The organism is Pseudomonas sp. B35(2017), assembly GCF_002113645.1.
Lineage (GTDB): Bacteria > Pseudomonadota > Gammaproteobacteria > Pseudomonadales > Pseudomonadaceae > Aquipseudomonas > Aquipseudomonas ekonensis.
The window spans coordinates 283,230-340,900 of sequence record NZ_NEIZ01000005.1; the positions used below are offsets into that span (position 1 = coordinate 283,230).

At 64.9% G+C, this 57,671-nt stretch carries 50 protein-coding genes (2 of these 50 cut by a window edge); 25 read left to right on the forward strand and 25 right to left on the reverse strand.

What is annotated here, in order from left to right:
* From CAG41_RS12475 to yaaA, 12 genes are all read right to left on the reverse strand, one after another.
* On the reverse strand, positions 1-309 hold the 5' portion of the coding sequence (locus CAG41_RS12475; RefSeq protein WP_085578763.1) for an alginate O-acetyltransferase AlgF. Its footprint begins 348 nt before the window's first position; 309 of the gene's 657 nt are visible here — the first part of the coding sequence; its start codon is at positions 307-309; its stop codon lies beyond the left edge, outside the window.
* 14 nt (positions 310-323) lie between these two features.
* Positions 324-1,499, reverse strand: coding sequence for an alginate O-acetyltransferase (locus CAG41_RS12480; RefSeq protein ID WP_085578765.1), 1,176 nt, complete (start codon positions 1,497-1,499; stop codon positions 324-326).
* Positions 1,500-1,509: 10 nt separating this feature from the next.
* A complete protein-coding gene (locus CAG41_RS12485) occupies positions 1,510-3,075 on the reverse strand; it encodes an MBOAT family protein (RefSeq protein WP_085578767.1) in 1,566 nt (521 codons plus the stop codon).
* 225 nt (positions 3,076-3,300) lie between these two features.
* Positions 3,301-4,425 (reverse strand): mannuronate-specific alginate lyase, encoded by a 1,125-nt coding sequence (locus CAG41_RS12490; protein WP_085578769.1) that lies wholly within the window; start codon positions 4,423-4,425, stop codon positions 3,301-3,303.
* Between the two features lie 8 nt (positions 4,426-4,433).
* Positions 4,434-5,882, reverse strand: coding sequence for an alginate O-acetyltransferase (locus CAG41_RS12495; protein WP_085578771.1), 1,449 nt, complete (start codon positions 5,880-5,882; stop codon positions 4,434-4,436).
* A 10-nt stretch (positions 5,883-5,892) separates the two neighbouring features.
* Positions 5,893-7,464, reverse strand: coding sequence for a mannuronan 5-epimerase AlgG (gene algG / locus CAG41_RS12500; RefSeq protein ID WP_085631631.1), 1,572 nt, complete (start codon positions 7,462-7,464; stop codon positions 5,893-5,895).
* A gap of 26 nt (positions 7,465-7,490) precedes the next feature.
* Complete coding sequence (locus CAG41_RS12505) at positions 7,491-8,972, reverse strand: alginate export family protein (protein WP_085707060.1); 1,482 nt, start codon at positions 8,970-8,972, stop codon at positions 7,491-7,493.
* Entirely contained in the window at positions 8,969-10,474 is a 1,506-nt protein-coding gene (gene algK / locus CAG41_RS12510; protein WP_085707061.1) for an alginate biosynthesis TPR repeat lipoprotein AlgK, read from the reverse strand. The genes CAG41_RS12505 and algK overlap by 4 nt, the downstream gene beginning before the upstream one ends.
* Positions 10,475-10,489: 15 nt before the next feature.
* A complete protein-coding gene (locus CAG41_RS12515; protein WP_085578780.1) occupies positions 10,490-11,659 on the reverse strand; it encodes an alginate biosynthesis protein Alg44 in 1,170 nt (389 codons plus the stop codon).
* Between the two features lie 35 nt (positions 11,660-11,694).
* Entirely contained in the window at positions 11,695-13,176 is a 1,482-nt protein-coding gene (alg8, locus tag CAG41_RS12525; protein ID WP_170929985.1) for a mannuronan synthase, read from the reverse strand.
* Positions 13,177-13,241: 65 nt separating this feature from the next.
* A complete protein-coding gene (locus tag CAG41_RS12530; RefSeq protein ID WP_085578784.1) occupies positions 13,242-14,558 on the reverse strand; it encodes a nucleotide sugar dehydrogenase in 1,317 nt (438 codons plus the stop codon).
* Positions 14,559-15,366: 808 nt separating this feature from the next.
* The gene (yaaA, locus tag CAG41_RS12535) at positions 15,367-16,146 is read right to left on the reverse strand and encodes a peroxide stress protein YaaA (RefSeq protein ID WP_085578786.1); all 780 of its coding nucleotides are present in this window, start codon (positions 16,144-16,146) and stop codon (positions 15,367-15,369) included.
* A 165-nt stretch (positions 16,147-16,311) separates the two neighbouring features.
* Between yaaA and CAG41_RS12540 the strand changes: the two genes are divergently transcribed.
* The 6 genes from CAG41_RS12540 to CAG41_RS12565 all read left to right on the forward strand — a co-directional run bounded on the left by CAG41_RS12540 (position 16,312) and on the right by CAG41_RS12565 (position 21,854).
* Positions 16,312-17,436, forward strand: a complete 1,125-nt coding sequence (locus CAG41_RS12540) for a polysaccharide deacetylase family protein (protein ID WP_085578788.1) — start codon at positions 16,312-16,314, stop codon at positions 17,434-17,436.
* A gap of 351 nt (positions 17,437-17,787) precedes the next feature.
* Positions 17,788-19,182 carry a PhoH family protein gene (locus tag CAG41_RS12545; protein WP_085578790.1) on the forward strand — a complete coding sequence of 465 codons (1,395 nt, stop codon included), beginning with the start codon at positions 17,788-17,790 and terminating at the stop codon, positions 19,180-19,182.
* A gap of 320 nt (positions 19,183-19,502) precedes the next feature.
* Positions 19,503-19,976 (forward strand): cyclic pyranopterin monophosphate synthase MoaC, encoded by a 474-nt coding sequence (moaC, locus tag CAG41_RS12550; protein WP_085578792.1) that lies wholly within the window; start codon positions 19,503-19,505, stop codon positions 19,974-19,976.
* Positions 19,973-20,215: a MoaD/ThiS family protein gene (locus tag CAG41_RS12555; RefSeq protein ID WP_085707062.1), complete on the forward strand. Its 243-nt coding sequence runs from the start codon at positions 19,973-19,975 to the stop codon at positions 20,213-20,215. The genes moaC and CAG41_RS12555 overlap by 4 nt, the downstream gene beginning before the upstream one ends.
* Before the next feature lie 3 nt (positions 20,216-20,218).
* Positions 20,219-20,671: a molybdopterin synthase catalytic subunit MoaE gene (moaE, locus tag CAG41_RS12560; protein ID WP_085578796.1), complete on the forward strand. Its 453-nt coding sequence runs from the start codon at positions 20,219-20,221 to the stop codon at positions 20,669-20,671.
* A gap of 406 nt (positions 20,672-21,077) precedes the next feature.
* Complete coding sequence (locus tag CAG41_RS12565) at positions 21,078-21,854, forward strand: ABC transporter substrate-binding protein (protein WP_085707063.1); 777 nt, start codon at positions 21,078-21,080, stop codon at positions 21,852-21,854.
* A gap of 126 nt (positions 21,855-21,980) precedes the next feature.
* Here CAG41_RS12565 and CAG41_RS12570 read toward each other — a convergent pair whose 3' ends face one another.
* From CAG41_RS12570 to CAG41_RS12590, 5 genes are all read right to left on the reverse strand, one after another.
* Positions 21,981-22,622, reverse strand: a complete 642-nt coding sequence (locus CAG41_RS12570) for a transcriptional regulator (RefSeq protein ID WP_085578800.1) — start codon at positions 22,620-22,622, stop codon at positions 21,981-21,983.
* Positions 22,623-22,715: 93 nt separating this feature from the next.
* Complete coding sequence (locus CAG41_RS12575; protein WP_085638512.1) at positions 22,716-23,843, reverse strand: FAD-binding oxidoreductase; 1,128 nt, start codon at positions 23,841-23,843, stop codon at positions 22,716-22,718.
* A 110-nt stretch (positions 23,844-23,953) separates the two neighbouring features.
* Positions 23,954-24,898 (reverse strand): ornithine cyclodeaminase family protein, encoded by a 945-nt coding sequence (locus CAG41_RS12580; RefSeq protein ID WP_085707064.1) that lies wholly within the window; start codon positions 24,896-24,898, stop codon positions 23,954-23,956.
* Between the two features lie 124 nt (positions 24,899-25,022).
* Positions 25,023-26,474: an ATP-dependent RNA helicase RhlB gene (gene rhlB, locus CAG41_RS12585; protein WP_085578900.1), complete on the reverse strand. Its 1,452-nt coding sequence runs from the start codon at positions 26,472-26,474 to the stop codon at positions 25,023-25,025.
* A gap of 136 nt (positions 26,475-26,610) precedes the next feature.
* Entirely contained in the window at positions 26,611-27,267 is a 657-nt protein-coding gene (locus tag CAG41_RS12590; RefSeq protein WP_085656227.1) for an alpha/beta hydrolase, read from the reverse strand.
* A gap of 468 nt (positions 27,268-27,735) precedes the next feature.
* Between CAG41_RS12590 and CAG41_RS12595 the strand changes: the two genes are divergently transcribed.
* The 9 genes from CAG41_RS12595 (at position 27,736) to CAG41_RS12635 (ending at position 36,260) form a co-directional block, all read left to right on the forward strand.
* A complete protein-coding gene (locus CAG41_RS12595) occupies positions 27,736-28,767 on the forward strand; it encodes an amino acid ABC transporter substrate-binding protein (protein ID WP_085578808.1) in 1,032 nt (343 codons plus the stop codon).
* Positions 28,768-28,833: 66 nt separating this feature from the next.
* Positions 28,834-30,015, forward strand: coding sequence for an amino acid ABC transporter permease (locus CAG41_RS12600; RefSeq protein WP_085578810.1), 1,182 nt, complete (start codon positions 28,834-28,836; stop codon positions 30,013-30,015).
* Positions 30,016-30,025: 10 nt separating this feature from the next.
* A complete protein-coding gene (locus CAG41_RS12605; RefSeq protein WP_085707065.1) occupies positions 30,026-31,123 on the forward strand; it encodes an amino acid ABC transporter permease in 1,098 nt (365 codons plus the stop codon).
* A 13-nt stretch (positions 31,124-31,136) separates the two neighbouring features.
* The gene (locus tag CAG41_RS12610; protein ID WP_085578814.1) at positions 31,137-31,901 is read left to right on the forward strand and encodes an amino acid ABC transporter ATP-binding protein; all 765 of its coding nucleotides are present in this window, start codon (positions 31,137-31,139) and stop codon (positions 31,899-31,901) included.
* Positions 31,902-32,224: 323 nt separating this feature from the next.
* Positions 32,225-32,884 (forward strand): FadR/GntR family transcriptional regulator, encoded by a 660-nt coding sequence (locus CAG41_RS12615; protein ID WP_085631623.1) that lies wholly within the window; start codon positions 32,225-32,227, stop codon positions 32,882-32,884.
* Positions 32,874-34,178, forward strand: coding sequence for a CynX/NimT family MFS transporter (locus CAG41_RS12620; protein WP_085578818.1), 1,305 nt, complete (start codon positions 32,874-32,876; stop codon positions 34,176-34,178). The genes CAG41_RS12615 and CAG41_RS12620 overlap by 11 nt, the downstream gene beginning before the upstream one ends.
* 248 nt (positions 34,179-34,426) lie before the next feature.
* A complete protein-coding gene (locus CAG41_RS12625; RefSeq protein ID WP_085578820.1) occupies positions 34,427-34,897 on the forward strand; it encodes a nuclear transport factor 2 family protein in 471 nt (156 codons plus the stop codon).
* 40 nt (positions 34,898-34,937) lie between these two features.
* Positions 34,938-35,240 (forward strand): GIY-YIG nuclease family protein, encoded by a 303-nt coding sequence (locus tag CAG41_RS12630; protein ID WP_085631621.1) that lies wholly within the window; start codon positions 34,938-34,940, stop codon positions 35,238-35,240.
* 84 nt (positions 35,241-35,324) lie between these two features.
* Positions 35,325-36,260 carry a glutathione S-transferase family protein gene (locus tag CAG41_RS12635; RefSeq protein ID WP_085638518.1) on the forward strand — a complete coding sequence of 312 codons (936 nt, stop codon included), beginning with the start codon at positions 35,325-35,327 and terminating at the stop codon, positions 36,258-36,260.
* An 87-nt stretch (positions 36,261-36,347) separates the two neighbouring features.
* Here the strand turns inward: CAG41_RS12635 and CAG41_RS12640 are convergent, their stop codons facing one another.
* Both CAG41_RS12640 and yejK read right to left on the reverse strand, forming a co-directional pair.
* Positions 36,348-36,698 carry a glutaredoxin family protein gene (locus tag CAG41_RS12640; protein WP_085578826.1) on the reverse strand — a complete coding sequence of 117 codons (351 nt, stop codon included), beginning with the start codon at positions 36,696-36,698 and terminating at the stop codon, positions 36,348-36,350.
* Positions 36,698-37,702, reverse strand: coding sequence for a nucleoid-associated protein YejK (gene yejK / locus CAG41_RS12645; protein ID WP_085578829.1), 1,005 nt, complete (start codon positions 37,700-37,702; stop codon positions 36,698-36,700). Before yejK ends, CAG41_RS12640 begins: the two co-directional genes overlap by 1 nt.
* Before the next feature lie 396 nt (positions 37,703-38,098).
* On the opposite strand from yejK, the gene CAG41_RS12650 reads away from it, so the two are divergent.
* The gene (locus CAG41_RS12650; RefSeq protein ID WP_003221909.1) at positions 38,099-38,380 is read left to right on the forward strand and encodes an HU family DNA-binding protein; all 282 of its coding nucleotides are present in this window, start codon (positions 38,099-38,101) and stop codon (positions 38,378-38,380) included.
* A 71-nt stretch (positions 38,381-38,451) separates the two neighbouring features.
* Here the strand turns inward: CAG41_RS12650 and rlmF are convergent, their stop codons facing one another.
* The 5 genes from rlmF to CAG41_RS12675 form a co-directional block, all read right to left on the reverse strand.
* Complete coding sequence (gene rlmF, locus CAG41_RS12655) at positions 38,452-39,483, reverse strand: 23S rRNA (adenine(1618)-N(6))-methyltransferase RlmF (protein ID WP_085638524.1); 1,032 nt, start codon at positions 39,481-39,483, stop codon at positions 38,452-38,454.
* Between the two features lie 264 nt (positions 39,484-39,747).
* Positions 39,748-42,594, reverse strand: coding sequence for a valine--tRNA ligase (locus tag CAG41_RS12660; RefSeq protein WP_085707066.1), 2,847 nt, complete (start codon positions 42,592-42,594; stop codon positions 39,748-39,750).
* Positions 42,595-42,753: 159 nt separating this feature from the next.
* Positions 42,754-43,164, reverse strand: a complete 411-nt coding sequence (locus CAG41_RS12665; protein ID WP_085707067.1) for a DNA polymerase III subunit chi — start codon at positions 43,162-43,164, stop codon at positions 42,754-42,756.
* A gap of 8 nt (positions 43,165-43,172) precedes the next feature.
* Positions 43,173-43,601, reverse strand: coding sequence for a DNA polymerase III subunit chi (locus CAG41_RS12670; RefSeq protein WP_085578837.1), 429 nt, complete (start codon positions 43,599-43,601; stop codon positions 43,173-43,175).
* Between the two features lie 60 nt (positions 43,602-43,661).
* Positions 43,662-45,152, reverse strand: coding sequence for a leucyl aminopeptidase (locus CAG41_RS12675; protein ID WP_085707068.1), 1,491 nt, complete (start codon positions 45,150-45,152; stop codon positions 43,662-43,664).
* 310 nt (positions 45,153-45,462) lie between these two features.
* On the opposite strand from CAG41_RS12675, the gene lptF reads away from it, so the two are divergent.
* From lptF to pdxJ, 8 genes are all read left to right on the forward strand, one after another.
* The gene (gene lptF, locus CAG41_RS12680) at positions 45,463-46,584 is read left to right on the forward strand and encodes an LPS export ABC transporter permease LptF (protein WP_085631613.1); all 1,122 of its coding nucleotides are present in this window, start codon (positions 45,463-45,465) and stop codon (positions 46,582-46,584) included.
* The gene (gene lptG / locus CAG41_RS12685) at positions 46,577-47,638 is read left to right on the forward strand and encodes an LPS export ABC transporter permease LptG (protein ID WP_085578843.1); all 1,062 of its coding nucleotides are present in this window, start codon (positions 46,577-46,579) and stop codon (positions 47,636-47,638) included. The genes lptF and lptG overlap by 8 nt, the downstream gene beginning before the upstream one ends.
* Before the next feature lie 172 nt (positions 47,639-47,810).
* Positions 47,811-49,607 carry a translation elongation factor 4 gene (gene lepA, locus CAG41_RS12690; RefSeq protein ID WP_085578845.1) on the forward strand — a complete coding sequence of 599 codons (1,797 nt, stop codon included), beginning with the start codon at positions 47,811-47,813 and terminating at the stop codon, positions 49,605-49,607.
* Positions 49,608-49,616: 9 nt separating this feature from the next.
* Positions 49,617-50,471, forward strand: coding sequence for a signal peptidase I (gene lepB / locus CAG41_RS12695; RefSeq protein ID WP_085578847.1), 855 nt, complete (start codon positions 49,617-49,619; stop codon positions 50,469-50,471).
* A gap of 182 nt (positions 50,472-50,653) precedes the next feature.
* Positions 50,654-51,343, forward strand: coding sequence for a ribonuclease III (rnc, locus tag CAG41_RS12700; protein ID WP_085578849.1), 690 nt, complete (start codon positions 50,654-50,656; stop codon positions 51,341-51,343).
* The gene (era, locus tag CAG41_RS12705) at positions 51,336-52,238 is read left to right on the forward strand and encodes a GTPase Era (protein WP_085578852.1); all 903 of its coding nucleotides are present in this window, start codon (positions 51,336-51,338) and stop codon (positions 52,236-52,238) included. Before rnc ends, era begins: the two co-directional genes overlap by 8 nt.
* A 167-nt stretch (positions 52,239-52,405) precedes the next feature.
* The gene (gene recO, locus CAG41_RS12710; RefSeq protein ID WP_085707069.1) at positions 52,406-53,095 is read left to right on the forward strand and encodes a DNA repair protein RecO; all 690 of its coding nucleotides are present in this window, start codon (positions 52,406-52,408) and stop codon (positions 53,093-53,095) included.
* A gap of 47 nt (positions 53,096-53,142) precedes the next feature.
* Entirely contained in the window at positions 53,143-53,886 is a 744-nt protein-coding gene (pdxJ, locus tag CAG41_RS12715; RefSeq protein WP_085631611.1) for a pyridoxine 5'-phosphate synthase, read from the forward strand.
* 245 nt (positions 53,887-54,131) lie between these two features.
* Here pdxJ and mltF read toward each other — a convergent pair whose 3' ends face one another.
* Positions 54,132-55,592, reverse strand: a complete 1,461-nt coding sequence (gene mltF, locus CAG41_RS12720; RefSeq protein WP_085578858.1) for a membrane-bound lytic murein transglycosylase MltF — start codon at positions 55,590-55,592, stop codon at positions 54,132-54,134.
* Positions 55,593-55,878: 286 nt separating this feature from the next.
* Here mltF and purL point away from each other — a divergent pair, with 286 nt between their 5' ends.
* Positions 55,879-57,671, forward strand: partial view of a phosphoribosylformylglycinamidine synthase gene (gene purL / locus CAG41_RS12725; protein ID WP_085631609.1) — the start only. Its footprint extends 2,104 nt past the window's final position; only the first 1,793 of its 3,897 coding nucleotides appear in the window; its start codon is at positions 55,879-55,881; the stop codon falls past the right edge of the window.

The window sequence follows — 57,671 nt, forward strand, 5'->3', positions numbered from 1 at the left end:
GTAGTGGTCGCCGGCCAGTTTCACCGGCAGGGTCTGGCTGCCGACCTTGGCGCTGTAGTCGCCGCCGGGCATGAAGCTGAAGTCGCTGCTGGCCAGCGGGGCGACGTCGCTCAGGCTGGTGCTGCCGACGGTGGCGCTGACTTCGGCGTTGCTGGCGTTGTAGACGCGCACGAAGGTCGAGCCTTTGGGCGCGGTCGGGCCGTAGAGCGCGGCGTCGCCGCCGGCGAATGCCTGCACCGACAGCACGCTCAGGCCGGCGACCAGGGCAAGGCGTTGGGCGAGACGACGCGGAGTTGGAGTGAAAGTCATGGTGTACCTCTCTTTCAGTTTTGCGCCCGGTCGGGCGTCTCGGATGAAGTGTTCACAGCTACGTTCTGTTGGCGCGCGCCGGCTTGTTTGAGCTCTGCGACCCACTGCGGGTCGGCGTCGCCGATTTCGTTGTTCACAGGCAGATATCGTTCAGGGAACTCCCAGATCAGCACCTGGGGCGGGCTGTTCTTGAAGTCGTCGCTTTTCAGGTAACTGAGCATCGGCAGGATCGGGCCGTGGCCGTCTTCGGCGTAACTGACCACGTCGCTGTTGAGCGCCTGCTTGAGCGCGCCGACGAAGTTCCAGTTGGGGTTGGCGCTGTAGCTGGTGCCGATCAGCGCCACCGGCACTTCGCGGCTGGCGAACAGGGCGTCGTCGCCGGCCGGCTGCGCGTCGGCGGCCACGGTGTTGCGCTTCTGCAGCGGCTCCTTGGCCGGCATCAGGTTCTCGAACAGCGGATCCAGCGGCAGGAACAGGCGCAGGTCGCCCTTGTGCGTGACCTGCTCGGCCGGCGTGGTGACGAAGCGCTGCGGCTCACCGCTGAGCGGGAACTTGTCGGCGATGGTCTTGGCCAGGGTGTCGGCGGCGATCTCGGCGCCTTCCGGGGTCCAGTGGGTGTCGGTGCGCAAGAACACTTGCTGACCGTTCTGCTTGGCCTTCTGCAGCGGGCCGAGCAGGTCGGGGGCGAGGATCTTGTCCGCGGCGACGCGGGCGTGGAAGTCCTGATACAGGTTGGCGTGGATGCTCGCAGGCTTCACTTCGCCCAGGTGTTCCGGGTACAGGCGCACCTTGGCCGGCACGATGGCCATCACCAGTTTCACGCCTTTCGCTTTGAGGGTCTGGCGCACGCCTTCGACCAGCGCGTAGTTGCCTTGCAGGTTCAGCTCTTCGTTGACGATCGGGTTGAATTCCTCGTCGCTGTACAGCCACTGGTCACGGCCGAGCACCACGCCCGGACGGCCTTCGTTGAACAGCTTGAAGTCCAGAGCGGCCCACAGATTGGTGCCCAGGCGCTTGATCGGGAACTCGTCGTCGTAGTGGGTTTCCACGGCTTTGGTCCAGCGGCCGTTGAGCACCGTGGCGTCGGCGTTGGTGCTGAAGCCGAAGAAGCTGCGCAGCGACCACACACCGAGCACCAGCAGGGTCAGCAGAAACAGGGCGATGTAGAACATGCGTAATGAGCGGGTCATGGCAGATCCCTCAGAACTGGAAGTAAAGGAACGGCGAGAAGCTCTGCGCCGAGAGTTTGAGAATCGAGGCGATGAACAGCAGCAGCACCAGGGCGCGCATCGCGTAGCGTGGCCAGTCGGCGCTCCAGTAGGCCGGCTGCACTTGGGCGGGCGCGCCGACGGTGTAGCCGGGCTCGCGGATGGCCGCCGGGTTTTCGCCGGGGGCGGCCTTGATCAGGCCGGGCTGCGCGCCGGCCGGGCCGTCTTGCCCGGCGTCGGCGCAAGGTTTGGTCTTGACCGGTGGCGTGCTGGTGTACAGGTCGCGCAGGCCGAAGAACGCCAGGGTTGCGTACGCCACCACCAGGGTCGCCACTTGCAGGCCGGTGAGGCTGGCGCGGTTGAGTTCCGACAGCGACCAGTCGCCGAAGCTGAACATTGCGCCGTACATGCGCCCGGCCACGTGCAGGTTCTCGGCGCGGAAGATCACCCAGCCCATGACCACGAGCAGGAAGGTCAGGGCCCAGCGGACCGGATTGAGGCGGCGCGGCGAGGTGTTGATGCCGAGCATTTTCTCGATCGCCAGCCACATGCCGTGCCAGGCGCCCCAGACGATGTAGGTGATGTTCGCGCCGTGCCACAGGCCGCCCAGCAGCATGGTCAGGAACAGGTTGCGATAAGTCATCAGCGTGCCGCGGCGGTTGCCGCCCAGGGTGATGTACAGGTAGTCGCGCAGCCAGGTGGACAGGCTGATGTGCCAGCGCCGCCAGAACTCGGTGATCGACTGGCTGACGTAGGGCTGCTTGAAGTTCTCCATGAAGCGAAAGCCCATCATCAAGCCCAGGCCGATGGCCATGTCGCTGTAGCCGGAGAAGTCGAAGTACAGCTGCGCGGTGTAGGCCAGCGCACCGAGCCAGGCGTCGCCGGTGGTCGGGTGCTGCAGGGCGAAGCAATGGTCGGCGACCACCGCCAGGGTGTCGGCGATGAACACCTTCTTGATGAAGCCCTGCATGAACCGGGTGCAGCCCTCGGAGAACTTGTCGAGGGTGTGGGTGCGGTGGTTGAACTGGTCGGCCAGGTCACGGAAGCGCAGCACGGGGCCTGCGATCAGGTGCGGGAAGATCGCCACGAACGCCGCGAAGTCGATCAGGTTGCGGGTGGCCGGGGTGTCGCCGCGGTACACGTCGATGATGTAGCTGATGGACTCGAAGATGTAGAACGAGATGCCGATCGGCAACAGCACGTGGGTGAGGATGAACGGCTCCAGGCCGAACGACGTCATGATCGCGTTGAGGCTGTCTACGCCGAAGTTGGCGTACTTGAAGTAGCCCAGGATGCACAGGTCCACTGCCACGCCGAGCAGCAGCCAGCGCTGGGCCGGCTTGCTCCTCACACCGGCGGCGCCGACCTTCAGGCCGATCCAGTAGTTCCACAGGGTGACACCGGCGAACAGCGCCAGGAAGTCCACCCGCCACCAGGCGTAGAACACGTAGCTGGCGATCAGCAGCAGCAGGTTGCGGTAGCGTTGCCCGCTCAGGTAGTACAGGCCGAGGAAGATCGGCAAGAACAGGAACAGGAACACGTTGGATGAAAAGACCATCCCGGTTTCTCCATGTTTGAAGCCACAGTCAAGGGCCAAGGCCCCCCCAAACCCCCCACGAAAAGTCCGGGGGATGTATTGCATCCAGATTCACCGCAACCCTTGTGGGAGCTGGCTTGTCGGGTCGCCGCACCGCAGCGATAGCGTCGGGTCAGTCGACATCAGTGTTGAATGTCAGATTGCAATCGCTGGCAAGCCAGCTCCCACAGGGGTTCGTGTTCTGCCTTACGAACCCTTGTTGCCCTTCTCGTGCGACGGGTCGTAGACCTTGGTCAGGTCGCCACCGAGGCGGAAGGTCTTGAACGGCTGCATGCCGTGCTTTTTCTCCAGCACATCCGGCGCACAGGCGTAGAGGCTGCAGAACGGTTCGAGCCAGGCGAATTTCATGTCCTCCTTCAGGTCGGTCATGTCCTGCTTCTTGCCGTTCTTCGCCTCGAAGGCGTCGGGATCCTTTACGCCGGCCAGCACCCGGTCGCCCAGGCGCTTGAGGGCGCCGTTGTTCTCCTGGCGCAGATCCACGCCGTTGACCTGGGCGAAGCTGGCGATCATCGCCAGCGGCGGCAGGGCGTAGTTGTGGTACGCCAGGGCGCGCTGCTGGCGCTTGAGTTCGTTGGGCAGGTAGCCGTCGGCGTCGACTTGGCCGGCGCCGACCTTGTATTCCTTCACCGCCCAGTCGAACAGGTCGCGGCGGTCGGTGGCGATGGCCGTCGCCATCACCGACCACGCGGCCCAATAGGAGTGGTTGTTGGTCTGGGCCAGCGGCAGGTTGTCCCAGTCGCTCACCACCTGGTCGGCCAGTTTGCCGAACCAGGCCTCGATCTCCCGGGCCTCCTGCTGATGCTGGGCCAGCGGGTGCGAGTCGGAGAACTTCAGGCGGATGTACGAGGACGCCATGCTGCCCAGTGCCCATTTGCGCATCGACTTGCCGGTGTGGTTGAAGTCCTTGGACATCAACGCATCCGCCCGTGCCCAGGACGTCAGCCAGTTGAGCGTGCAGTCGAGCTGCTCCGGGCGACCGTCGCGCATGAACTGCATCACCCGCTTGGCGGTGCCGCGCTCAAGCTTGGTGATGTCGGCGGTGCTGTCGCGGAAGGCTTTCTCCGACTGCACGTTGAGGGTGGCGCGGGCCTTGTCCGAGCCTTCGTACTTGCTGCGAAACTGCAGCGGGCCGGTGTAGGGCGCCGGCATGGCGTCGCAGCCTTCGCTCTTGTCGCCGGTCTTGAACTTGTCCACAGGTGCGAAGTAGCCCTGGGGCGGACGCAGCGGCGCGGCGGCCTGGGTGGCCCCGGCGAACATCGCCAGGGTCAGCAGGGACGGCGCAAGCAGGTGTTTGATCGTTCGGTTTCGCATGGCAGACCTCATTGCCCGAGCTGGGCGGTTTGCGGCCCAGCGCCCGGGAATACGTTGCGTTTGCAGATTTTCGCTTCGACCTTCTGCGGCTCGGCGCCCGCGTCCGGGCCCTGGACTTCGACGGCCAGCAGGTTCTGCGTGGCCCAGTCCTCGTCCGTGCGCAATTCGAAGGCGAAACGCCCGTCGGTGTCGGAGGTTTCCGGCTTCTCGATCTTGATGTCCTCGTGGCGGCCGTTCATGTACCAGAGGGTGGCGTGCAGGGTCTTCACCGAGGTGTCGGCGAAGCGGATGTCGACCTGATGGCCGTTGTTCTGCAGGTTCAGGTTCTTGCTGTTGACCAGCAGTTCGTTCTTGCCCGGCTTGAGCGTCGCGCTGGCGCTCATCTGCGCGTCCTTGCCCTCGCAGCCGTTGTCCAGCAGCGCCATCATCTGGCGGTAGATGGTCTCCTGGTCGAGGCGGTACAGCGGCGAGAACTCCCAGATGAGGATCTTGGGCGGCGACTTCTGGAACTCGTCGCTGCCCAGGTACTGCAGCATCGAGCCTTCCAGGCCGCCGCCGGGGAACGCGACGTTGAGGATGTCGGCGCCGATGGCCTCTTCGAGGAAGCCGGCGAAGTTGTAGTTCTTGCCGCTGTGGGAGGTGCCCACCAGGGTGATCTGCGGGTTGCCGCTGTCGCCGAACAGGTCGCCGTCGCCGGCCTCGCCCTTGGGCTCGGTGGTGAACTGGTCCATGTACTGGATCGCGTAGCTGGTGCCGCACAGTTGCCCGGCCATGTTGTGCAGGGTGCCGGTCTTGCCCATGCGCCCGGAGCGCTTGGTCTCGAACTCGCGCTTGGGGATGTCGGCGAAGGCCGGGATCCGCTTGACCTGCTCGGCGACGATCTTCGCCGTGCGCTGGGCGCCGTAGGGCGTCCAGTGCTGGTCGCCGCGGAAGTAGAAGTCGTGGGCCGGCAGGGTCTCGGGCAGCGATTCGTTGGTGAGCGGCGACAGGTCCGGCACCACGTAGCCCATCTTGGCGAAGCGGCCGAGCATGGTCTTGTAGTTGCCCAGCGCCTTCTCGTAGTCGAAGGCGGCCTTGTCCTGCGGGTTGAGCTTGTTGCGGTTCACCAGGCCACGGGTCGGCTGGTAGACGATCACCAGTTCCACGCCCTTGCTCTTGAACGCATCGTGCAGTTGCTGCAGGCGGCGGTAGCCGGCGGGGGTGGTGTCGAACTCGGTGCGCAGGTCTTCCCGGGTGCGGAACAGCCAGTCGCCCTGGGCCTGCACCAGGGTGGTGAAGTTTTGCTGGTAGCGGGTGGTGTAGTTCTTCGGGTCGTGGGCGGCGGGGCACAGGCTGCAGCACGGCTCGGCGGTGAACGCGGGGGCTTGGGCCTGGTCCGCGCCGGCGCCGTCGCTGGCCGCCAGGATGCCCACGGTCAGGGCCGACAGGCTGAGCAGTTTGATCAGGTGTGGGTGCATAAAGAGGTCCTCAGTCCCGCAGTTCGGTCTGGCGTTCGACGGGGTCGATCAGCACGGCTTTCTGCTGGCGCACCAGCAGGTCGAGAATTTCGTCCTGGCGCTCGCCCAGGACGCCGTTGAAGCTGATGCCGCTGGATTTGGTCGGCGCCAGCATCGAGACGCGGTACAGCTCTACGCTCAGCGGCGAGTCGATGGCCATCGGGCCGCTGCCGTTGGCCGCCAGTTCGCCGCCGACCACGATCAGCGAGACCTGGGCGTCGAACGGGTCGAGCTTGATGTCGCGGTCGGTGTCGGTCAGATCCTTGATGTGGCCGTAGACGCCGGTCAGGCCGTTGGCCATGGCGACGTTCTCGTACAGGCGGATGTTCACGCTGTTGCGGATGCGGATGCCGTGGCGCTTGTTGCTGATGACCTTGTTGCCCCACAAAAGGTTGTCGGCGGACTCGTAGAGGGTGATGCCGTCGGTGTGGTTGCGGTAGATCTCGTTGTGGGCGATCACGTTGTTCACGCTGTTGCGGTCGATCACCAGCCCCGAGAGGTGGTTGTCGAAGCTCTTGTTGTTGAAGATGAAGCTGTCGTTCACTTCGCGGGAGATGATGATCCCGTGCTTCTTCTTCGTCCCGTGGACGGTGTTCTCGGCGATGACCAGGCCGTGGGAGCGGTCGTGGGGGTCGATGCCGTAGACGATGTTGTCCTTGTAGGTGTTGCCCTTGACCACGAAGTCGCGGGTCTCGTAGCAGTAGAAGCCGTACCACATGTCCGAGAACTCGGAGCCGACGATCCAGCCGGTCGGCTCGGGGCGCTTGAGCACCTTGGCCATGTTCGGCGTGTACTGGGAAATGCTCACGCCGTAGGACTTGCTGTTGGCGTAGCCGAAGCTGGCCATCTTGCTGTTGACGATGTAGGTCTCGGTGCCGCCCCAGGCGAGCAGGAACGGACGGAATTCCTTGGGCGAACGGAAGGTCGCCGGGCCGTTGTCCTTCTCGCGCCAGCCGGTGACCTTGGTGTCACGCACGAACAGCTGGCCGTCGTTGACCAGGAACGAGCCGGCCTCCTGGGACAGGCGCAGCTCCTGGGTCTGGCCGTCGATCTCGAGGATGCCTTTGCGGCCGACGACGATCGGCAGCTTGGCCAGGTACACGCCGGGCGCGGTTTCGCTGAAGTACTGCTTGGGCAGCTTCTGCGCCAGCTCCTTGAGGTTCAGGTAGCCGTCGTCGACGAAGATCGCCTGGGGGATGCCGTGCTGGCGCACCACCCATTCGGCCATCTTGTTGTCGCCGCCGATGAAGTCCTTCAGGGCGTCTTCCTGCATCATCCGGCGCACGCTGACCTTGCCCGGCTTGCTGCGCACGATCTTCGCGGCGGCGGCCTCGGCGGTGTAGCCGGAGAGGTCGGGCAGCTTCGGTTCGGCCAGCTCCAGCGCCTCGGTCGGGGCGCTGCTGACGGTGTAGGTCTTGGCCTGCTGCAGCCCTTTGGCCAGGGTCACCGGCTTCGCCGGCTCGACCGTGGCGAAGGCGCCGGCGCTGGCCAGCAGCAGGGCGCCGGCCAACAGGCCGAGCGGGCCTTTCCTTGAGTTGTTCATGTCGGGCACTCCCTTGGCGGTCCGCATCAGAAGCGCCAGATCACGTCGATGAACGCGCGGTGCATGTACGAATCGACCTGGCTGCCGTAGGCATCGCCGGGCTTGAACACGCCGCCGCGAAAGCGCACCAGCGCCGACGGCTCGTCGATGGACTGGCTCAGCGCCGCCGGCAGCAGGCCTTGCTTGAAGTACTTGGTGACCACCAGATCCATCTCCTGGCCCATGTCCTTCTTGCCGTCGTCCAGCGGCAGGGAGGTGCTGGACAGGATCGCGCCGGTCACGTCGTCGGTGTTGTTCTCGACGGCGTTGATGCCGTTGCTGCCCACCGGCTTGTTGCCGTCCACGCGCCAGAACTTGTGGTAGATCAGGCTGGCGTCGTACTGGTCGTTGAGCATCCAGGAGCCGAACAGGGTGGCGGTCTGCAAGTTGTTCATCTCGCCGCGGAACGCTTCGCCGAAACGGTGCACCCGCGAGCGGGTGCCGGTGAAGTTCGAGCGGTTGCTTTCCAGGCCGTTCTGTTCGTAGTCGGCGCTGGCGCGGGCATAGGCGGCGCCGACCTGCCATTGCGGGTCGAGGCGCAGGCGCACGCCAAGGTCGGTGGCCCAGCCGTTGACGCTGTCGCTGCGCTTGGCCTCGGCCGGGCGGCTGCCGTCGGCGTTGAGCGGGTTGACCTTGTCGCGGTCGCCGCTCATGCCGGTGATGCTGCCCCAGTAGTTGACCGTGTTGGTGTTGCGCCAGTTGTAGGCGTCGCTGTCGGCGGTCAGGCCGAGCCAGCTGATGTCGCCGTTCTCGGTCTTGTCCAGGGTGTCGCGGGGCACGCCCGGCTCGGCGTAGTCGAGCTTGCCGTTGTCGTGGGTGTGGTGGCCGCGGATGCCGACCCACTGGCCCGGCGTCCACTGGTAGGCGGCGTCGGCGTAGGCGTGCAGGCGGTCCTTGTCCTTGGGCGCCAGTTCCTTGAGGTCGGTGCGGTATTCGCTGAAGCGTTCGGCGACGCCGGCGTTGGCCCGCAGCAGGGTGGTGTCGAACGTCCAGTTCAGCGCCTCGATGTTGGTGTCGCGCCATTGGCCGTCGTCGTTGCGCAGGCGCTGGCGGCCGAACTTGAGGATCTCGCCGGGGTAGGGCGTGAAGCCGCTGTAGCCGACCCAGAACTCGCGCATGGCCAGGTAGTTCTTCTTGGTCTGGCGGTCGCCGCTGTCGGTGGCCTGGGCGCCGTCGGACTGCTGCAGGGTGTCGGTCTCGATGATGTCGGTGGAGGTCACGGCCTGGCCCATGGCGTAGGCGCTCCACGCGCCGCTCTCGCCGTAGACCCACGGGCGCAGGTCGAGGCCGACGCCGTTGACGTCGCCGCCGCGGGCGGTGCCCAGGTCGCGGTCGTCTTCGGATTGGCCGGTGATCTTCACTTCCAGGCCGAAACTCTTGGTTTCGGTGATCGCGGCCAGCGTCGGGCACGACCAGATCAGGGCGAAGGACAGGCCGATGCCGGCCTTCACGAATGGATTCAACTTCATAGGGATTCCTCGCCTTCTTCTTCTGGCAGGGCATGCAGCGGCAGCGCATTGCGGTTCAGGGCGCCGCGGCTGGCCTGTTCCTGTTGCAGCAGGCGCTGGGCCTGAGCCAGGCGTTCGGGGGGCAGCTGCGCGGCGAGGGTGGTCGCCAGCTCATCGGCCTGCGGGGTGTTCTGGGCCTTGGCCAACTGACTGAACACGTAGGCGTTGACCGGGTCGGGCCGGGTGCCCTTGCCTTGGGAGAACAGTTGGGCGATGGCGAAGTCGGCGCTGTTCTGGCCGTTGCGCGCAGCGGTCAGCAGGTGGTCGAGGGCCTTCTGCGGATAGACCTTGCCCAGGTAGCCACGGCGGTAGATCTGGCCGAGGTAGTAGTCGGCCGCCACTTCGCGGCCGACGGCCTTCTCGAAGTGCTGCTCGGCGACCTTCGCGTCGGCCGGCACCAGTTTGCCTTCGTAGTAGAGCTTGCCCAGCAGCAGTTCGGCGCGGGGTTGGTCGGCGGCACGGCCGTTGTCCAGGTACTTCATCATCTGGTCGGTGTCGCCCAGTTCCGGGAAGTCGTAGAGCAATTGCGCCAACGTGACCCACGATGCCGGATAGCCCGGCGCGATGGGTTCGAGCAGCGCTTGCGCGGTCTTCTCGTCGGTCTTGCCCAGGGTCGGGTCGGCCAGCACCCGGGCGACAGAATCGACCCGTTGCGCGCTGACGGTGCCGCGGCCGTGGCCGGCCTGCAACTGCTTGATCAGCTCGGCCTGTTGCTCTGGCTGTGCACGTTTCTGATAGACCGTGGCCAGTTCGACGTAGCAGATGTCGGTGGTGTGGAGCGCGGCCTTGCAGATCTTTTCCACGTCATCCAGGTGCTGGTCGTAGGTGCCCTGGGTGCGATAGAGCAGCACCTGGGCCAGGCCCGCTTCCGGGTAGCCGGACTGGCGCCATTGATCGATCTGCTGCTGGGCGTCGATGTTCGGGAAACTGTGTGGGTATTGCAGATACAGCATCGCCAGCGGGATCAAGGTATTGCCTTCGCCTTGGGCGGCGGCTTTCTTCAGCAGGCTTTCGGCCTCCTGGTGCTCGGCTTCGGTGGCGCCGGGCTTGGCCACCAGCAAGCGGCCGAGGCGCGCCTGGGCCCGCGGCGACACGCTGGCCGCGGCGCGGTAGGTGGCTTCGGCCTGTTTCATCTGCTCGGGGTCGCGGCTGTCGACCTGAATGTCGGCAAGGCCCACTTGCGCCTCGCTGTAGCCCAGGTCCGCCAGCGCCCGGTAGTTCTGCGCGGCGGTCGCGGTGTCGCCGCGCTTGAGGGCTTCGTTGGCCAGGCGCTGGTCGGGCAGGCCGGTGCAACCGGCCAGGGAGACCGCCAGCGCCAGCGAGCACACCATCAGGCCCTTGTGGGAGCCAGCCTGCTGGCGATGCGGGCGGCTCGGTGCATCAGGCAGACCGCGTTGATGCAATCGCTGGCAAGCCAGCTCCCACAGGGACTGCGGCGTGTTCGGGAGAGTTGGAGTGGTCACAGGCGTGTCCTCGACTTAAAGGCCGTGGGCCATGGCTTTGTCGATCAGCCAGTTCAGGTTCGGGCCGCGGTCGCTGTTCACTTCCACCGGGCGGCCGGCGAAGGTGCTGTCCAGCGGCTCGTCCGGCTGGATCTGCACGCGGATGTCCGAGGACAGGTCTTCGCTCTTGAGGCTGGCGCTGCGCACGATCTTGCCGCTGCGGACCTTGTCGTCGCCGGCGATCTGGAAGCTCACCGGGGTGCCCGGACGCACGTCGCCGAACTGGCGGTAGGAGAAGCGCGCATCGACGGTGGCCTGGGTGTTGCGCGGCACCAGTTCGAAGATCACGTCGCCTTTGCTGGCGTACTGACCGTCGGCCACCAGTTGCCGCGCCACGGTGCAGTCGCACGGCGAGGTGAGGGTGCCGGTCATCTGCTTGCCGAACAGTTCTTCCACCTTGGCCGGCTGCAGTTGGTCTTCGTCCAGGTGGCCTTTGAGCACGTCGAGCATGCTGGTGCTGAAGGTCGCCAGCGGCGCGCCCTTGGCGGCGACGCCGTCGGATTTCACCAGGCTCTGCACGGTGCCGTCGCGGGGCATGGTGATGTTCATGGCCGGCACGCTGACCAGGCCGGCCTGGGCGTGGCTGACGAAGTACATGCCGTACACCGATTTGGCGACGAAGCCGAACGCCGCCAGGCCGACGACGAACACGCCGAGGCTGAAGGTCACCGCCTTCAGGCGCCCGAACGGGGTCATGCCGTGGCCGCCGTCCTTGGTCTTGCGTGCCTTGGTGAAGTTGTCGCGCTGCAGGGTCGCCAGCACTTCGCCGATGCTGACGATGTCGCCGGCCAGGTGCGAGGTGATCAGGTGACGCAGGGTGGCGATGTCCCGCGGCTCCAGGTTCTGGAACTGGCAGCCGGTGCGGCCGGTCTGGCGGTCGTGGGAGCGCACCTGCATCTCGACGTCCATCGCCAGGCCGAGGTTGTCGATGACGAACTGCAGGCGCGCCTTGTGCACGTCGCCGACCTTGAGCGGCAACTGACCGGCGTTGAACGCCAGGCCGCCGGCCGACAGGTCGATGACCCGCGCCTCGACCGGTGTGCGGTCGGGGCCGAAGAAGCGCAGCTTGGCCGGGATCTTCACCCGCGCATGCTGGCGCTGGGCTTCGGATTCATGGACTACGTTGACGTTGACGGCGGTATTCATGGGAGCGGTTTCCTTGTTAATCCAAGAGAGGCGGGTCAGACCATCATCAGCAGCACGGCGACGAAAATGCTGCCGGCGGAGAAGGTCATGGTCCGAGACGACCAGGTGTTGAACCAACGTTGAAAGCTGGCGAGGTCACGGGACAGCGAAGTGGGTTGGCGGGTCCAGGACTGTTGGTCGAGGCGGAAGAACACGTAGATCTTCACCAGCGCGCCGACGATCTGGTTGTAATAGAGGATCGCGGGGTAGGCCGGGCCGATTCGGTGGCCGGAGCACGACAGCAGCAGGGTCAGGATCAGGCGGGTGATGCCGATCCACAGCAGGTACACGAGGATGAACGCGGTGCCGTACTTGACGCTGGCGATGACCGCCACGGTCAGGCCCAGCAGGGACGTCCACATCGACACGCGCTGGTCGAACAGCACCACCGAGGTGAAGAGCCCCAGGCGGCGGATGCCCAGTCCGAGGGCGCGGGAGTTCTGCCGCAGGTTGTTGCCGTACCAGCGGAACATCAGTTTGCGGCTGGCCTTGATGAAGCTCTTCTCCGGCGGATGCTCGACGGTGTTGATCGCCGCGTCCGGCACGTAGAAGGTGTCGTAGCCCAGGCGCATCAGGCTGAACCAGCTCGACTTGTCGTCGCCGGTGAGGAACTTGAAGCGGCCCAGGCGCCAGTGCTGCAGCGAGTCGCTCTCGACGTCGGCGATGAACTCCGGGTTGGTGACCACGCTGGCGCGGAACACCGACATGCGCCCGGTCATGGTCAGCACGCGCTTGGACAGGGCCATCGAGCACATGTTGATGTGGCGTTGGGCGAAGCGCAGCTTGTGCCATTCGCTCATGATGTAGCCGCCGCGCACTTCGCAGAATTCGTTGGTGGTCAGGCCGCCGACGTTGCCGAACAGCTGGAACCACGGCACGGTCTTGCGCACCACGCCTTCGCCCAGCACGGTGTCGCCGTCGATCACGGCCACCACGGCGCGGTCGTCCGGCAGGTGGCGGGAGATCGCACGGAAACCGTAGGCCAGGCCGTCGCGCTTGCCGGTGCCGGGGATACGCACGAAGTCGAGCTTGACCCGCTCCGGCGGGTTCATCCGCGCCCACAGGCTCTTGACCAGCAGTTCATCGGACATCTCGACGATGGAGCAGACCACGGTGGTCGGCAGGCCGCAGTCGATGGCCTCGCGGATCACCGAGCCGTAGACCTGGGCGGTGGTCAGCGCGTCGATGCGGAAGCTGGTGACCATCAGGAACACGTGGGACGGATCGGCCGCCTCGCCCAGCTTGCGCACCTTGCGCCGCAGGTGCGGGTAGACGATGTACAGGAAAATCATGCCGCGCACGAAGTGGGTGGCGCCCATCGAATAGCGCCAGATGCCCACGGCGCCGATCAGGAAAATGAAGTCCTTCGACTCGGCGTCGAACGTGGACACGGGCAGCATCAGGGCCAGGCCCATCAGCAGGCCCAGAAACAAAAGCCAACCGGCCGCTTGCAGAAAAAAATGATTGAGCTTGGACATGACCGTCATTCATCCGAAGGTGAAGGAGGCTCCGGGCCGCAGGCGGCCCGGAGCTTGGGGCTGCCTTACCAGCAGATGCCTTCGGTGCGGCTGCCGGCGCGGGTGGCCCGGGACATGAAGCCCACCAGGTCGATGACCTGCTTGCCGTCCGGCACCTGTTGGGCCAGGGAACGGAATTTCTCGTCGCGGTTGCCCAGGATGATCACGTCGGAGTTGTCGATCACCGAGTCGAAGTCCGCGTTGAGCAGGGACGACACATGGGGGATCTTCGACTCGATGTAGTCCTTGTTCGCGCCGTGGACGCGGGCGTACTCGACGTTGCTGTCGTAGATGCTCAGGTCGTAGCCCTTGCCGATCAGCATCTCGGCCAGCTCCACCAGCGGGCTTTCGCGCAGGTCGTCGGTGCCGGCCTTGAAGCTCAGGCCGAGCAGGGCGACCTTGCGCTTGTCGTGGCTTTCGACGATGTCGAAGGCGTTCTGCACCTGGGATTCGTTGCTGCGCATCAGCGAGTTGAGCAGCGGCGCCTCCACGTCCAGGGAGCCGGCGCGGTAGGTCAGGGCGCGCACGTCCTTGGGCAGGCACGAGCCGCCGAAGGCGAAGCCCGGACGCATGTAGTACTGGGACAGGTTGAGGGTCTTGTCCTGGCAGACCACGTCCATCACCTCACGGCCGTCGACGCCGACGGCCTTGGCGATGTTGCCGATCTCGTTGGCGAAGGTCACCTTGGTGGCGTGCCAGACGTTGCAGGTGTACTTGATCATCTCGGCGACGGCGATGTCCTTGCGGATGATCGGCGCGTCGAGCTCTTCGTACAGCGATTGCAGGACGTCGCCCGACGCGGCGTCGAACTCGCCGATGACGGTCATCGGCGGGAAGTCGTAGTCCTTGATCGCGGTGCTCTCGCGCAGGAACTCGGGGTTGACCGCCACGCCGAAATCGACGCCGGCCTTCTTGCCGGAGCAGTCTTCGAGGATCGGGATCACCACGTTGGCGACGGTGCCCGGCAGCACGGTGCTGCGCACCACGATGGTGTGGCGGGTGGACTTCTCGCGCAGCACGAAACCGATTTCGCGGCACACCGCCTCGATGTAGTTCAGTTCCAGGTCGCCGTTCTTCTTGCTCGGCGTGCCGACGCAGATCATCGACAGGTCGGTGGCGCGGATCGCCTCGGCGAAGTCGGTGGTGCCGCGCAGGCGGCCGGTCTGGATGCCCTGCGCCAGCAGTTCGCCCAGGCCCGGTTCGACGATGGGGGATTTGCCGGCGTTGATCATGTCGATCTTGTCTTTGGCGACATCGACGCCCACCACGTCGTGGCCCCGTGCAGACAGGCAACCGGCACATACGGCGCCGACGTAACCCAAACCAAAAATGCTGATGCGCATCGCAATTACCTCTGTGTTTTATCAAGCCATTAGATGGCCGGAGTTAATGGTTCCAGCGGTCATGGTGCACTCGAAAGTGCGTCTTGCAGGCACGACAATGCCGTGTTCCGGCAATGTAAGTTTCGAGTGGCTAAATAAGTGCACTCAAGTTGTGCGCAACTAGGCCTTATTGTTGTGACTTGCCCCGACAGGCGGCATGACCTTCGTCCGAAGGAGGGCCGCTCAGTCGACATGCCTGCACGATGTCAGGCCAACTGCCCGCAATCCGGGCGGTTCAGCGCTCTGGTGAGCGCGGTGGCAGGGGCGCAGCCTCGGCCTTGCAGGGAATGTTCAGGGTGCGTATTTCCCGTCTTTGATCTTTGCCTAAACAAGTGAAGTCGCTGTGAAAGTTACTGTGGCAACTTGGTTACAGCGATCGTTCATCTGCGTAAGTTATCTCGTACAGAATCGGCGAGAATCGTTACCGGTGGTATGAGCTACGCATCAGGACGAAGTTCCGGCCCGTTCATCCCGAAATCTGAAATTTCTTGAAATATTGAAAAAGATGGCACTGCTTTCATATTGATAGCACTTTCCATTTCGCCCTTTATATATAGGCGGATAATCGCGGGGGATGGTTTTGTGCCATTACTTTGAAAAAAAGTGCGTGCCACTACTGAAAAAAATGACACCTGTCGAGTGAAACAAACGTTAGGGAGAGGGGCGATGTTTTTATGGCGCCAATGAAATGGCGAAAAAAGGCGGGGGATTTTTGACGTCGTGCGCGGTGCACGACGTCTTCAATAAAGAGTCGTGCACCGCGCATGCTTCATTCGGGGGCGTGGTCGCGCAGGAACACCAGATTGTCCGGTTTCGACTGTTCGGCGCTGTAGCGGTAACCCTGGACATCGAACTGCTTCAGGGCACCGGGATCGTTGATGCGTTCCTGGATCACGAAGCGGCTCATCAGGCCTCGGGCCTTCTTGGCGTAGAAGCTGATGATCTTGTACTGGCCGTTCTTCAGGTCCTTGAACTCGGTGTTGATGATCCGCGCGTTCAGGGCAGAGCGCTTGACCGCCGAGAAGTACTCGTTGGACGCCAGGTTGAGCAGCACGTCGTCGCCCTGGTCGGCCAGCGCTTCGTTGAGCCACTCGCTGATGCGCGTGCCCCAGAAGGCGTAAAGGTCCTTGCCCCGGGCGTTGGCCAGCTTGGTGCCCATCTCCAGCCGGTACGGCTGCATCAGGTCCAGCGGGCGCAGCAGGCCGTAGAGGCCGGACAGCATGCGCAGATGCCGTTGCGCATAGTCGAAATCGGCTTCGCTGAAGGTCTGGGCGTCGAGCCCGGTGTAGACGTCACCCTTGAACGCCAGCAGCGCCTGCTTGGCGTTGTCCGGGGTGAAGGCCGGCGTCCAGCTGCCGAAGCGCGCGGCGTTGAGGCCGCCGATCTTGTCGGAGACGTGCATCAGCTCGCTGATCTGCGCCGGACTGAGTTCGCGCAGTTGCTGGATCAGCGCCTGGGAATGGTCGAGGTATTGCGGCTGGGTGAAGCGCGAGGTCGCCGGCGGCGTTTCGTAGTCGAGGGTCTTGGCGGGGGAAATCACCATCAGCATGCAGTCGTCTCCTTTGATCGTGGCGGCGATTCTAGGGGGTTGGCCGGGTTGACTCCAGCTATGAGTCCGATAGTTGATCGATGGTTGCCCGCCATCCCACGGGGAACCGCCGCTACCGCCTTATCGGCTATAGTGCCGCGCGGGTTTTGTTATGGAGACATCCCTTTGCGTATCGTTCTATTCCTTTGGGCGTGGCTGTTGAGCCTCGGGGCCCTGGCGGCGCCCGGCGATCCGGCGACGCTGGACCGCAGCACCTGGCCGGAGCAACTGAAGAATCCGACCCTGTTCGACGTGGCCTCGCGGGCGGAGATCCTGACCTTCGCCCGGGGCCTTTTGGCCAGCGAAGCGCTGGACGAGGCCGCGCTGGCCCAGCGCCTGGGGCTGCGCACGGTCAACATGGACGCCGTCAACCGCCTGCGCGAGCGGCTCTGGCAACGGTTGTTCAACGGCTACGACCACGCCCAGCAGAGCTGCGACCAGGACGCCTCGTTCTGCTTCCTGGTCGAAGACGTGCCGACCCTGCGCGAGCAGGCCGGCAAGTTCCAGCTCGGCGAGGAGAGCTACTACATCAAGTGGGCCGAGCCGAGCCGCGCTTTCCATGCCCAGTACCTGGACGAGCTGCTGCGCAAAGCTGCGCTGTTTCCGCAGACCGGCAGCGAGATCGACCGTTTCGGCGACTACGAACGCAACGGCGACGAGATGAACGACCGGCTGTTCCTGCTGAGCTTCGACAGCGCCGCCAACCTGCAGCCGGACAACACCGACTGGCTGGCCGAATACCTGCGCAAGTCGAACCTGAGCGGCACGTTCTTCGTGCTGGGCAAGGATGTCCAGGCGCGGCTGGCGGAGCGTTCGGTCGCCAGCCTGCAAGCGACGTTCTCGCAGCAGTGCGTCGGCGTGCAGGGCTGGGAGTTCCGCTCCCACAGCCACTGGCAGGACTGGCAGGACTCGGTGCGCCGCAGCGCCGACCTGGTCAAAGGCAAGCTGCCGGAAAACTACGTGCCGCTGTTCCGCCCGCCGGACGGTCAGCGGCGCAGCGATGCGCAGGCGTTCTTCAACGCCCAGGGCCTGCAAGTGGCGCTGTGGGACATCGACGCCCAGGACGGCGCCGGCAAGCTCAAGGGCAGCCAGAGCGCGCAGCGGGTGCTGACCCTGATGCTGCTGTGGCGTCACGGGGTGATCAATTTCAACATGAAGCAGGATGCGGTGAAGACGGCGTTGCCGTGGCTCATCACCCAGACCGCGCAAAGTGGCATCGGCTGGGAAGACTGTCAGGACGCGTTTCGCTGACAAGGCACGAAAGCCCCGTAAACATTGGGCGCGGGGAAGAAATTCGAAGGATTTTGCAGCAGGCGGACTTCCGACTCTAACGGGGGGCAGGGCGGTCCGCCAAGGGCTTTTCGTCACTTTGCAAAATAAACTTCAAAAAATCGTCAAAGTGCTTTTTTCTGTCACAGGTTTTGGAGTATTACGAACTCAGACCGCCGAAACCTGCGACACAGGTGGCGTCTCCCAAGACCCATTTGTGTGCAGTTCGTCCGGCCTTCCGATCAAGGGGCGCGCGGACGGGCTCGGCAGTCACTTCGAGGCGCAGCACCGCCCAGGTATTGCGTCGAATGGCTCCCACAAAGGTGACCGAGTATGGATGATCACGGACGTAGCCCTTCTTCCAACCAGCCAATCCTTTATGTACTCGATACCAACGTATTGATTCACGATCCAAACGCCCTCCTGAATTTCGAAGAACACCACGTCGCGATCCCGATGACCGTGCTTGAAGAGCTGGACAAGCTCAAGAGCGGGCATCACAGCGTGGCCGCCGAATGCCGTCAGGCCATCCGGCTGATCGACAAGACCCTGGGGGACGCTTCACCGGAGGACGTTGAACAGGGAGTGCCGATCCAGCGCGGCAAGAGCGGACCCAAGGGCTTGCTGTCGATTCTGATGAGCAAACATGCCGAGCCGAACCTGATTCTGCCGGAGCACCTGAACGACAACAAAATCATCAACCAGTTGATCGACCTGCACACCCGCGACCCGAAGAAACCGGTCGTGCTGGTCACCAAGGACATCAACATGCGCCTCAAGGCGCGGGCCTGCGGGATCGCGGCCGAAGACTACAGCACCGACCAGCTGGTCGACGACGTGTCGCTGCTGCCCAACGGCTACCACAACATGACCGGCTCCTTCTGGGACCGCGTGAGCAAGGTCGAGACCCGCCAGGACCACGGCCGCACCTGGCATCAGGTGCAACTGATCGACAACCTGCCGGCGGTGCACGTCAACGAGTTCATCATCGACGAGCAGGGGTTCGTCGGCTGGATCAAGGAGATCGACGAGGACAAGCTGCTGATCCTCGACCTGCACCAGGAACCGCTGCTGCATCAGGAAGCCTGGGGCCTCAAGCCACGGGACATCTACCAGAGCCTGGCGCTGTACGCGTTGCTCGATCCGGACATCCACCTGGTCAACCTGTCCGGCGCCGCCGGTTCCGGCAAGACCATCCTGGCGCTGGCGGCCGCCATCGAGCAGACCATGGTCAGCAAGCGCTACCGGCGCATCATCGCCACCCGCAGCGTGCAGGGGCTGGACCAGGAGATCGGCTTTCTGCCGGGCACCGAAGCGGAAAAGATGGAGCCTTGGCTGGGCGCCATCACCGACAACCTCGAAGCCTTGCACATGGATGACGAAAGCACCCACGGCAGCGTCGACTACATCCTCAGCAAGGTGCCGCTGCAGTTCAAGTCGCTCAACTACATCCGGGGGCGCAGCTTCCAGCAGAGCCTGATCCTGATCGACGAATGCCAGAACCTCACGCCGCACCAGATGAAGACCATCATCACCCGGGCCGGCGCCGGCTCCAAAGTGGTGTGCCTGGGCAACCTGGCGCAGATCGACACCCCTTACCTGTCCGCGACCAGCTCCGGGCTGACCTACCTGACCGAACGCTTCAAGGACTTCCCCAACGGTGTGCACATCACCCTGCAAGGGGTGCCTCGCTCGATTCTGGCCGAATACGCCGAATCGCATCTGTAACCTTCCCCCGCAGCGGGCGGCCTCCGGGCCGTCCGCTTCTTCATGGCTCGGCGGGGTCTTCGCGAAGGCCATCGCCAGCAGGCTGGCTCCGACAGTGTTTGCCCGCTGGAATGCCGTCTCGTCGACCGCTGCAGAACCCTGTGGGAGCGGGCTTGCCCGCGAAGGCGTCAGGTCAGGCGACATCGAGTTTGACTGAGCCGGCGTCTGCGCAGGCAAATCGCACCGCCGCTCCCACAGTGATTTGTGCGAGGGCTGTCATCGCGCTCGCGGAAAATTGACCCTCAGGTTTACAATCGACGCTCCTGATCAGGAGTATTCCCGTGCTGACCCATCTCGATTCCCAAGGCCGCGCCAACATGGTCGACGTCACCGACAAGGCCGTGACGTTCCGCGAGGCGACGGCCCAAGCGCTGGTGCGCATGCTGCCCGACACGCTGCGGATGATCGTCAGCGGCGGCCACCCCAAGGGCGACGTGTTCGCCGTGGCGCGCATCGCCGGCATCCAGGCGGCGAAGAAGACCAGCGATCTGATCCCGCTGTGCCATCCGCTGATGCTGACCGGCGTGAAGGTCGAACTCAGCGCCGAAGGCGACGATACCGTGCGCATCGAAGCCCGCTGCAAGCTGTCGGGCCAGACCGGCGTCGAGATGGAGGCGCTGACCGCCGCCAGCGTCGCCGCGCTGACGATCTACGACATGTGCAAGGCCGTGGACCGCGGCATGACCATCGAAAGCGTGCGCCTGCTGGAAAAGCTCGGCGGCAAGAGCGGCCACTACCGGGCGGAGCAGCCATGAACCTGACCGTGAAGTTTTTTGCCCGCTACCGCGAAGCGGTCGGCGAGGACTCGATCAGGGTCGAGGGCGACTTCGGCACCGTCGATGACGTGCGGGCACTGCTGGCCCGGCGCGACGGCTTCGAGGTGCTGGGCGAACAGAACCTGATGTGCGCGCGCAACGAAGACCTCTGCCTGCTCGACGAGCCGGTGGCCGAGGGCGACGAAGTGGCGTTCTTCCCTACCGTGACCGGAGGCTGAGCCATGGGCATCCGTGTGCAGTGCGAACCGTTCGACCCGGGCGCCGAAGTCAACGCGATGCATGCAGCCAACGTCGGCGTCGGTGCGGTGGTGAGCTTCGTCGGCTACGTGCGTGACTTCAACGACGGGCTCGACGTGGCCGGGATGTTCCTGGAGCACTATCCGGGCATGACCGAAAAGGCCCTGGCCAAGATCGCCGACGAGGCCGCGCAGCGCTGGCCGCTGCTGAAGCTTGAGGTGCTGCACCGCATCGGCGCGCTGGAGCCGGGCGAGCCGATCGTGTTCGTCGGCGCCGCCAGCGCCCATCGTCAGGCGGCGTTCGACGCCTGCGCCTTCGTCATGGACTACCTCAAGACCCGCGCCCCGTTCTGGAAAAAAGAAAACACCGCCGAAGGCCCGCGCTGGGTCGAGGGGCGCGCCAGCGACCATGCGGCGGTCGAGCGCTGGAAAAAATAGCTCCGGCGCCGCTCTTCCATCCGCCATCGCAAGCAGGCTCTGGAATGCGTTCCCCTGTGGGAGCTGGCTTGCCAGCGATGGCGGTAGGTCAGGCAACAGAGATGTCGGCAGTGCTGGCCTCATCGCTTGCAGGCAAGCTCCCACAAGGTTTTGTGGTGTGCAGGGATGCTGCGGACAACCGGAATCCTCTGTGGGAGCCAGCCTGCTGGCGATGGCGCCCTGTGCAGCACCCCCCATTACCTCTGATTCACCACCCGACCGCCGGGCGGATGCGACCCCTTCTGCCCGATTGACGCTCTGTACATAAAAGTCCAGTATGGATTCATAAGTACAAAAAAGGCGTTCCCCCCTGTTTCAGCTCTTTCTCCTGTCTTGCCAAACCAACAACAACCGCGAGAGAACGAACATGAAGAAACTCCCCCTCATCACCGGTCTGGCGCTGAGCCTGTTGGCGTGCACCAGCGCGTTCGCCGCCGAGAAGACCTTGCGCATCGGCATCGAGGCCGCCTACCCGCCGTTCGCCTCCAAGACCGACAAGGGCGAGATCGTCGGTTTCGACTACGACATCGGCAATGCGCTGTGCGCGCAGATGCAGGTCAAGTGCGTGTGGGTCGAGGGCGAATTCGACGGCCTGATCCCTTCGCTGAAAGTGAAGAAGATCGACATGGCGCTGTCGTCCATGACCATCAACGAAGACCGCAAGAAGTCGGTGGACTTCACCCACAAGTACTACTTCACCTCCTCGCGGCTGGTGATGAAGGAAGGCGCGGTCGTCGATGACCAGTACGCCAGCCTCAAGGGCAAGACCGTCGGCGTGCAGCGCGCGACCACCACCGACCGCTACGCCACCGAGGTGTTCGAGCCCAAGGGCATCACCGTCAAGCGCTACGGCAACAACGAAGAGATCTACATGGATCTGGCGGCCGGACGCCTCGACGCGATCTTCGCCGACACCATCCCGCTGACCGACTTCCTGTCGATGCCGCGCGGCAAGGGCTATGCGTTCGTCGGGTCGGAGCTCAAGGATCCGAAATACGTGGGCGAGGGCGCGGGGATCGCGGTGCGCAAGGGCAACGCCGAACTGGTCAGTCAGCTGAACAGCGCCATCGACGGCATCCGCGCCAGCGGCGAGTACCAGAAGATTTCCGAGAAGTACTTCAAGTCCGACATCTACGGCGACTGACCGTCCGCCATCGCCAGCAGGCTGGCGCCCACAGGGGATCTGCGGTGTTCGCAGAATCTGGGCTTACCGCAAACCCTGTGGGAGCTTGCCCGCAAGCGATGAGGCCGGCACAGCCACCGCAGGTCTTCAGCCCTTCAGTTCCTTCAGGTGCTTGTACACCGTCGCCCGCCCCATGTTCAGCACATTGGCCACGTAGTTCGAGGCGCTCTTGCCCTTGAACGCGCCTTCGGCGTGCAGGGCCAGCACCAGCTCGCGCTTGTGGTCGCGGGTCAGCACGTTCAGGCTCAGTTGCCGCTCGCGCAGCCAGCTGTGCAGGAAGGTGTTGATCCGCTCCTGCCAGTCGTCGCGAAACAGCGAGTCCGGCTGCGGGATCAGCTTGCTCGGCGACAGGAACAGGTCCAGCGCCGCCTTGGCGTTCTCGAACAGGGAAATGTTCAGGTTGATGCACAGCACCGCCAGCGGCTGGCCCTGGCCGTCCCGCAGCACCGTGCTCAGGCTGCGGATCTTCTGGCCGTCCCAGTTGAGCTTCTCGTACGGGCCGATGTTCCGCTCGCCGGCGTCGTCGCCGAGCATGTCCTCCAGCGCCGAATCGTCGCCGATGTCCCGCTTCGACAGGTTGTTGGCGATGTAGTCGACCTTCTGCGTGCGCAGGTCGTGCAGCACCACTTCGGCGTGGGGGAAGAACAGCGTGGCGATGGCGTCGGCGATGGCGCGGTAGTTGTCCATCGCGGCGTCGTTCGGCACAGGTGAAGGTTCGGGGGCGGTCATGTCAGTGGAGCTCCAGGCAACGTCAACGCCCCCGTGGGCAGGGGGCGCTGCGAGTGTGCCGCAATCCGTCGGGCGCGTCATCCGCACGGCCGGTCAGGCGAGGCGGGCGGGGGACAGCATGGCGGCGGTCAGGCCGAACCGGCCCAGTTGCTCAGGCAACGGCAGGCCGCGCACCAGCGCCGCGCTGGCCTGGCCCATGGCCGGCGAGGTCTGGATGCCGTAGCCGCCCTGGGCCGCGACCCAGAACAGCCCCGGCACCTGCGGGTCGAAACCGGCCAGCAGGTCGCCGTCGGCCACGAAGCTGCGCAGGCCGGCCCAGGTGCGGGTCGGGCGGCGGATGGTCAGGGTGGTGGCTTCCTCGATCTGGTAGATGCCCATGGCGATGTCCAGCTCTTCGGGCTGCACGTCGTGGGGTTCGACGGGGTCGGCGTTGGCCGGCGAGCCGAGGAACATGCCGGCGTCGGGCTTCATGTAGAACGACTCGTCGAGGCTGACCAGCATCGGCCAGTGGTGGATGTCCACGCCTTCGGGGCCGGCGAAGATGAACGCGGCCCGGCGTTTGGGCTGCAGGCCCAGCGGCGCGGCGCCGGCCAGAGCGCCGATCTTGTCGGCCCAGGCCCCGGCGGCGTTGATCACCACGGGGGCGCTGAAGGTTTCGCCTGGGGTCTGCACCTGCCACAGGCCGTCGGCGCCACGGGTGAGGCCCAGCACCTCGCAGTCTGTGTGCACCTGGCCGTTGTTGCGGCGGATGCCGCGCAGGTAGCCCTGGTGCAGGGCGTCGGTGTCGATGTCGCTGGCGGTGGGGTCGTAGAGCGCGCCGTGGACTTTCTCCCGGCGCAGGATCGGCAGCCGCGTGCAGGCCTCGTCGGCGCTGAGCAGTTGCATCTGCGGCACCGTGGCCTTGGCGCTGAGGTATTGGTTGTTCAGTTCGGCGGGGTCGCCGGTGAAGTCCACGGTCATTTCGCCGCGCGGGGTCAGCAGCGGATGCTCGCAGAAGCCGCTTGGCGGGGTGTCGAAGAAGTCACGGCTGGCCAGGGTCAGCGCCCGCACCTGCGGAGTGCCATAGGCGGCGGTGAACAGGGCGGCGGAGCGGCCGGTGGAGTGATAGGCCGGATGCGACTCACGCTCCAGCACGACCACCTTGGCGTGGGGCGACAGCCAGAAACCGGTGGACGCGCCGGCGATGCCGCCGCCGATGATGATGAAGTCTGCCTGGCTCATGAAAGTCTCCAGTATTGACGCAATTATTGAAGGATGCCGAGAGCCCTGTGGGAGCCAGCCTGCTGGCGATGGCGGCGCAACCGCCGCATCGAAGCACAGGGATTGCGGTGTCAGGGATGCAGGCGATAAATCGCATTGGCCACGGCGATGTCCTCCAGCCCCAGGCCGATGGAGCGGAAGAACACGTGGCGCCCATAGTCGGGACGCTGCGCCTGGCCGCTGAGCAGGTCGGCCAGGTCGCCGACGATCCGGGTGCGGTCCCAGCCGTGCCGTTCGGCGGCGATCAGCATTTCGCCCGCCGAACCCGGTGTGGTCTGGCGATAGTCGCAGAACACCTGCATGTCGTTGAGGCTGTGCGGCGGCACCTCGTGGGCGCGGGGCGCGTTGGTGCTGATCGAGGTGATCAGCGCCGGCTTGCTCAGGCTGGCCGGATCGATCACAGGTCCTGCAGACGAGGTGCAGAGCAGGATCACGTCGGCCCCGGCGACGGCGGCTTCGCGGCTGTCGGCCACGGTCAGGCGCGGTTCCAGGGCCTTGAAGCGGGCGACGGTGTCTGGCTCTTCGGCGAGGCTCGGCGCGTACAGGCTGATGTGCTGCCAGTCGCGCAGCGTCTTGACGTATTCCAGATGCGCCTGGGCCACCTTGCCGCTGCCGATGATCGCCAGGCGCCGGGCGTCCGCCGGGGCCAGGGCGTCGACCGCCACGGCGGTGGTGGCGGCGGTGCGGGCGGTGGTCAGCTCACCGGCGTCGCACAGCAGCAGGGGCTGGCCGGTCTGCATCGACATCAGCAGCGTCCAGGCCGTCACCAGCGGGCCTTGTTCGCGGACGATGTACGGCGAAGTCTTGACCCCGTACACGCCGTCCTCGGCCAATACGCCCAGGTAGTTGATGAAATCCCCCGCGCCCTGGGGAAACTCCACCAGTTGCTGGGCCGGCTGCACCGCCTGCCCGGCGGCGAGGTCGCGGAACAGCTTGCGCATGATCTGCGGCACGTCGAGCCGGGCCAGCAGCGCGCGGGCCTGGGTTTGGTCGATCACATGGGGCGTGCAGGTCATGTCGGGCTCCGGGGATTGTTATTAAACTAATTTGTCCATTATGGACTTTTATATCTTGTCGGCAATCTCCGGGCGAAAAAAAAGGCGCAGTCCGTCGCCGGCTGCGCCTTTCTCATGGGGTCGCTCAGTGCGGCCGCTTGCGCTCGACCGCCCGCAGCAGGTGGGTCGGCGGCATTTCGCAGCTGATCTTGCGGCCCAGCAGCGCCTCGATGGACGGCAACTGGTAGGAGTCGTCCTCGCCGGCGAAGCTGATCGACACGCCGTCGGCGCCGGCCCGGCCGGTGCGGCCGATGCGGTGCACGTAGTCGTCCGGCACTTCCGGCAGGGTGAAGTTGATCACGTGGCTGATGCCGTCGATGTGGATGCCGCGGCCGGCCACGTCGGTGGCCACCAGCACGCGGATCTTGCCTTCGCGAAAGCCTTCCAGGGTCTTGATGCGCTTGTGCTGCGGCACGTCGCCGGACAGCTGGGCGGCGTTGACGCCGTCGCGCACCAGGCGTTCCTCGATGCGCCGCACTTCGTCCTTGCGGTTGGCGAACACCATCACCCGCTCCCAGCCGTTGTCGTTGACCAGGTTGTACAGCAGTTTGTACTTGTCGGCGCTGGCGACGGCATAGATGTGCTGTTCGACGTTGGCGTTGGCCACGTTCTCGGCTTCGATCTCGACGATGGCCGGGTCGGTGGTCCACTGCTTGGCCAGGTTCATCACGTCGTCGGTGAAGGTGGCGGAGAACAGCAGGGTCTGGCGCTCGCTCTTGGGCGGGGTCTGGCGGATGATCTGGCGCACCTGCGGGATGAAGCCCATGTCGAGCATGCGGTCGGCCTCGTCCAGCACCAGCACTTCGACCATGTCCAGGTGCACGTCGCCGCGCTGGTTGAAGTCCAGCAGGCGGCCCGGCGTGGCGACCAGGATGTCGCAGTGGCGCGCCTCGAGCTGCTTGAGCTGCTTGTCGAAGTCCATGCCGCCGACGAAGCTCATCACGTTCAGGCCGGTGTACTTGGTCAGGTCCTGGGCGTCCTTGGCGATCTGCACCACCAGTTCGCGGGTCGGGGCGATGATCAGCGCCCGCGGCTCGCCCATGTAGCGCTCTTTCGGCGGCGGGGTCTGCAGCAGCTGGGTGATGGTCGAGATCAGGAACGCGGCGGTCTTGCCGGTGCCGGTCTGGGCGCGGCCGATGGCGTCCTTGCCGGCGAGGGTGAAACCCAGCACCTGGGCCTGGATCGGCGTGCAGTAAGGGAAGCCCAGGTCCTGGATGGCGTGCATCAGTTCCGGGGCGAGCCTGAAGTCGTGGAAGCGGGTCTTGCCTTCCTGGGGTTCGACGACGAAGTCCTCGAGTTTCCAGGGGATCACCGGCGCCTTGGGCTTGGGTTCGCGGCGGGGCCTGGCCGGTTTAGGCTCAGGGCTTGGGGCCGGTTCGCCGGCCTTGGCCGCAGGGGCCTCAGGTTTCGGTTCGGGTTTGGCGGCCGCGGCGGGAGCGGGGCGGTCGGCCGGGCGGAGGTCGCCGCGGGGGCCGGAGGCGGGCGACGGTGCGCCGGCGGCAGGCGCGAGCTGCTCAGCCTCGCTTTTGCCGAACATTTTCTTGAGTGCTTTGAGCACGGTCGTCTCATCAATTGGTTAAGGAATGTACGCCGGCCAGTGTAATGCAAGAATCGGGCGCGGCGTAGTGGGGCGATCAAAGGGCCGCGGCGTGCGGCCGAAGTCGCGGAATCGATCAGCGCAGGCGTTCGCCCAGCCAGGTGCCGATGTCGCGGATTTCCTCGGGTAACACTTCGTGCTCCATTGGGTATTCCTGCCATGTCACGGTGACACCATGGGCCTTCAGGTACTCGTAGGCCGTGCGTCCCATCGCGTTCTGCACCACGTTGTCGAACTGGCCGTGCAGCGCCAGCACGGGCACGCGCTGCTGGCTGGCGGACAGCTCCAGTTCGTCGCTGAAGGTCGGTGCGTACGTCGAAAGCGCCAGCACGCCGCCCAACGGTCCCTGCCATTTCAGGAACGCGGTGTGATAGACCACCGCGCCCCCTTGGGAAAACCCGGCGAGGAAGATCCGCGAGGCGTCTATTCCGGAGGCCTTCTGCGATTCGATCAGTTCGATGACATGGTCGGCGGACGCTTCCAGCTGGTCGCGGTCGATGGCCCGGGCCGGGGTCATTGCCTTGATGTCGTACCAGCTGGGCATGGCATATCCGCCATTGATCGTCACGGCGCGGGTGGGCGCCTGGGGCAGGACGAAACGGGTGGTCAGCAGGGTTTCCTGCAGGGCCTCGGCCACCGGCAGGAAGTCGTAGCGGTCGGCGCCCAGGCCGTGCAGCCAGATCACGCAGGCGTCCGCGGTCTTTTCGGGCTGAAGAATCAAGGGCTCGGTCATGGCTGCTCCAATTGGGTGCGGGCGCGCTCATCGGGTGCGTGATCCGTGTGCGCGCCAGGGTTATCCGTTAAGAAGATGTCGCAAGGTTACAAGTTTTGCTATTGACCTGTCGCTCCATCGCCTCAAAGGGCGGTGTGGTACGGGCTTTGCTATGAGCTAGACGTGCAATCGTTCTCGGGCCCGGCGGTAACACTATCAGTGAACGCAAGGGGGCGGGACAGTAAAGAATCCGGTGATGGATGTTCGCCAGAGGCCGCTACGGGCTTAGCGAACGTGAAAGGGCTACAGCCCGTTCGGCCGACTGGTGAGACGTGAGGTTGTCCATTATGTGGATTTTCTCCTACTAGACTCATAGCTAAGGTCCTACGTCGGTTGACCCCACAAAAAGCCAACACGGGTCAACAACGCCTCAAAAGGGTGCGACAAGACTCAAGCTCCGACACAACAAGAGCAAAACTGGAGGTTTGAATGAAGATGTTGAAAACCACTCTGGCGGTCGTGACTGCTGCGACAGTCCTCGGCGTCAGCGGGTTCGCTCAGGCGGGTGCAACCCTGGATGCGGTGCAGAAGAAAGGCTTCGTGCAGTGCGGCGTCAGCGACGGCCTGCCGGGCTTCTCCGTACCGGACTCCACCGGCAAGATCATCGGCATCGACGCCGACGTCTGCCGCGCGGTGGCCGCGGCCGTGTTCGGCGATGCGAACAAGGTCAAGTTCAGCCAGTTGAACGCCAAGGAACGCTTCACTGCGCTGCAGTCTGGCGAAATCGACATCCTGTCGCGCAACACCACCATGACCAGCTCCCGTGACGCGGGCATGGGCCTGAAATTCCCGGGCTTCATCACCTACTACGACGGCGTGGGCTTCCTGGCCAACAACAAGCTGGGCGTGAAGAGCGCCAAGGAACTGGACGGCGCCACCATCTGCATCCAGGCGGGCACCACCACCGAGCTGAACGTGTCCGACTACTTCCGCGCCAACGGCCTGAAGTACACCCCGATCACCTTCGACACCTCCGACGAAAGCGCCAAGTCGCTGGAATCCGGCCGTTGCGACGTACTGACCTCCGACAAGTCCCAGCTGTTCGCCCAGCGCAGCAAGCTGGCTTCGCCGAAGGACTACGTGGTGCTGCCGGAAACCATCTCCAAGGAGCCTCTGGGCCCGGTCGTGCGCAACGGCGACGACGAGTGGCTGGCGATCGTGCGTTGGGTCGGCTATGCGCTGCTCAACACCGAAGAGGCCGGCGTCACTTCGAAAAACGTGCTGGAAGAAGCCAAGTCCACCAAGAACCCGGACGTCGCCCGCCTGCTGGGTGCCGACGGCGAGTACGGCAAGGACCTGAAGCTGCCTAAGGATTGGGTCGTCAAGATCGTTTCCCAGGTCGGCAACTACGGTGAGATCTTCGAGAAAAACCTCGGCAAGAGCACCCCGCTGGAAATCGACCGTGGCCTGAATGCGCTGTGGAACGCCGGCGGCATTCAGTACGCACCACCGGTGCGCTAATGGTTCTGTCACCCGGCGGGCCAACCGCCGGGTGACGTTCTGTTTCAGTTTTTTCCGGGGCACTTCATGCAAAATTCAATCGGCGCACCAAAGCAGAGGCTCAGCCTCAGCGATCCACGAGTGCGTGCGTGGCTGTTTCAGATCATCACCGTAGTGGCGGTGGTCTCGATGGGCTGGTACCTGTTCGACAACACCCAGACCAACCTTCAACACCGGGGCATCACCTCCGGTTTCGACTTTCTCGAGCGCAGCGCCGGTTTCGGCATCGCTCAGCACCTGATCTCCTACACCGAAGCGGACAGTTACGCACGGGTGTTCGTGATCGGCCTGCTCAACACCCTGTTGGTGACCTTCATCGGCGTGATCCTGGCGACCCTGCTGGGCTTCATCATCGGTGTGGCGCGGCTGTCGCCGAACTGGATCATCAGCAAACTGGCGACCGTGTATGTGGAAACCTTCCGCAACATCCCGCCGCTGCTGCAGATCCTGTTCTGGTACTTCGCGGTGTTCCTGACCATGCCGGGGCCGCGCAACAGCCACAACTTCGGCGACACCTTCTTCGTCAGCAGCCGGGGCCTGAACATGCCGGCGGCGCAGATCGCCGACGGCTTCTGGCCGTTCGCGGTCAGCATCGTGGTGGCCATCGTCGCCATCGTGTTCATGAGCCGCTGGGCCACCAAGCGCTTCGAGGAAACCGGCGAGCCGTTCCACAAGTTCTGGGTCGGCCTGGCCCTGTTCCTGGTGATCCCTGCGCTGTGCACGCTGGTCTTCGGCGCTCCGCTGCACTGGGAGATGCCGCAGCTCAAGGGCTTCAACTTCGTCGGCGGCTGGGTGCTGATCCCTGAACTGCTGGCGCTGACCCTGGCCCTGACCGTGTACACCGCGGCGTTCATCGCCGAGATCGTGCGCTCGGGGATCAAGTCGGTCAGCCACGGCCAGACCGAAGCGGCCCGTTCGCTGGGCCTGCGCAACGGCCCGACCCTGCGCAAGGTGATCATTCCCCAGGCGCTGCGGGTGATCATCCCGCCGCTGACCAGCCAATACCTGAACCTGGCGAAGAACTCGTCCCTGGCGGCCGGCATCGGCTACCCGGAAATGGTTTCGCTGTTCGCCGGCACCGTCCTCAACCAGACCGGCCAGGCCATCGAGGTGATCGCCATCACCATGAGCGTGTACCTGGCGATCAGCATCAGCATTTCCCTGCTGATGAACTGGTACAACAAGCGCATTGCGCTGATCGAGCGGTAAGGAAAAGCGCATGAGCACTCATACCTTCAAACCTGACATGCCCCCGCCGAGCAGCAGCATCGGCGTGGTGGCGTGGATGCGCGCCAACATGTTCTCCAGCTGGCTCAACACCCTGCTGACCCTGTTCGCGTTCTACCTGATCTACCTCGTGGTGCCGCCGCTGATCAACTGGGCGATCCTGGACGCCAACTGGGTCGGCACCACCCGCGCCGACTGCACCAAGGAAGGCGCCTGCTGGGTGTTCATCCAGCAGCGCTTCGGCCAGTTCATGTACGGTTACTACCCGGCCGACCTGCGCTGGCGCGTGGACCTGACCGTGTGGCTGGCGGTCATCGGCGTCGCGCCGCTGTTCATCTCGCGCTTCCCGCGCAAGGCGATCTACGGCCTGAGCTTCCTGGTCGTCTACCCGATCATCGCCTGGTGCCTGCTGCACGGCGGCGTGTTCGGCCTGACCTCCGTCGCCACCAGCCAGTGGGGCGGCCTGATGCTGACCCTGGTGATCGCCACCGTCGGCATCGCCGGCGCGCTGCCGCTGGGGATCCTCCTGGCGCTGGGCCGGCGTTCCAACTTGCCGGCGATCCGTGTGGTCTGCGTGACCTTCATCGAGTTCTGGCGCGGCGTGCCGCTGATCACGGTGCTGTTCATGTCCTCGGTGATGCTGCCGCTGTTCCTGCCTGAAGGCATGAACTTCGACAAGCTGCTGCGGGCGCTGATCGGCGTGATCCTGTTCCAGTCGGCCTACGTGGCCGAGGTGGTGCGGGGCGGCCTGCAGGCGATCCCCAAGGGCCAGTACGAAGCCGCGGCCGCGATGGGCCTGGGCTACTGGCGCGCGATGGGCCTGGTGATCCTGCCGCAGGCCCTGAAGCTGGTGATCCCCGGCATCGTCAACACCTTCATCGCTTTGTTCAAGGACACCAGCCTTGTGATCATCATCGGCCTCTTCGACCTGCTCAACAGCGTCAAGCAGGCCGCCGCCGATCCGAAATGGCTGGGCATGGCCACCGAAGGCTACGTGTTCGCCGCCCTGGTGTTCTGGATTTTCTGTTTTGGCATGTCGCGCTATTCCATGCATTTGGAACGCAAGCTCGACACCGGCCACAAGCGTTAGGAGTTCTGTGTAAATGAGCGAAGCAATCAAGAAGCCTGCGGGCGCCGAAGGCATCATCCAGATGCAGGGCGTGAACAAGTGGTACGGCCAGTTCCACGTGCTCAAGGACATCAACCTCAACGTGCGGCAGGGCGAGCGCATCGTGCTGTGCGGCCCGTCCGGTTCGGGCAAGTCCACCACCATCCGCTGCCTCAACCGTCTGGAAGAGCACCAGCAGGGCCGCATCGTCGTCGACGGCACGGAACTGACCAACGACCTCAAGCAGATCGAAGCGATCCGCCGCGAAGTCGGCATGGTGTTCCAGCACTTCAACCTGTTCCCGCACCTGACCATCCTGCAGAACTGCACGCTGGCGCCGATGTGGGTGCGCAAGATGCCCAAGCGCAAGGCCGAGGAAATCGCCATGCACTACCTGGAGCGCGTGCGCATTCCGGAGCAGGCGAACAAGTACCCGGGGCAGCTGTCCGGCGGCCAGCAGCAGCGTGTGGCGATCGCCCGCGCCCTGTGCATGAAGCCGAAGATCATGCTGTTCGACGAACCGACCTCGGCCCTCGACCCGGAAATGGTCAAGGAAGTGCTCGACACCATGATCGGCCTGGCCGAAGACGGCATGACCATGCTCTGCGTGACCCACGAAATGGGCTTCGCCCGCACCGTGGCCAACCGGGTGATCTTCATGGACAAGGGCGAAATCGTCGAACAGGCCGCGCCGAACGACTTCTTCGACAACCCGCAGAACGACCGCACCAAGCTGTTCCTCAGCCAGATCCTGCACTGATCGACGGCTGGCGGTGAAATGAACCCGGACCTGTTCCGGGTTTATTTTTGCCCGATGTTTGTGGAAGCCAGCCTGCTGGCGATGGCAGTGGGGCAGGCGCCGGGGTGTCGGATGTACCGGCCTCATTGTGGGCAAGCCCGCTCCCACAGGGAATTGCGGTGCTGGCAGACTCTCTGTTCACCGTAAAAAACTGTGGGAGCCAGCCTGCTGGCGATGGCGTCGGTGAGGGCACCACCGGGCTGGATCAAGGGTTGTCCTCTCGGAGACGGTTCATTACCATGTCCGAAAAATTCATCCGATGATTGGATGACAGGGCGAATTCCATGTCAGACACCTCTCCATTGATCAAGCGTTCCCTGGTCGACCAGGCCGTGGATCAATTGCGCCAGCGCATCAACGACGGCGTGTGGACGGTGGGCCAGCGCCTGCCGACCGAACCTGAGCTGTGCGCCGAGCTGGGCATCAGCCGCAACACGGTGCGCGAGGCCATGCGCGTGCTGGCGTTCTCCGGGCTGATCGAGATCCGCCAAGGCGACGGCAGCTACCTGCGGGCGGCGGTCGATCCGCTGGACGCGCTCAAGGCGCTGTCGCGCTGCTCCCTGGATCAGGCCCGGGAAACCCGGCACATCCTGGAAGTCGAGGCCATCGGCCTGGCGGCCCTGCGCCGCACCGACGAAGACCTGGCGGCCCTGCGCGAGGCGCTCGGCGTCAGCGGCTGCCACTACCACGGCGACCTGGACACCTACATCGCCTGCGACCTGGTGTTCCACCGCCGTCTGGTGGACGCCGCGCACAACCCCACCCTCAGCGAGCTGTACCGCTATTTCTCCAGCATTGTCGGCGCGCAGCTGCGCCAGACCCTGAACATCGTCCCGCGCCGCCAGGAAGTGTTCGACCTGCACATCGCCTTGCTCGATGCCGTCGAACAGCGCGACCCGGAACGGGCCAAAGCCTTGTCGAGGCAGTTGATCAATGAACCTTGAAACCGAGAAGCCCATGTCCCGCAGCGAGTTGTCCACACCCTCCAAACGCACGGCCGAGCTCGAAGAGCTGCTGATCGACGCCGAAGCCGATGACGCGCAGGTGCAGCAGAGCCATCCGCTGGTGCGTCGTCCGTGGCTGTTGCTGCTGGGGCTGATCCTGGTGGCGCTGAACCTGCGCCCGGCGCTGTCGAGCATGGCGCCGCTGCTGGGCGAGGTGTCGAAAAGCCTCGGCCTGTCAGCGGCCCAGGCCGGGCTGCTGACCACCTTGCCGGTGCTGTGCCTGGGGCTGTTCGCCCCGCTGGCGCCGGTGCTGGCCCGGAGGTTCGGCGCCGAGCGGGTGGTGCTGGGGATCCTGCTGACCCTGGCCTGCGGCATCATCCTGCGGAGCAACTTCGGTGCCGTCGGCCTGTTCACCGGCAGCGTGCTGGGCGGCGCCAGCATCGGCATCATCGGCGTGCTGCTGCCGGGCATCGTCAAGCGCGACTTCGCCAAGCACGCCGGCACCATGACCGGCGTGTACACCATGGCGCTGTGCCTGGGGGCGGCGATGGCGGCGGGCTCGACCGTGCCGCTGAGCCAGCACTTCGGCGACAGCTGGGCGCTGGGGCTGGGCATCTGGGTGGTGCCGGCGCTGGCGGCGGCGCTGTTCTGGCTGCCGCAGGTGGGGCAGAAGCAGGGGGCGCACCACGTCGCCTACCGGGTGCGCGGCCTGCTGCGCGATCCGCTGGCCTGGCAGGTGACCCTCTACATGGGCCTGCAATCGTCGCTGGCCTACATCGTGTTCGGCTGGCTGCCGTCGATCCTGATCGGCCGCGGCCTGACGCCGACCCAGGCCGGCCTGGTGCTGTCCGGTTCGGTGATCATCCAGCTCGCCAGCTCCCTGGCCGCGCCGTGGCTGGCCACCCGCGGCAAGGATCAGCGCCTGGCGATCGTGGTGGTGATGGCGTTGACCCTCGGCGGCCTGTTCGGCTGCCTCTATGCGCCGATCGAAGGCCTCTGGGGCTGGGCGATCCTGCTGGGCCTGGGGCAGGGCGGCACGTTCAGCCTGGCGCTGACGCTGATCGTGCTGCGCTCGCGCGATTCTCACGTGGCGGCCAACCTGTCGAGCATGTCCCAGGGCTTCGGCTACACCCTGGCGTCGATGGGGCCGTTCGCGGTCGGCGTGGTGCATGACTGGACCGGTGGCTGGAACGCGGTGGGCTGGATCTTCGGCATCGTCGGCGCGGGCGCCATCCTCGCCGGTCTCGGTGCCGGGCGGGCGCTGTATGTGCAGGTGCAGAGCGAGAAGGTCTGAACCCTGGGGCCGGCGGCGTCTTCGCGGACGCCATCGCCGGCAGGCCGGCTCCCACCGTTCCCGCCGCGCCGCAAGCCCCTGTAGGAGCGAGCCTGCTCGCGATGACGGGGGGCAGGCTGCCGGCTTCATCGCCAGCAGGCTCGCTCCTGCAGGTGTTTTGCCAGTATTCGGCGTGCGAATGCCGATAGTGTTTCGACCGTTTGCGGATTATCGTGCTGGCATTGTGTCCTTAAGCATGGAGTTTGCCCGTGAGTGAAGCCAACAGCGCCGTGATCACCCGTTTCTACCAGGCCTTCCAGCGCCTCGACGCCGAGGCCATGGCCGCCTGCTACACCGACGACGTGGTGTTCAGCGATCCGGCCTTCGGCGAACTGCGCGGGCGCGACGCCGGCGACATGTGGCGCATGCTCACCACCCGCGCCAAGGATTTCTCCCTGACCTTCGACAACGTCCGCGCCGACGAGCGCAGCGGCGGCGCCCACTGGGTGGCGACCTACCTGTTCAGCCAGACCGGCAACACGGTGGTCAACGACATCCAGGCGCGTTTCGTGTTCCGCGACGGCAAGATCTGCGAGCACCACGACCGTTTCGACCTGTGGCGCTGGTCGCGCCAGGCCTTGGGCTTCAAGGGCCTGCTGCTGGGCTGGACGCCGCTGGTGGCCAACGCCGTGCGCGCGCAGGCGCTCAAAGGGCTGAAGGCATTCCAGGCCGGCCGCTGATAAGATCGCGGGCTGTTTCCCACACGCCTGCGACCGCCCCGTGACCACCTTGAGCGAAAACCCTGTCGACACCGATGCGCCTGCGGCCAAGGCCTGGTTCGTCTACCTCGTCCGCGCGGCCAACGGTTCGCTGTACTGCGGGATCAGCGACGATCCCGTGCGCCGCTTCGCCAAGCACCAGAGCGGCAAGGGCGCGCGGTTCTTCCTGTCCAGCCCGGCGATGGCGCTGGTCTACACCGAGCGCTGCCGGGACAAGGGCGATGCGCTGCGCCAGGAGCGGCTGATCAAGAAACTCAGGAAAAGCGCCAAGGAATGCCTGGTGGCGTCTTATCAATCTGACTGATCGGTTCCCGTCGCCCGCATCCGTAGGCTGCCATCCAAATGCAGGCTAAGCTGCGGATTCACCTACTGTGCGGCGGAGCCGAGCATGTCCGAGTTGATCCTTCACCATTACCCCGCGTCCCCATTCGCCGAAAAGGCCCGGCTGCTCTTGGGTTTCAAGGGATTGTCCTGGCGTTCGGTGCACATCTCGCCGGTGATGCCCAAGCCGGACCTGACCGCGCTCACCGGCGGCTACCGCAAGACGCCGGTGCTGCAGGTCGGTGCGGACATCTATTGCGACACCGCCCTGATCGCCCGGCGCCTGGAGCAGGAAAAGGCCTTGCCGGCGTTTTTCCCCGAGGGGCAGGAAATGGTCGTCGCCGGGTTCGCCGCGTGGGCCGATTCGGTGGTGTTTCCGCATGCGGTCAGCCTGGTGTTCCAGCCGGAGTCGGTGGCGGCGCGCTTCGGCAAGTTGCCGCCGGAGGCGATCAAGGCGTTCATGGCCGACCGGGCCGGGCTGTTCAGCGGCGGCAGCGCGGCGAGGCTGCCTGCCGAGCAGGCCAAGCATCAGTGGCCGACCCTCATGGCGCGCCTGGAGCAGCAATTGCAGCGCGAGCAGGGCGACTTCCTGTTCGGCGAACCGTCGGTAGCGGACTTCGCCCTGGCGCATCCGCTGTGGTTCCTCAAGGCTACGCATGTGACGGCGCCGCTGGTGGACGCCTATCCGGCTGTGGCCGCATGGTTGGGGCGGGTGCTGGGCTTCGGTCACGGCGCGGCGAGCGAGATGAGCGCCGACGAGGCGCTGGAGGTCGCGCGCAATGCGACGCCGGCTGCGTTGCCGGATGAGGCGTTCGCCGATCCGAACGGATTCGTGGCCGGACAGCGGGTGGCGATTGCCGCGACGGATTACGGGGTGGATCCGGTGGAAGGGGAGTTGGTGTCCGCCGGCCTCGAAGAACTGATCCTGCGCCGCGAAGACGCACGGGCCGGGGTGGTGCATGTGCACTTTCCGCGGTTGGGGTTCCGCATCGAGGCCCGCTGAGGTTCCCGGTGCGGGAGCGGCTGCCTTGACCGCCCTGAGGCGCCTCGGCTGACGTCATCGCCAGCAGGCTGGCTCCCACCTGTCTGTCTACTTCAGGGCGGCGAGGATTTCGTCCGGGTCGAAGCCGCGGATCAGCGTGCCGTTGACGTCGATCAGCGGAATCCCGCGCCCGCCCAAGGCTTCATAGGCCTTGCGCGCCTCGGCGTCCTTCTCGATGTCGAACTCCGTGAACGCAATGCCCTTGCCGTCGAGAAAACGTTTGGTCTGCTTGCAGTAGCCGCACCAGTCGGTGGAATAGAGCACGACCCGGGCGTTGGCGCGAACCTGCTCCGGGAGCATCTGCGACGGGTTGAACACCCGCTCGATCTTGCCCCAGTTCTGGTAGGCCACGACCACCAGCAGCACCAGCAGGACTTTCTTCAGCACATTGCCGAGCATCAGTTGCGCCGCTTCAACTGATCGGTGAGCGAGGTCGGCAGGCCCTTGATCACCAGGGTGCCCGCTTCTTCGTCGTACTCGATCTTGGAGCCCAGCAGGTGCGCCTCGAAGCTGATCGACAGGCCTTCGGCGCGGCCGGTGAAGCGGCGGAACTGGTTGAGGGTGCGCTTGTCCGCCGGGATCTCCGGCGACAGGCCGTAGTCCTTGTTGCGGATGTGGTCGTAGAACGCCTTCGGACGGTCTTCGTCGATCAGCTCCGAGAGTTCCTCAAGGCCCACCGGCTCGCCGAGCTTGGCCTGGCTGCTGGCGTAGTCCACCAGGGCCTTGGTCTTCTCGCGGGCGGAGTCTTCGGGCAGGTCTTCGCTTTCGACGAAGTCGCTGAAGGCCTTGAGCAGGGTGCGGGTCTCGCCCGGGCCGTCGACGCCTTCCTGGCAGCCGATGAAGTCGCGGAAGTATTCCGACACCTTCTTGCCGTTCTTGCCCTTGATGAACGAGATGTACTGCTTGGACTGCTTGTTGTTTTGCCACTCGGAGACGTTGATCCGCGCCGCCAGGTGCAATTGGCCCAGGTCGAGGTGGCGCGAGGGGGTCACGTCCAGCTCGTCGGTCACCGCCACGCCTTCGCTGTGGTGCAGCAGGGCGATGGCCAGGTAGTCGGTCATGCCTTGCTGGTAGTGGGCGAACAGCACGTGGCCGCCCACCGACAGGTTGGATTCTTCCATCAGCTTCTGCAGGTGCTCCACCGCCACCCGGCTGAATGCGGTGAAGTCCTGGCCGCCGTCGAGGTACTCCTTCAGCCAGCCGCTGAACGGAAACGCCCCGGACTCCGGATGGAACAGACCCCAGGCCTTGCCTTGCTTGGCGTTGTAGCTTTCGTTGAGGTCGGCGAGCATGTTCTCGATGGCCGCGGACTCCGCCAGTTCGGAGTCGCGGGCATGCAGGACCGCGGGGGTGCCGTCGGGTTTTTTGTCGATCAGGTGGACGATGCAGTGACGGATCGGCATGGGCTTCTCGGCTGTTGGAGGGGAGGCGGGCGGGCGCCCCCGAAAAAGCGCCCAGTGTACCCCAACCGCCGCTTTTGGCGCGGGGTGCAGGGTAAATCCGGGCCATCGGACGGCCCTTATGCATTTTTTTACCGATTTAGCGCAATAAACCTGACCATTTGGCTAGCTAGAGGCGGATATTTCCTTGTCTCTGTGCTAGTTTTGCCCGGTCTTTCGCGAAGTCACCGCGACAAGCATGCATTCAGCTTTTGTCAGGTCGAACCAAACCTTGATTTCGGCATCTATAACCCCGACTCGTCGTGGTTATCGCCGAGGGTGCCGGATCCAGAAGATCGGGCTCGATGGCTGACACTGCACTCTGCAATCCATATGAATTTGATAGGGAAGGAACACCAAATGGCTCTTACTAAAGACCAACTGATCGCCGACATCGCCGAAGCTATCGACGCGCCGAAAACCACCGCGCGCAACGCTCTGGACCAGCTGGGCCAAATCGTTGCCGATCAGCTGGAAAACGGCGGCGAAATCACCTTGCCAGGCATCGGCAAGCTGAAAGTGACCGAGCGTCCTGCCCGTACCGGCCGTAACCCGTCGACTGGCGCAGCCATCGAAATCCCTGCCAAGAAAGTGATCAAGCTGGTTGTGGCCAAAGGCCTGACCGACGCTGTGAACAAGTAAGACGCAGCGATAAAAAAAACCGTGCGCCGGAGCGATCCGGGCACGGTTTTTTTGTGGGCGGCGCAAAAGCGCTAGTGCGCCGGGGCCTGGCTCCAGCGCGCCCGGCGCCAGGCCTGATGCTGCTCATGGGTCAGGAACGTCCAGGCGACGAAGCGGCTCTGCTTCTGCCCCTGGCCCATTTCCACCACCCGGCTTTGCAGGGCGCCGGCCTTGTTCAGCGCCGCTTGCACCGCCGGCAGGTTCGACGCCTTCGACACCAGCGTGCTGAACCACAGGACCTGCTGCGCCACCTGGGCGCTCTCGCTGATCAGTTGGGTGACGAAACGCGCCTCGCCGCCCTCGCACCACAGTTCCGCCGCCTGGCCGCCGAAGTTCAGCACCGGCAGTTTGCGCTTCGGATCGGCCTTGCCCAGCGCCCGCCATTTGCGCGAGCTGCCGCGGGTGGCTTCCTCGATGGAGGCGTGGAAGGGCGGGTTGCACATCGTCAGCTCGAAGCGTTCGTCGGCCGCCAGCAGGCCCGCCAGGATGTGCTTCGCGTTGGCCTGCGGGCGGACCTGGATCGCCTTGGCCAGGCCATTGGCCTGGATGATCGCCCGGGCAGCGCCGAGGGCGGTGGCGTTGATGTCCGAGCCGGTGAAGTGCCAGCGATAGTCGCTGTGGCCGATCAGCGGATAAATGCAGTTGGCGCCCACGCCCACGTCCAGCACCTTCACCGAGGCGCCGCGGGGGATGGTGCCGTCATTGCCTTCGGCCAGCAGGTCGGCGAGGAAATGCACGTAGTCGGCGCGCCCCGGCACCGGCGGGCAGAGGAAATCGGCGGGAATGTCCCAATGGGCGATGCCGTAGAACGACTTGAGCAGCGCCCGGTTGAACACCCGCACCGCGTCGGGGCTGGCGAAGTCGATGCTTTCCTTGCCGTACGGGTTGATGATCACGAACTTCGCCAGCTCCGGCGTGCTTTTGATCAGCGCCGGAAAGTCGTAGCGGCCCTGATGGCGGTTGCGCGGGTGCAGGCTGGCCTTTTCCTTGGGCGCGCCGTTGGCGGCCGGTGGCTTGGCTTCAGGCTTCTTGCGCGCTGGCTTGGGTGGACGTGGAGCGGTCATGGGCGAAATCGATTCGGATAAGGCTGAAAGTGGTGGGCATTGTCCCATATCCGGAGGGTGTGAACCCAATCCCGAGGCAACACAAATCCTCTGTGGGAGCGGGCTTGCCCGCGAAGAGGGAGTGTCAGTCACGCAGTTGATGGCTGACACACCGCATTCGCGGGCAAGCCCGCTCCCACAGGGATATTCATTGGCAGTCAGATAACGAGCAGGCGAAAAAAAGGGAGGCCGTTGCGGGCCTCCCTTTTTCGGTGCGGTCTGCCGTTACAGGCTGGCGATCCGCGCGTGCTGCTCGGCCAGCTTGCCCAGGGCCTGTTCGGCCTCGGCCAGCTTGGCGCGTTCCTTCTCGATGACTTCGGCCGGGGCCTTGTCGACGAAACCGGCGTTGGACAGCTTGCCGCCCACGCGCTGGACTTCGCCTTGCAGGCGCAGGATTTCCTTGTCCAGGCGCGCCAGTTCAGCGTCCTTGTCGATCAGGCCGGCCATCGGCACCAGCACTTCCATCTCGCCCACCAGCGCGGTGGCGGACAGCGGCGCCTCTTCGCCTTCGGCCAGCACGGTGATCGATTCCAGGCGCGCCAGCTTCTTGAGCAGCGCTTCGTTCTCGATCAGGCGGCGCCGGTCTTCGGCGCTGACGTTCTTCAGGTAGATCGGCAGCGGCTTGCCCGGGCCGATGTTCATCTCGCCGCGGATGTTGCGGGTGCCGAGCATCAGGCCCTTGAGCCATTCGATGTCGTCTTCGGCCGCCGCATCGATGCGCGCTTCGTTGGCCACCGGCCAAGCCTGCAGCATGATGGTCTTGCCCTGGATGCCGGCCAGCGGCGCGATGCGCTGCCAGATCTCTTCAGTGATGAACGGCATGAACGGGTGGGCCAGGCGCAGGGCCACTTCCAGCACGCGCACCAGGGTGCGACGGGTGCCGCGCTGACGCTCGACCGGCGCGTTCTCGTCCCACAGCACAGGCTTGGACAGCTCCAGGTACCAGTCGCAGTACTGGTTCCAGATGAACTCGTACAGCGCTTGCGCCGCGAGGTCGAAACGGAACTGGTCCAGCTGGCGGGTCACTTCGGCCTCGGTGCGCTGCAGCTGCGAGATGATCCAGCGGTCGGCCAGCGACAGTTCGTAGGCTTCGCCGTTCTGGCCGCAGTCTTCGCCCTTGTCCAGCACGTAGCGTGCGGCGTTCCAGATCTTGTTGCAGAAGTTGCGGTAGCCTTCGACGCGGCCCATGTCGAACTTGATGTCGCGGCCGGTGGAGGCCAGCGAGCAGAAGGTGAAGCGCAGGGCGTCGGTGCCGTAGCTGGCGATGCCGTCGGCGAACTCGTCGCGGGTCTGCTTCTCGATCTTCTTGGCGAGCTTGGGCTGCATCATGCCGGAGGTGCGCTTCTGCACCAGGGCTTCGAGCTCGATGCCGTCGATGATGTCCAGAGGATCCAGGACGTTGCCCTTGGACTTGGACATCTTCTGGCCCTGGCCGTCACGCACCAGGCCGTGCACGTACACGGTCTTGAACGGGACCTGCGGCGTGCCGTCCTCGTTCTTGATCAGGTGCATCGTCAGCATGATCATCCGGGCGACCCAGAAGAAGATGATGTCGAAGCCGGTGACCAGCACGTCGGTGGAGTGGAATTTCTTCAGGAACTCGGTCTTCTCCGGCCAGCCCAGGGTGGAGAACGTCCACAGGCCCGAGCTGAACCAGGTGTCCAGCACGTCGTTGTCCTGCTGCAGCGCGACGTCGGCGCCCAGGTTGTGCTTGGCGCGGACCTCGGCTTCGTCGCGGCCCACGTAGACCTTGCCCGACTCGTCGTACCAGGCCGGGATCCGGTGGCCCCACCACAGCTGACGGCTGATGCACCAGTCCTGGATGTCGCGCATCCACGAGAAGTACATGTTTTCGTACTGCTTGGGCACGAACTGGATGCGGCCGTCTTCCACGGCGGCGATCGCCGGCTCGGCCAGAGGCTTGGTGGAGACGTACCACTGGTCGGTCAGCCACGGCTCGATGACGGTGCCGGAGCGGTCGCCCTTCGGCACTTTCAGGTTGTGGTCGTCGACGCTGACCAGCAGGCCGGCGGCGTCGAACGCGGCGACGATCTGCTTGCGCGCCTCGAAGCGCTCAAGGCCCACGTATTCGGCCGGGATCTTGCCGTCGACGGTCTCGTTCAGGGTGCCGTCGAGGTTGAACGCCTGGGCTGCCGGCAGCACGTGGGCGTTCTTGTCGAAGATGTTGAGCAGCGGCAGGTTGTGGCGCTTGCCGACTTCGTAGTCGTTGAAGTCGTGGGCCGGGGTGATCTTCACGCAGCCGGTGCCGAACTCGGGGTCGCAGTAGTCGTCGGCGATGATCGGGATGCGGCGGCCGACCAGCGGCAGCTCGACGAACTTGCCGATCAGGGCCTTGTAGCGCTCGTCGTTCGGGTTCACGGCCACGGCGGAGTCGCCGAGCATGGTTTCCGGACGGGTGGTGGCGACGATCAGGAAGTCATTGCCTTCAGCGGTCTTCGCCCCGTCGGCCAGCGGGTATTTCAGGTTCCACAGGAAGCCTTTCTCGTCGTGGTTCTCCACTTCGAGGTCGGAGATCGCCGTGTGCAGCTTGGTGTCCCAGTTGACCAGGCGCTTGCCGCGGTAGATCAGGCCGTCTTCGTGCAGGCGCACGAACGCTTCCTTGACCGCTTCCGAGAGGCCGTCATCCATGGTGAAGCGCTCGCGGCTCCAGTCCACGGACGAGCCCAGGCGGCGGATCTGCCGGCTGATGTTGCCGCCGGACTGCTCCTTCCATTCCCAGACCTTCTCCAGGAATTTCTCGCGGCCCAGGTCGTGGCGGTTCTGGCCGGTGGCTTCGAGCTGACGCTCCACCAGCATCTGGGTGGCGATGCCCGCGTGGTCGGTGCCCGGTTGCCACAGGGTGTTGCGGCCCTGCATGCGGCGGAAACGGATCAGGGCGTCCATGATCGCGTTGTTGAAGCCATGACCCATGTGCAGGCTGCCGGTGACGTTCGGCGGCGGGATCATGATGGTGTAGGAGTCGCCCGCGCCTTGCGGGGCGAAGTAGTTCTCGGACTCCCAGGTGTTGTACCAGGAAGTTTCAATGGCGTGCGGCTGGTAGGTCTTATCCATGCGCGGCGGGACCCTATTGGCATTTATTCAGGAAAAGCCGGGAAGTATAGCGGGGCGAGGGGCGCAGGGCGAGCGGGGCCGGGGAGCGGCGGGGCAAAATGTAGGAGCGGGTCTGCCGGCGATGCTATCGCCAGCAGGCTGGCTCCCACAGGGTGGCGGTCATTCGTACTGGTTGAGCAGCCGTTCCATCCGCGCCTCGAGGCGGCGCTTGATTTCGGTTTCGATGTGCGGGGCGAAGTCGTCGATCACGTCCTGCATGATCAGCTGCGCGGCGGCGCGCAGTTCGCTGTCCAGGTGCAGCAGGGCGTCCGGCCCCTTGGCGGCGGGGGCGGCCGGAGCAGCGGGCGCTGGGGTTGGCGCCGGAGCCGGCGTTGGAGCGGGTGGCGGCTCGATGGCTTCAGGCGCAGGGGCCACGGCCTCGAACAGCATCGGAATCTGTTCCTGTGCGCCTTCGGTGACCGTCTCGGTCAGCAGCGGCGGCTGCAGGTTGTCGTCGCCGAGCAACTGACGGATCGACTCCAGGTCGTCCAGCAGGTGCGCAGGCTTTTGCAGCGGTTTTGGAGTGTCCATCGGCGTACTCAGAGTCGCTGTAAACGGTGGTCTTGCAGAGGATAGCCCTGTTCGCGGTAGAAGCGGAAACTCTCCCGCGCGGCCTGGCGGATCGCCGGATCCTCCACCACCACTTCCGCCACGCGGGCGAAGCGGGCGGCGAAGGCCGGGACTTTCAGGTCCAGGTTGACGAGCAAGTCCTGGTGTTGGCCGCAGTCGTCGCCCAGCCCCAGCACGATCGCGCCGTCCGGTTCGCTGTCGGCGGGGCCGTGGGGCACGAAGGTTTCGCCCTTGAACGCCCAGAGGCGCGCGTCGAGGTCATCGCGCTGGGCGGCATCGCTGCAATGCAGGTAGATGCGGTGGCCCATGCGCCAGGCCTTTTCGGTGAGCTTGCAGGCGAAGTCCAGGCGGGCCGAGGGATCGGCGCTGGGCAGGATATAGAAGTCGACTTTGGTCATTGCGGTTCCTGAGCGCAGGGCGGCGTCCCGGTGCAGGGACGCCGCTTTGCGTCATCGGTTTCAGGCCTTGGCGCGGTCCAGCAGGTACTGGGTCAGCAGAGGCACCGGACGGCCGGTGGCGCCCTTGTCCTTGCCGCCGCTGGTCCAGGCGGTGCCGGCAATGTCCAGGTGCGCCCAGTTCAGGTTCTTGGTGAAGCGCGACAGGAAGCACGCGGCGGTGATGGTGCCGGCCTTCGGCCCGCCGATGTTGGCGATGTCGGCGAACGGGCTGTCCAACTGCTCCTGGTACTCGTCGAACAGCGGCAGTTGCCAGGCGCGGTCGTCGGCGGCCTGGCCGGCGCTCAGCAGTTGCCCGATCAACTCGTCGTTGTTGCCCAAGAGGCCCGAGGTGTGGGCGCCGAGGGCGACCACGCAGGCGCCGGTCAGGGTGGCGATGTCGATCACCGCCTGCGGCTTGAAGCGCTCGGCGTAGGTGAGGGCGTCGCACAGCACCAGGCGGCCTTCGGCGTCGGTGTTGAGGATCTCCACGGTCTGGCCGCTCATGGTGGTGACGATGTCGCCCGGACGCGAGGCGGTGCCGCTCGGCATGTTCTCGGCGCAGGCCAGGATGCACACCAGGTTGATCGGCAGCTTGAGCTCAAGCACGGCGCGCAGGGTGCCGAACACGCTGGCGGCGCCGCCCATGTCGAACTTCATCTCGTCCATGCCGGCGCCCGGCTTCAGGCTGATGCCGCCGGTGTCGAAGGTGATGCCCTTGCCCACCAGCGCATACGGCTTCTCGGACTTCTTGCCGCCGTTGTACTGCATGACGATCAGGCGCGGCGGCTGGGCGCTGCCCTGGCCGACGGCGTAGAACGAGCCCATGCCCAGCGCCTTGATCTTCTTCTCGTCGAGGACTTCGACTTTCAGGTCCTTGAACTCCTTGCCCAGGCTCTTGGCCTGTTCGCCCATGTACACCGGGTGGCAGACGTTCGGCGGCAGGTTGCCCAGGGTGCGGGTGAACGCCATGCCGTTGGCGATCGCGGTGGCGTGGTTCACGGCGCGCTGCACTTCGGCCTGGGCGGCCTTGATGGTCAGCAGGGTGATTTTCTTGAGTGCGCGCGGCTCGGCCTTCTGGCTCTTGAACTGGTCGAAGGTGTAGCCGCCGTCGATCAGGGTCTCGGCCAGCAGGCGGGTCTTGCCGTAGCTGTCACGGCCCTTGACGATGATTTCGTCCAGCGCCAGCGCGGCGTCGCTGCCGCCCAGGCCCTTGAGGGTGTTGAGGATGCCGGCGACGGTCTTGCGGAACGGGCGGTCGCCCAGTTCTTCGTCCTTGCCCACGCCCACCAGCAGCACGCGCTCGGCCTTCAGGTTCGGCAGGCTGTGCAGCAGCAGGCTCTGGCCGACCTTGCCGGCCAGGTCGCCGCGCTTGAGGACGGCGCTGATGGCGCCGCCGCTCAGTTCGTCGACCTGCCGGGCGGCGACGCCGAGTTTGCGGCCTTCGCCGACGGCAACCACCAGGGTGGCGGTTTTCAACGTTTCCGGGCTAACGCTTTTTACAACCAGTTCCATGTCTGGATCCCTGAATGAATGGTCAACATGCAGGCGTCCGGCGATGTCCGCAGCCGCCTGCCTTTCGGATAGAAAGGGCGCAGGCCTGTGCCTGCGGCGAAGGCGGCAGTTTGAACCTCGCTCCCTTCGCCTGACAACCCTCGGCGGACGCAATCTTCAACCGATTGCGCGCTTGCGTGAGTGCGCGCAGTGACAGGCGCGCCCAATCACAGGATAATGCCGCATCTTTTTTCGGCGGCTCTGCCTGGCGGGCCGCCCGATACGTTCGCTTGTTCGGCCGCCTTAGCCTGACAACCCTGGAGTGTCTGGTTTGATCGTCTTCCGTTATCTGTCCCGCGAAGTCCTGTTGACCCTGAGTGCGGTGAGCGCCGTGCTGCTGGTCATCATCATGAGCGGGCGCTTCATCAAATACCTTGCCCAGGCCGCCGCCGGCCAGCTCGATCCGGGATCGCTGTTCCTGATCATGGGCTTCCGCCTGCCGGGCTTTTTGCAGCTGATCCTGCCGCTGGGCCTGTTCCTGGGGATCCTGCTGGCCTACGGCCGGCTGTACCTGGAAAGCGAAATGACCGTGCTGTCGGCCACCGGCATGAGCCAGCAGCGCCTGCTGCGCATGACCCTGTTCCCGGCGGCGCTGGTGGCGCTGGTGGTCGCATGGCTGAGCCTGAGCCTGGCTCCCCAGGGCGCCAACCAGTTCCAGCTGCTGCTGAACAAGCAGGACGCCCTGACCGAGTTCGACACCCTTGAGCCGGGCCGCTTCCAGGCGTTGCGCGACGGCACCCGGGTGACCTACACCGAAACCCTGAGCGACGACCGGGTCAACCTCGGCAGCGTGTTCATCTCGCAGAAGAACCTCGGCGCCAACCAGAAGGACCGCGGGATTTCCGTGCTGGTGGCCGAAAAGGGCCGTCAGGAAATCCGCCCGGACGGCAACCGCTACCTGATCCTCGACAACGGCTACCGCTACGACGGCAGCCCGGGCCAGGCCGACTACCGCGCCATCCACTACGAAACCTACGGCGTGCTGCTGCCCAAGCCCGACGTCAGCGAAGAGGTCACCGACCGTGACGCGATGCCGACCTCGAGCCTGCTGGGCAGCGACGACATCCGTTCGCGCACCGAACTGCAATGGCGCCTGTCGCTGCCGCTGCTGGTGTTCATAGTCACCCTGATGGCGGTGCCGCTGTCGCGGGTCAACCCGCGTCAAGGGCGTTTCCTCAAGCTGCTGCCGGCGATCCTCCTTTATATGGCTTACCTGACCATCCTGATCGCCGCCCGCGGCGCCCTCGAAAAAGGCAAGATCCCGCCGGCCCTCGGCCTGTGGTGGGTGCATGCCATCTTCCTGATCATCGGCCTCGGCCTGCTGTACTGGGAGCCGCTGCGCCTGAAGCTGGCCAGCCGCCGCGCCGCTGCGCTGGAGGTGGCCCGTGGTTAAGCTCGACCGCTACATCGGCAGCAGCGTGTTCATCGCGATCATCGCGGTGCTGGCGATCATCCTCGGCCTGGCCACCCTGTTCGCGTTCATCGATGAGATGAGCGACGTCACCGACACCTACACCTTGGTCGACGTGCTCAGCTTCGTGCTGCTGACCGCACCGCGCCGGCTCTACGACATGCTGCCGATGGCGGCGCTGATCGGCTGCCTGATCGGTCTGGGCAGCCTGGCCAGCAGCAGCGAGCTGACCGTGATGCGGGCGGCGGGCGTGTCCATCGGGCGCATCGTCTGGGCGGTCATGAAGCCGATGCTGGTGCTGATGCTGGCCGGCGTGCTGATCGGCGAGTACGTCGCGCCGGCCACCGAAAGCATGGCCCAGGCCAACCGCTCCCTGGCCCAGGGCAGCGGCGACGCGCAGAGCGCCAAGCACGGCATGTGGCACCGTCAGGGGGATGAGTTCATCCACATCAACGCCGTGCAGCCGAACGGTCTGCTGTATGGCGTGACGCGCTACCACTTCGACAAGGAGCGCCACCTGCTCAGCTCCAGCTTCGCCAAGCGTGCGGATTTCGACGGCGACCACTGGCAGCTCACCGACGTGACCACCACGCTGTTCCACGAGCGCAGCACCGAAGTCGTCAACACGCCGACCGAACGCTGGGACGTGTCCCTGAGCCCGCAACTGCTGAGCACCGTGGTCATGGCGCCGGAATCGCTGTCGATCTCCGGCCTGTGGGGCTACATCCACTACCTGGCCGAGCAGGGGCTGAGCAACGGCCGTTACTGGCTGGCGTTCTGGGTCAAGGTCTTGCAGCCGCTGGTCACCGCCGCGCTGGTGCTGATGGCGATCTCGTTCATTTTCGGCCCGCTGCGTTCGGTGACCCTCGGTCAGCGGGTGTTCACCGGCGTGCTGGTGGGCTTCACCTTCCGCATCGTGCAGGACCTGCTGGGCCCGTCGAGCCTGGTGTTCGGTTTCTCGCCGCTGTTCGCGGTGCTGGTGCCGGCGGGCGTGTGTGCCCTGGCGGGCGTCTGGCTGCTGCGTCGGGCCGGTTGATGAACGAGGTTTCATCCGCGCTTTAGCCAAGAGGACGCCCCGGTCGACAGACCGGGGCGTTTTTGCATGCAATCGGGGTGACAGGCGAACGTGACGCTTGCGCCGTGTATCAGGTACAATTCCCGGCTATTTTTCGGCGGGCCAAGCCTGCAGCCTTTTTGAGTGTTGATCCGTGAGTGATTTGAGTCATATCCGCAATTTCTCCATCATCGCCCACATTGACCATGGCAAGTCGACGCTGGCCGATCGTTTCATCCAGATGTGCGGCGGCCTGGCCGACCGCGAAATGGAAGCCCAGGTGCTGGATTCCATGGATCTGGAGCGTGAGCGCGGGATCACCATCAAGGCCCACAGCGTCACCCTGTACTACAAGGCCAAAGACGGCGTCACCTATCAGCTGAACTTCATCGACACCCCGGGCCACGTCGACTTCACCTACGAAGTCAGCCGTTCCCTGGCGGCCTGCGAAGGCGCGCTGCTGGTGGTCGACGCCGGCCAAGGCGTCGAGGCCCAGTCCGTGGCCAACTGCTACACCGCCATCGAGCAGGGCCTGGAGGTCATGCCGGTCCTGAACAAGATCGACCTGCCGCAGGCCGAGCCTGAGCGCGTGAAGGACGAGATCGAGAAGATCATCGGCATCGACGCCACCGACGCCGTCACCTGCAGCGCCAAGACCGGCCTGGGCGTCGACGACGTGCTCGAACGCCTGGTGAACACCATCCCTGCGCCGACCGGTGAGATCGACGCGCCGCTGCAGGCGCTGATCATCGACTCCTGGTTCGACAACTACCTGGGCGTCGTCTCCCTGGTGCGCGTGCGTCACGGCCGCGTGAAGAAGGGCGACAAGATCCTGGTGAAATCCACCGGCAAGGTGCATCTGGTCGACAGCGTCGGCGTGTTCAACCCGAAACACACCGCCACTGCGGATCTGAAGGCCGGCGAAGTGGGCTTCATCATCGCCAGCATCAAGGACATCCACGGTGCCCCGGTCGGCGACACCCTGACCCTCAGCTCGACCCCGGACGTCGAAGTGCTGCCGGGCTTCAAGCGCATCCAGCCGCAGGTCTACGCCGGTCTGTTCCCGGTCAGCTCCGACGATTTCGAGGATTTCCGCGAAGCGCTGCAGAAGCTGACCCTCAACGACTCGTCGCTGCAGTACACCCCGGAAAGCTCCGACGCCCTGGGCTTCGGCTTCCGTTGCGGCTTCCTCGGCATGCTGCACATGGAGATCATCCAGGAGCGCCTGGAGCGCGAATACGACCTGGACCTGATCACCACGGCGCCGACGGTGATCTTCGAGCTGGTGCTCAAGACCGGCGAAACGATCTACGTCGACAACCCGTCGAAGCTGCCGGACGTCTCGGCCATCGAAGACATGCGCGAGCCGATCGTGCGGGCCAACATCCTGGTGCCGCAGGAGCACCTGGGCAACGTCATCACCCTGTGCATCGAAAAGCGCGGCGTGCAGGTCGACATGCTGTTCCTCGGCAACCAGGTGCAAGTGACCTACGACCTGCCGATGAACGAAGTGGTGCTCGACTTCTTCGACCGCCTGAAATCCACCAGCCGCGGCTATGCTTCGCTGGACTACCATTTCGATCGTTACCAATCGGCTAATCTGGTGAAGCTGGACGTGCTGATCAACGGCGACAAGGTCGACGCCCTGGCGCTGATCGTGCACCGTGACAATTCGCACTTCAAAGGTCGCCAGTTGACCGAGAAGATGAAAGAGCTGATCCCGCGGCAGATGTTCGACGTGGCCATCCAGGCCGCCATTGGCGGCCAGATCGTTGCCCGGACAACCGTCAAGGCACTCAGGAAGAACGTATTGGCCAAATGCTACGGCGGTGACGTGAGCCGTAAGAAGAAGCTGCTGGAGAAGCAGAAGGCCGGTAAGAAACGCATGAAACAGGTCGGCAACGTGGAGATTCCGCAGGATGCCTTCCTCGCCGTGCTCAGGTTGGAATAATCAGGTCCTATGTCACTAAATTTCCCGCTGTTGCTGGTCATCGCCGTGTTCGTCTGCGGCCTGTTGGCGTTGCTCGATCTGTTGATCCTGGCACCGCGTCGGCGTGCTGCCATCGCTTCCTACCAGGGCAGCGTCAGCCAGCCTGACGGTGTGGTGCTGGAGAAGCTGAACAAGGAGCCGCTGCTGGTCGAGTACGGCAAGTCGTTCTTTCCGGTGCTGTTCATCGTGCTGGTGCTGCGTTCGTTCCTGGTGGAACCGTTCCAGATCCCGTCCGGCTCGATGAAACCGACCCTGGACGTCGGCGACTTCATCCTGGTGAACAAGTTCTCCTACGGCATCCGCCTGCCGGTGATCGACAAGAAGGTCATCGAGGTCGGCGACCCGCAGCGGGGCGATGTGATGGTGTTCCGCTACCCGAGCGACCCGAACGTCAACTACATCAAGCGTGTGGTCGGCCTGCCGGGCGACACGGTGCGCTACACCGCCGACAAGCGCCTGTTCGTCAACGGCGAGTCGGTGGCCGAGCAACTGGTCGGCTCCGAGCCGGGCACCCTGGGCAGCGCCGAGCTGTACAAGGAAAAGCTCGGTGCCGCCGAGCACCTGATCCGCAAGGAAATGAGCCGTTACCGCGCCACGCCGGACCGTTCGTGGACCGTGCCGGCCGGGCACTACTTCATGATGGGCGACAACCGCGACAACTCCAACGACAGCCGCTACTGGGACGATCCGAGCATTCCGAAGGATCTCCTGGGCATGGTCCCCGACCGCAACATCGTCGGCAAGGCCTTCGCGGTCTGGATGAGCTGGCCGGAACCGAAACTCAGCCACCTGCCGAACTTCTCGCGGGTCGGCCTGATCAAGTAATCACACACGGCGCTGTTGACCACAGCGCCGAATGCATTTCTGGCGCCGGCACAATCGGCCCGGGGCATGAAGCCAACGATAGTCAGGACGTTATATTTGAACACAGCGTTAATTGTTCCAGGCCTGCGCCGCAATCCGGCGATGGCGGTGGAGTCCAGCCACGAACTCAGCGTGGGTAAACCGTGAGCGTTTCTTTGAGCCGTCTGGAGCGCAAGCTCGGATACACCTTCAAGGACCAGGAACTGATGGTCCTGGCCCTCACGCACCGCAGCTTTGCCGGACGCAACAACGAGCGTCTGGAATTCCTCGGCGATGCGATCCTCAACTTCGTCGCAGGCGAGGCGCTGTTCGAGCGCTTCCCGCTGGCCCGTGAAGGCCAGCTGTCGCGTCTTCGCGCCCGGCTGGTGAAGGGCGAGACCCTGGCCGTGCTGGCCCGTGGCTTCGACCTGGGCGACTACCTGCGCCTGGGCTCCGGCGAGCTGAAGAGCGGCGGGTTCCGCCGCGAATCGATCCTGGCCGACGCCCTCGAAGCCCTGATCGGCGCGATCTACCTCGACGCCGGCATGGAAACGGCCCGCGAGCGCGTGCTGGCCTGGCTGGCCGGCGAGTTCGAGGGCCTGACGCTGGTGGACACCAACAAGGATCCCAAGACCCGTCTGCAGGAATTCCTGCAGTCGCGCAGCTGCGAACTGCCGCGCTACGAGGTGGTGGACATCCAGGGCGAGCCGCACTGCCGAACCTTCTTCGTCGAGTGCGAAGTTGTCCTGTTGAACGAAAAGAGCCGCGGGCAAGGCGTGAGCCGCCGGATCGCCGAACAGGTGGCCGCCGCCGCCGCACTGATCGCCCTGGGCGTGGAGAATGGCAATGACTGAATCAACCGCAACACGCTGTGGCTATGTCGCCATCGTCGGCCGCCCCAACGTGGGCAAGTCCACGCTGCTCAACCACATCCTCGGCCAGAAGCTGGCGATCACCTCGCGCAAGCCGCAGACCACCCGCCACAACATGCTCGGCATCAAGACCGAGGGTGACGTGCAGGCGATCTACGTCGACACCCCCGGCATGCACAAGGGCGGCGAAAAGGCCCTGAACCGCTACATGAACAAGACCGCCTCGGCGGCGTTGAAAGACGTCGACGTGGTGATCTTCGTGGTCGACCGCACCAAGTGGACCGAAGAGGACCAGATGGTGCTCGAACGCGTGCAGTTCGTGACCGGCCCCCTGATCGTCGCGCTGAACAAGACCGACCGCATCGAGGACAAGGCCGAGCTGATGCCGCACCTGTCCTGGCTGCAGGAACAGCTGCCGAATGCGCAGATCATCCCGATCTCGGCGCAGCACGGGCACAACCTCGACGCGCTGGAAAAGGTCATCGCCGACCACCTCCCGGAAAACGATCACTTCTTCCCGGAAGACCAGATCACCGACCGCAGCAGCCGTTTCCTCGCCGCCGAGCTGATCCGCGAGAAGATCATGCGTCAGTTGGGTGCCGAGCTGCCGTACCAGATCACCGTGGAGATCGAAGAGTTCAAGCAGCAGGGCAAGACCCTGCACATCCACGGCCTGATTCTGGTCGAGCGCGACGGCCAGAAGAAAATCATCATCGGCGACAAGGGCGAGCGCATCAAACGCATCGGCACCGAGGCGCGCAAGGACATGGAGCTGCTGTTCGACTCCAAGGTCATGCTCAACCTGTGGGTGAAGGTGAAGGGCGGCTGGTCCGACGACGAGCGCGCACTGCGTTCGCTGGGCTACGGCGACCTGTAAGCCCTGGGCTTGCGCTGCGCCGCAACCCCTTCTGTGGGAGCGGGCTTGCCCGCGGATGCGATGGATCAGTCAAAGCGTCGGTCGACTGATACGCTGCATTTGCGGGCGAGTTCGCTCCCACAGTGATTTTGGCCATGTGAACAACCGCGTTTTCGCATAAGGTCCCCATGTCGCACACTCCGCCTCCCGCCCAGCCTGCCTACGTCCTGCATTCGCGCGCCTACCGCGAAACCAGCGCGCTGGTGGATTTCCTCACGCCGCAAGGCCGGCTGCGGGCGGTGCTGCGCGGTGCGCGGGGCAAGGCCGGCACGCTGGCGCGGCCGTTCGTGCCGCTGGAGGTCGAGTTCCGCGGGCGCGGTGAGCTGAAGAACGTCGGACGCATGGAGAGCGCCGGCACCGCCGTCTGGCTCAACGGCGAGGCGCTGTTCAGCGGCCTCTACCTCAACGAACTGCTGATCCGCCTGCTGCCCGCCGAAGTCCCGCATCCGTCGGTGTTCGATCACTACGCCGCCACGCTGCTGGCCCTGGCCGAAGGCCGGCCGCTGGAGCCGCTGCTGCGTTCGTTCGAATGGCGCCTGATCGATGACCTGGGCTACGGCTTCGCGCTGAACGTCGATATCCACGGCGAGCCCATCGCCCCGGACGGGCTCTACCGCCTGCAGGTGGACGCCGGCCTCGAACGGGTGCACCTGCTGCAGCCGGGGCTGTTCAACGGCAACGAACTGCTGGCCATGGCCGACGCCGACTGGTCGGCGCCCGGTGCGCTGTCGGCCGCCAAGCGCCTGATGCGCCAGGCCCTGGCCGTTCACCTGGGCGGCCGTCCCCTGGTCAGCCGCGAGCTGTTTCGCAAGTCCTGATCAGCCCGTATGCTGTGCGCCGAATCCCTCAATTCAGGAGCGCATCCGTGACCACCAGCAATCGCATTCTTCTCGGCGTGAACATCGACCACGTCGCCACCCTGCGCCAGGCCCGCGGCACGCGTTACCCGGATCCGGTCAAGGCGGCGCTGGACGCGGAAGAGGCGGGCGCCGACGGGATCACCGTGCACCTGCGCGAAGACCGCCGGCACATCCAGGAGCGCGACGTGCTGCTGCTCAAGGACGTGCTGCAGACCCGCATGAACTTCGAAATGGGCGTCACCGAGGAAATGATGGCGTTCGCCGAGCGCATCCGTCCGGCGCACATCTGCCTGGTGCCGGAAACCCGCCAGGAACTGACCACCGAAGGCGGCCTCGATGTGGCCGGGCAAGAGGCGCGGATCAAGGCGGCGGTGGAGCGCCTGTCGAAGATCGGCAGCGAAGTGTCGCTGTTCATCGACGCCGACGAGCGGCAGATCGCCGCCTCCAAGCGGGTGGGCGCACCGGCCATCGAACTGCACACCGGGCGCTATGCCGACGCCGAAACCCCGGCGGATGTGGCCGAGGAGCTCAAGCGCGTGGCCGACGGCGTGGCGTTCGGTCTGGCCCAGGGGCTGATCGTCAACGCCGGCCACGGCCTGCACTACCACAACGTCGAGGCGGTCGCGGCGATCAAGGGCATCAACGAGCTGAACATCGGCCATGCGCTGGTGGCCCATGCGCTGTTCGTCGGCTTCAAGTCCGCCGTGTCCGAAATGAAGGCGCTGATCCTGGCTGCCGCCAAGGCCTGAGCACCGCCGTTCCTGCCTTGTCTTGCGCTGGCCGCAATCGCCAGCAGGCTGGCTCCCACAAAGGGGCTTGGGTGGATGCAGGATCTGCGGTGACCGCAAGACAAGGTGGCTGCAATCGCCAGCAGGCTGGCTCCTACAGGGGGGGCTAGGGTGGATGCAGGATCTGCGGTGACCGCAAGACAAGGTGGGAGCCAGCCTGCTGGCGATAGTGTCAGCCAAAGCGCCGCTGACGCACCGGGCCGGGGTCAGAGCGGCGCAGGTTCCTGCGCCGGCTTGGACTTGTCGATGCCCGGCACGTGCAGGTTGCCCTCGGCCACTTGCGTGCCTTCAAGCTGCGGCTGGGTCACCCAGGTGAGGATGTCGTAGTAGCGGCGGATGTTCGCCACGAAGTGCACCGGCTCGCCGCCCCGGGCGTAGCCGTAGCGGGTCTTGCTGTACCACTGCTTCTGCGACAGGCGCGGCAGCATCTTCTTCACGTCCAGCCATTTGTCCGGGCTCAGGCCCTCGCGGGAGGCCAGCTTGCGCGCGTCGTCGAGGTGGCCGATGCCGACGTTGTAGGCCGCCAGGGCGAACCAGGTGCGGTCCGGTTCCTGGATCGATTCGTCGAGCTGGTCCTTCATGTAGGCCAGGTACTTGGCGCCGCCCATGATGCTTTGCTTGGGATCCAGGCGGTTGGACACGCCCATGGCCTGGGCCGTGTTCTGGGTCAGCATCATCAGGCCGCGCACGCCGGTCTTGGAGGTGACCGCCGGTTGCCACAGCGATTCCTGATAGCCGATGGCGGCCAGCAGGCGCCAGTCGACCTTCTCTTTCTTGGCGTAGGTCTTGAAGTGCTGTTCGTATTTGGGCAGGCGCTGCTGCAGGTGCTGGGCGAAGGTGGTGGCGCCCATGTAGCCGAGGACGTCGACGTGGCCGTAGTAGCGGTCCTTGAGGCGCTGCAGGGTACCGTTCTTCTGGGCCTTGTCGAGGTAGGCGTTGATCTCGTTGAGCAGGCTGTTGTCTTCGCCGGCCGCCACCGCCCAGCTCTGGCTGCGGGCGTCGCCCAGGTCGAAGGCCACGCGCACGTTGGTGAAGTACACCTGGTTCATCGCCACTTCGTTGGAGTCGACCAGGGTCAGGTCGATCTGGCCTTCGTCGACCATGCGCAGCAGATCGACCACCTCGACGGCGTCCGACTCTTCGTATTCGATGCCGGGGTACTTGCGCTTCAGCTCGGCCAATTGCTCGGCGTGGGTGCTGCCCTTGAGCACCATGATCTTCCTGCCGACCAGGTCGCCCGGTTCGGTGGGGCGCGATTGGCCGTTGCGGTAGATGACCTGCGGGGTGACTTCGAGATAGGGGTGGGAGAACCGCACCTGCTTGGTGCGCTGTTCGCTGCTGACCAGGCCGGCGGCGGCCAGCACCGGGCCGTTGGGCTTGCCGACCTGGTCGAACAGGTCGTCGAGGTTGTCGGCGGTCTCGATCTTCAGCTCGACCCCCAAATCGTCGGCGAAGCGCTTCACCAGCTCGTATTCGAAGCCGGTTTCACCGCTGCGATCCTGAAAGTAGGTGGCGGGGCTGTTACGGGTGATGACCCGCAGCACGCCGTCCTCCTTTACGCGCTCCAGGGTGTTGGGTTTGTCAACACAGCCACTGAGCATCAGGAAGAGTCCGGTGGCGATCAGCCATTTGGCGTATCGCGGACGCAAAGCCGTTGGGAAAAACATGTGCGCAGTATACGCAAAGGACCGTGAGCGCCATATCTCGACAGTCGAAGGGTTGTCTGATAGAGCCCTGAAAACCGCCCGCAGCCCCACGGGAACGGGCTCTTGCGGCAATTTGTTACAGCATGGGTGGGGGCGTGTCCCGCCATGCCGGAATTTGACCTCGAAGGCAGGAACGGCGGGCTTTTCACGGGTGCTACCGTGTGTAGCGTTTCGGGTGATGTTGGAGGCGGTTTTAGGCTAGAATGCACGGCCTCAAAGCACACCCCTTCCCGAGGCTGTCCCGAAGATGTTGATCCTGCGCGGCGCTCCTGCCCTTTCTGCCTTTCGCCACAGCAAACTCCTTGAGCAACTGAGCCAGAAGGTTCCGGCTGTCAGTGGCCTGTATGCTGAATTCGCTCACTTCGCCGAAGTCACCGGCGTCCTGACCGGCGACGAACAGCAGGTGCTTGCGCGCCTTCTGAAATACGGCCCAAGCGTTCCGGTACAAGAGCCGACCGGCCGTCTGTTCCTGGTGCTGCCGCGTTTCGGCACCATCTCGCCCTGGTCGAGCAAGGCCAGCGACATCGCCCGCAACTGCGGCCTGGGCAAGGTCCAGCGCCTGGAGCGCGGCATCGCGTTCTACGTGGCCGGCCAGTTCAACGACGCCGAGGCGCAGCTGATCTCGGACGCCCTGCACGACCGCATGACCCAGATCGTCCTGGGCAACCTGGAGCAGGCTGCCGGTCTGTTCAGCCACGCCGAGCCCAAGCCGCTGAGCGCCGTCGACATCCTCGGCGGCGGCCGCGCCGCGCTGGAGAAAGCCAACACCGAGCTGGGCCTGGCCCTGGCCGAAGACGAGATCGACTACCTGGTCAACGCCTTCGTCGGCCTCAAGCGCAACCCGCACGACATCGAACTGATGATGTTCGCCCAGGCCAACTCCGAGCACTGCCGTCACAAGATCTTCAACGCCAGTTGGGACATCGACGGCGAGAGCCAGGAAAAAAGCCTGTTCGGCATGATCAAGAACACCTACCAGATGCACAGCGAAGGCGTCCTGTCGGCCTACAAGGACAACGCCTCGGTGATCGTCGGCAGCGTGGCCGGCCGCTTCTTCCCCGATCCTGAGACCCGCCGCTACGGCGCGGTGCAGGAGCCGGTGCACATCCTGATGAAGGTCGAGACCCACAACCACCCGACCGCGATCGCCCCGTTCCCGGGCGCGTCCACCGGCTCCGGCGGCGAGATCCGCGACGAAGGCGCCACCGGCCGCGGCGCCAAGCCGAAGGCGGGCCTGACCGGCTTCACCGTGTCGAACCTGCAGATCCCGGGCTTCGAACAGCCGTGGGAAGTGCCGTACGGCAAGCCTGAGCGCATCGTCAACGCCCTGGACATCATGATCGAAGGCCCGCTGGGCGGCGCCGCGTTCAACAACGAATTCGGCCGTCCGGCCCTGACCGGCTACTTCCGTACCTTCGAACAGTCGATCGCCACGCCTCACGGCGACGAAGTGCGCGGCTACCACAAGCCGATCATGCTGGCCGGCGGCATGGGCAACATCCGCGAGCAGCACGTGCAGAAGGGCGAGATCGTGGTCGGCTCCAAGCTGATCGTGCTCGGCGGCCCGGCGATGCTGATCGGCCTGGGCGGCGGCGCGGCCTCTTCCATGGCCACCGGCACCAGCTCGGCGGACCTGGACTTCGCTTCCGTGCAGCGGGAAAACCCGGAAATGGAGCGCCGTTGCCAAGAGGTCATCGACCGCTGCTGGCAGCTGGGCGACAAGAACCCGATCAGCTTCATCCACGACGTCGGCGCGGGCGGCCTGTCCAACGCCTTCCCTGAGCTGGTCAACGACGGCGGCCGCGGCGGCCGCTTCGAACTGCGCAACATCCCGAACGACGAGCCGGGCATGGCCCCGCACGAGATCTGGAGCAACGAGTCCCAGGAACGTTACGTGCTGGCCGTAGGCCCTGCCGACTTCGAACGCTTCCAGGCGATCTGCGAGCGCGAGCGCTGCCCGTTCGCCGTGGTCGGCGAAGCCACCGCCGAACCGCAACTGACCGTCACCGACAGCCACTTCGGCAACAGCCCGGTGGACAT

Bases quoted from the DNA above. Each gene is read 5' to 3' on its own strand.
- CAG41_RS12505 (WP_085707060.1), bottom strand. From the start codon at position 8,972: ATGAAGTTGAATCCATTCGTGAAGGCCGGCATCGGCCTGTCCTTCGCC.
- CAG41_RS12590 (WP_085656227.1), bottom strand. From the start codon at position 27,267: ATGACCGAGCCCTTGATTCTTCAGCCCGAAAAGACCGCGGACGCCTGC.
- CAG41_RS12570 (WP_085578800.1), bottom strand. From the start codon at position 22,622: ATGACCGCCCCCGAACCTTCACCTGTGCCGAACGACGCCGCGATGGAC.
- CAG41_RS12530 (WP_085578784.1), bottom strand. From the start codon at position 14,558: ATGCGCATCAGCATTTTTGGTTTGGGTTACGTCGGCGCCGTATGTGCC.
- yaaA (WP_085578786.1), bottom strand. From the start codon at position 16,146: ATGCTGATGGTGATTTCCCCCGCCAAGACCCTCGACTACGAAACGCCG.
- CAG41_RS12670 (WP_085578837.1), bottom strand. From the start codon at position 43,601: ATGACCAAAGTCGACTTCTATATCCTGCCCAGCGCCGATCCCTCGGCC.
- CAG41_RS12605 (WP_085707065.1), top strand. From the start codon at position 30,026: ATGAGCACTCATACCTTCAAACCTGACATGCCCCCGCCGAGCAGCAGC.
- mltF (WP_085578858.1), bottom strand. From the start codon at position 55,592: ATGTTTTTCCCAACGGCTTTGCGTCCGCGATACGCCAAATGGCTGATC.
- CAG41_RS12490 (WP_085578769.1), bottom strand. From the start codon at position 4,425: ATGCGAAACCGAACGATCAAACACCTGCTTGCGCCGTCCCTGCTGACC.
- era (WP_085578852.1), top strand. From the start codon at position 51,336: ATGACTGAATCAACCGCAACACGCTGTGGCTATGTCGCCATCGTCGGC.
- CAG41_RS12480 (WP_085578765.1), bottom strand. From the start codon at position 1,499: ATGACCCGCTCATTACGCATGTTCTACATCGCCCTGTTTCTGCTGACC.
- CAG41_RS12640 (WP_085578826.1), bottom strand. From the start codon at position 36,698: ATGCTCGGCAATGTGCTGAAGAAAGTCCTGCTGGTGCTGCTGGTGGTC.
- algG (WP_085631631.1), bottom strand. From the start codon at position 7,464: ATGAACAACTCAAGGAAAGGCCCGCTCGGCCTGTTGGCCGGCGCCCTG.
- CAG41_RS12660 (WP_085707066.1), bottom strand. From the start codon at position 42,594: ATGGATAAGACCTACCAGCCGCACGCCATTGAAACTTCCTGGTACAAC.
- CAG41_RS12545 (WP_085578790.1), top strand. From the start codon at position 17,788: ATGGATGATCACGGACGTAGCCCTTCTTCCAACCAGCCAATCCTTTAT.
- alg8 (WP_170929985.1), bottom strand. From the start codon at position 13,176: ATGTCCAAGCTCAATCATTTTTTTCTGCAAGCGGCCGGTTGGCTTTTG.
- CAG41_RS12620 (WP_085578818.1), top strand. From the start codon at position 32,874: ATGAACCTTGAAACCGAGAAGCCCATGTCCCGCAGCGAGTTGTCCACA.
- yejK (WP_085578829.1), bottom strand. From the start codon at position 37,702: ATGCCGATCCGTCACTGCATCGTCCACCTGATCGACAAAAAACCCGAC.
- CAG41_RS12615 (WP_085631623.1), top strand. From the start codon at position 32,225: ATGTCAGACACCTCTCCATTGATCAAGCGTTCCCTGGTCGACCAGGCC.
- CAG41_RS12595 (WP_085578808.1), top strand. From the start codon at position 27,736: ATGAAGATGTTGAAAACCACTCTGGCGGTCGTGACTGCTGCGACAGTC.
- CAG41_RS12600 (WP_085578810.1), top strand. From the start codon at position 28,834: ATGCAAAATTCAATCGGCGCACCAAAGCAGAGGCTCAGCCTCAGCGAT.
- rlmF (WP_085638524.1), bottom strand. From the start codon at position 39,483: ATGACCGCTCCACGTCCACCCAAGCCAGCGCGCAAGAAGCCTGAAGCC.
- CAG41_RS12675 (WP_085707068.1), bottom strand. From the start codon at position 45,152: ATGGAACTGGTTGTAAAAAGCGTTAGCCCGGAAACGTTGAAAACCGCC.
- CAG41_RS12515 (WP_085578780.1), bottom strand. From the start codon at position 11,659: ATGAATACCGCCGTCAACGTCAACGTAGTCCATGAATCCGAAGCCCAG.
- recO (WP_085707069.1), top strand. From the start codon at position 52,406: ATGTCGCACACTCCGCCTCCCGCCCAGCCTGCCTACGTCCTGCATTCG.
- CAG41_RS12665 (WP_085707067.1), bottom strand. From the start codon at position 43,164: ATGGACACTCCAAAACCGCTGCAAAAGCCTGCGCACCTGCTGGACGAC.
- CAG41_RS12485 (WP_085578767.1), bottom strand. From the start codon at position 3,075: ATGGTCTTTTCATCCAACGTGTTCCTGTTCCTGTTCTTGCCGATCTTC.
- rhlB (WP_085578900.1), bottom strand. From the start codon at position 26,474: ATGTTCGGCAAAAGCGAGGCTGAGCAGCTCGCGCCTGCCGCCGGCGCA.
- CAG41_RS12575 (WP_085638512.1), bottom strand. From the start codon at position 23,843: ATGAGCCAGGCAGACTTCATCATCATCGGCGGCGGCATCGCCGGCGCG.
- CAG41_RS12650 (WP_003221909.1), top strand. From the start codon at position 38,099: ATGGCTCTTACTAAAGACCAACTGATCGCCGACATCGCCGAAGCTATC.
- CAG41_RS12635 (WP_085638518.1), top strand. From the start codon at position 35,325: ATGTCCGAGTTGATCCTTCACCATTACCCCGCGTCCCCATTCGCCGAA.
- CAG41_RS12555 (WP_085707062.1), top strand. From the start codon at position 19,973: ATGAACCTGACCGTGAAGTTTTTTGCCCGCTACCGCGAAGCGGTCGGC.
- CAG41_RS12580 (WP_085707064.1), bottom strand. From the start codon at position 24,898: ATGACCTGCACGCCCCATGTGATCGACCAAACCCAGGCCCGCGCGCTG.
- CAG41_RS12495 (WP_085578771.1), bottom strand. From the start codon at position 5,882: ATGCACCCACACCTGATCAAACTGCTCAGCCTGTCGGCCCTGACCGTG.
- lepB (WP_085578847.1), top strand. From the start codon at position 49,617: ATGTCACTAAATTTCCCGCTGTTGCTGGTCATCGCCGTGTTCGTCTGC.
- moaE (WP_085578796.1), top strand. From the start codon at position 20,219: ATGGGCATCCGTGTGCAGTGCGAACCGTTCGACCCGGGCGCCGAAGTC.
- CAG41_RS12565 (WP_085707063.1), top strand. From the start codon at position 21,078: ATGAAGAAACTCCCCCTCATCACCGGTCTGGCGCTGAGCCTGTTGGCG.
- CAG41_RS12610 (WP_085578814.1), top strand. From the start codon at position 31,137: ATGAGCGAAGCAATCAAGAAGCCTGCGGGCGCCGAAGGCATCATCCAG.